At 48.2% G+C, this 57671-nt stretch carries 54 protein-coding genes and 2 riboswitches (2 of these 56 running past the window's edge); of the genes, 13 read left to right on the forward strand and 41 right to left on the reverse strand.

The features are described from left to right. The 6 genes from pheS to ABEW34_RS11125 all read right to left on the reverse strand — a co-directional run. Nucleotides 1–847, reverse strand: partial view of a phenylalanine--tRNA ligase subunit alpha gene (pheS, locus tag ABEW34_RS11100; protein ID WP_430158229.1) — the 5' portion only. The gene continues 185 nt to the left of window position 1, outside the view; 847 of the gene's 1032 nt are visible here — the first part of the coding sequence; its start codon is at nucleotides 845–847; the stop codon falls past the left edge of the window. 413 nt (nucleotides 848–1260) lie between these two features. Continuing rightward, nucleotides 1261–2067 carry a copper amine oxidase N-terminal domain-containing protein gene (locus tag ABEW34_RS11105; RefSeq protein ID WP_430158232.1) on the reverse strand — a complete coding sequence of 269 codons (807 nt, stop codon included), beginning with the start codon at nucleotides 2065–2067 and terminating at the stop codon, nucleotides 1261–1263. Between the two features lie 509 nt (nucleotides 2068–2576). Continuing rightward, nucleotides 2577–3152, reverse strand: a complete 576-nt coding sequence (locus ABEW34_RS11110) for a dihydrofolate reductase family protein (RefSeq protein ID WP_053435337.1) — start codon at nucleotides 3150–3152, stop codon at nucleotides 2577–2579. 122 nt (nucleotides 3153–3274) lie between these two features. Continuing rightward, entirely contained in the window at nucleotides 3275–3661 is a 387-nt protein-coding gene (locus ABEW34_RS11115; protein WP_430158235.1) for a RidA family protein, read from the reverse strand. A 55-nt stretch (nucleotides 3662–3716) separates the two neighbouring features. Next, a complete protein-coding gene (locus ABEW34_RS11120; protein ID WP_430158238.1) occupies nucleotides 3717–4577 on the reverse strand; it encodes a sensor histidine kinase in 861 nt (286 codons plus the stop codon). 22 nt (nucleotides 4578–4599) lie between these two features. Next, entirely contained in the window at nucleotides 4600–6048 is a 1449-nt protein-coding gene (locus tag ABEW34_RS11125) for a copper resistance D family protein (protein ID WP_430158240.1), read from the reverse strand. Nucleotides 6049–6162: 114 nt separating this feature from the next. Here ABEW34_RS11125 and ABEW34_RS11130 point away from each other — a divergent pair, with 114 nt between their 5' ends. Next, the gene (locus tag ABEW34_RS11130) at nucleotides 6163–6351 is read left to right on the forward strand and encodes a hypothetical protein (RefSeq protein WP_430158243.1); all 189 of its coding nucleotides are present in this window, start codon (nucleotides 6163–6165) and stop codon (nucleotides 6349–6351) included. Nucleotides 6352–6468: 117 nt separating this feature from the next. On the opposite strand, the gene ABEW34_RS11135 is transcribed toward ABEW34_RS11130, so the two are convergent. After that, a complete protein-coding gene (locus ABEW34_RS11135; protein ID WP_430158246.1) occupies nucleotides 6469–7794 on the reverse strand; it encodes a VWA domain-containing protein in 1326 nt (441 codons plus the stop codon). Nucleotides 7795–7940: 146 nt separating this feature from the next. Between ABEW34_RS11135 and ABEW34_RS11140 the strand changes: the two genes are divergently transcribed. Further along, nucleotides 7941–8255, forward strand: coding sequence for a hypothetical protein (locus tag ABEW34_RS11140; RefSeq protein ID WP_430158249.1), 315 nt, complete (start codon nucleotides 7941–7943; stop codon nucleotides 8253–8255). Nucleotides 8256–8297: 42 nt separating this feature from the next. After that, on the forward strand, nucleotides 8298–8723 hold the full coding sequence (locus tag ABEW34_RS11145) for a GNAT family N-acetyltransferase (protein WP_430158591.1): 426 nt from the start codon (nucleotides 8298–8300) through the stop codon (nucleotides 8721–8723). Nucleotides 8724–8817: 94 nt separating this feature from the next. Here ABEW34_RS11145 and ABEW34_RS11150 read toward each other — a convergent pair whose 3' ends face one another. From ABEW34_RS11150 to ABEW34_RS11160, 3 genes are all read right to left on the reverse strand, one after another. Next, nucleotides 8818–9780, reverse strand: a complete 963-nt coding sequence (locus ABEW34_RS11150) for an aldolase catalytic domain-containing protein (RefSeq protein ID WP_430158252.1) — start codon at nucleotides 9778–9780, stop codon at nucleotides 8818–8820. 111 nt (nucleotides 9781–9891) lie between these two features. After that, nucleotides 9892–10911 carry a hypothetical protein gene (locus ABEW34_RS11155; protein ID WP_430158255.1) on the reverse strand — a complete coding sequence of 340 codons (1020 nt, stop codon included), beginning with the start codon at nucleotides 10909–10911 and terminating at the stop codon, nucleotides 9892–9894. A 164-nt stretch (nucleotides 10912–11075) separates the two neighbouring features. After that, a complete protein-coding gene (locus ABEW34_RS11160) occupies nucleotides 11076–11837 on the reverse strand; it encodes a GTP cyclohydrolase II (RefSeq protein ID WP_430158258.1) in 762 nt (253 codons plus the stop codon). Between the two features lie 237 nt (nucleotides 11838–12074). Here ABEW34_RS11160 and ABEW34_RS11165 point away from each other — a divergent pair, with 237 nt between their 5' ends. The 4 genes from ABEW34_RS11165 to ABEW34_RS11180 all read left to right on the forward strand — a co-directional run bounded on the left by ABEW34_RS11165 (nucleotide 12075) and on the right by ABEW34_RS11180 (nucleotide 14949). After that, on the forward strand, nucleotides 12075–12401 hold the full coding sequence (locus tag ABEW34_RS11165; RefSeq protein ID WP_056034330.1) for a winged helix-turn-helix transcriptional regulator: 327 nt from the start codon (nucleotides 12075–12077) through the stop codon (nucleotides 12399–12401). A 199-nt stretch (nucleotides 12402–12600) separates the two neighbouring features. After that, complete coding sequence (locus tag ABEW34_RS11170) at nucleotides 12601–12777, forward strand: hypothetical protein (protein WP_430158261.1); 177 nt, start codon at nucleotides 12601–12603, stop codon at nucleotides 12775–12777. A gap of 49 nt (nucleotides 12778–12826) precedes the next feature. Further along, nucleotides 12827–14191, forward strand: a complete 1365-nt coding sequence (locus ABEW34_RS11175; protein ID WP_430158264.1) for an ArsB/NhaD family transporter — start codon at nucleotides 12827–12829, stop codon at nucleotides 14189–14191. A 168-nt stretch (nucleotides 14192–14359) separates the two neighbouring features. Continuing rightward, a riboswitch (cyclic di-AMP (ydaO/yuaA leader) is annotated at nucleotides 14360–14525 on the forward strand. A gap of 4 nt (nucleotides 14526–14529) precedes the next feature. Continuing rightward, the gene (locus ABEW34_RS11180) at nucleotides 14530–14949 is read left to right on the forward strand and encodes a hypothetical protein (protein ID WP_430158267.1); all 420 of its coding nucleotides are present in this window, start codon (nucleotides 14530–14532) and stop codon (nucleotides 14947–14949) included. 192 nt (nucleotides 14950–15141) lie between these two features. Here the strand turns inward: ABEW34_RS11180 and ABEW34_RS11185 are convergent, their stop codons facing one another. The 10 genes from ABEW34_RS11185 to ABEW34_RS11230 all read right to left on the reverse strand — a co-directional run bounded on the left by ABEW34_RS11185 (nucleotide 15142) and on the right by ABEW34_RS11230 (nucleotide 29170). Continuing rightward, nucleotides 15142–17697: a beta-mannosidase gene (locus tag ABEW34_RS11185; RefSeq protein WP_430158269.1), complete on the reverse strand. Its 2556-nt coding sequence runs from the start codon at nucleotides 17695–17697 to the stop codon at nucleotides 15142–15144. A gap of 28 nt (nucleotides 17698–17725) precedes the next feature. After that, nucleotides 17726–20257: a beta-mannosidase gene (locus tag ABEW34_RS11190; protein ID WP_430158271.1), complete on the reverse strand. Its 2532-nt coding sequence runs from the start codon at nucleotides 20255–20257 to the stop codon at nucleotides 17726–17728. A 157-nt stretch (nucleotides 20258–20414) separates the two neighbouring features. Next, nucleotides 20415–21746, reverse strand: a complete 1332-nt coding sequence (locus ABEW34_RS11195; protein WP_430158274.1) for an ABC transporter substrate-binding protein — start codon at nucleotides 21744–21746, stop codon at nucleotides 20415–20417. A gap of 66 nt (nucleotides 21747–21812) precedes the next feature. Continuing rightward, entirely contained in the window at nucleotides 21813–22646 is an 834-nt protein-coding gene (locus tag ABEW34_RS11200) for a carbohydrate ABC transporter permease (protein ID WP_430158277.1), read from the reverse strand. Next, nucleotides 22643–23560 (reverse strand): carbohydrate ABC transporter permease, encoded by a 918-nt coding sequence (locus ABEW34_RS11205; RefSeq protein ID WP_430158280.1) that lies wholly within the window; start codon nucleotides 23558–23560, stop codon nucleotides 22643–22645. The genes ABEW34_RS11200 and ABEW34_RS11205 overlap by 4 nt, the downstream gene beginning before the upstream one ends. A gap of 290 nt (nucleotides 23561–23850) precedes the next feature. Beyond that, a complete protein-coding gene (locus tag ABEW34_RS11210; protein ID WP_430158282.1) occupies nucleotides 23851–24906 on the reverse strand; it encodes a substrate-binding domain-containing protein in 1056 nt (351 codons plus the stop codon). A 122-nt stretch (nucleotides 24907–25028) separates the two neighbouring features. Then, entirely contained in the window at nucleotides 25029–26537 is a 1509-nt protein-coding gene (locus tag ABEW34_RS11215; RefSeq protein WP_430158284.1) for an alpha-glucosidase/alpha-galactosidase, read from the reverse strand. 226 nt (nucleotides 26538–26763) lie between these two features. Then, on the reverse strand, nucleotides 26764–27642 hold the full coding sequence (locus ABEW34_RS11220; protein WP_430158287.1) for an AraC family transcriptional regulator: 879 nt from the start codon (nucleotides 27640–27642) through the stop codon (nucleotides 26764–26766). Between the two features lie 39 nt (nucleotides 27643–27681). Then, entirely contained in the window at nucleotides 27682–28428 is a 747-nt protein-coding gene (locus ABEW34_RS11225; protein WP_430158290.1) for an ABC transporter permease, read from the reverse strand. Continuing rightward, on the reverse strand, nucleotides 28421–29170 hold the full coding sequence (locus tag ABEW34_RS11230; protein WP_430158293.1) for an ABC transporter ATP-binding protein: 750 nt from the start codon (nucleotides 29168–29170) through the stop codon (nucleotides 28421–28423). The genes ABEW34_RS11225 and ABEW34_RS11230 overlap by 8 nt, the downstream gene beginning before the upstream one ends. 265 nt (nucleotides 29171–29435) lie before the next feature. Between ABEW34_RS11230 and ABEW34_RS11235 the strand changes: the two genes are divergently transcribed. Together ABEW34_RS11235 and ABEW34_RS11240 are read left to right on the forward strand one after the other, a co-directional pair. Then, nucleotides 29436–30167: a response regulator transcription factor gene (locus ABEW34_RS11235; RefSeq protein WP_099519319.1), complete on the forward strand. Its 732-nt coding sequence runs from the start codon at nucleotides 29436–29438 to the stop codon at nucleotides 30165–30167. Nucleotides 30168–30294: 127 nt separating this feature from the next. Continuing rightward, nucleotides 30295–30432 carry a hypothetical protein gene (locus tag ABEW34_RS11240; RefSeq protein WP_430158296.1) on the forward strand — a complete coding sequence of 46 codons (138 nt, stop codon included), beginning with the start codon at nucleotides 30295–30297 and terminating at the stop codon, nucleotides 30430–30432. 409 nt (nucleotides 30433–30841) lie between these two features. Here the strand turns inward: ABEW34_RS11240 and ABEW34_RS11245 are convergent, their stop codons facing one another. From ABEW34_RS11245 to ABEW34_RS11275, 7 genes are all read right to left on the reverse strand, one after another. After that, nucleotides 30842–31183, reverse strand: a complete 342-nt coding sequence (locus ABEW34_RS11245; protein WP_430158594.1) for a hypothetical protein — start codon at nucleotides 31181–31183, stop codon at nucleotides 30842–30844. A 534-nt stretch (nucleotides 31184–31717) separates the two neighbouring features. Continuing rightward, nucleotides 31718–32206, reverse strand: a complete 489-nt coding sequence (locus tag ABEW34_RS11250; protein WP_430158299.1) for a GNAT family N-acetyltransferase — start codon at nucleotides 32204–32206, stop codon at nucleotides 31718–31720. Between the two features lie 376 nt (nucleotides 32207–32582). Continuing rightward, nucleotides 32583–33434, reverse strand: coding sequence for an energy-coupling factor ABC transporter ATP-binding protein (locus ABEW34_RS11255; protein ID WP_430158301.1), 852 nt, complete (start codon nucleotides 33432–33434; stop codon nucleotides 32583–32585). Nucleotides 33435–33438: 4 nt separating this feature from the next. Further along, nucleotides 33439–34260, reverse strand: coding sequence for a cobalt ECF transporter T component CbiQ (gene cbiQ / locus ABEW34_RS11260; protein WP_430158303.1), 822 nt, complete (start codon nucleotides 34258–34260; stop codon nucleotides 33439–33441). Then, nucleotides 34257–34541, reverse strand: coding sequence for an energy-coupling factor ABC transporter substrate-binding protein (locus tag ABEW34_RS11265; protein WP_056043411.1), 285 nt, complete (start codon nucleotides 34539–34541; stop codon nucleotides 34257–34259). Before ABEW34_RS11265 ends, cbiQ begins: the two co-directional genes overlap by 4 nt. Continuing rightward, nucleotides 34541–35314, reverse strand: a complete 774-nt coding sequence (locus ABEW34_RS11270) for an energy-coupling factor ABC transporter permease (protein ID WP_430158305.1) — start codon at nucleotides 35312–35314, stop codon at nucleotides 34541–34543. The genes ABEW34_RS11265 and ABEW34_RS11270 overlap by 1 nt, the downstream gene beginning before the upstream one ends. A 167-nt stretch (nucleotides 35315–35481) precedes the next feature. After that, a riboswitch (cobalamin riboswitch) is annotated at nucleotides 35482–35686 on the reverse strand. 87 nt (nucleotides 35687–35773) lie between these two features. Continuing rightward, complete coding sequence (locus tag ABEW34_RS11275; RefSeq protein WP_430158307.1) at nucleotides 35774–37009, reverse strand: DUF445 domain-containing protein; 1236 nt, start codon at nucleotides 37007–37009, stop codon at nucleotides 35774–35776. A 291-nt stretch (nucleotides 37010–37300) separates the two neighbouring features. On the opposite strand from ABEW34_RS11275, the gene ABEW34_RS11280 reads away from it, so the two are divergent. Beyond that, nucleotides 37301–38629, forward strand: coding sequence for a TrkH family potassium uptake protein (locus tag ABEW34_RS11280; protein WP_430158597.1), 1329 nt, complete (start codon nucleotides 37301–37303; stop codon nucleotides 38627–38629). A 42-nt stretch (nucleotides 38630–38671) separates the two neighbouring features. Next, complete coding sequence (locus tag ABEW34_RS11285; protein WP_430158310.1) at nucleotides 38672–39280, forward strand: YdcF family protein; 609 nt, start codon at nucleotides 38672–38674, stop codon at nucleotides 39278–39280. A gap of 325 nt (nucleotides 39281–39605) precedes the next feature. Here ABEW34_RS11285 and ABEW34_RS11290 read toward each other — a convergent pair whose 3' ends face one another. The 7 genes from ABEW34_RS11290 to ABEW34_RS11320 all read right to left on the reverse strand — a co-directional run bounded on the left by ABEW34_RS11290 (nucleotide 39606) and on the right by ABEW34_RS11320 (nucleotide 49269). Beyond that, nucleotides 39606–41363: a hypothetical protein gene (locus ABEW34_RS11290; protein WP_430158313.1), complete on the reverse strand. Its 1758-nt coding sequence runs from the start codon at nucleotides 41361–41363 to the stop codon at nucleotides 39606–39608. A 106-nt stretch (nucleotides 41364–41469) separates the two neighbouring features. After that, complete coding sequence (locus tag ABEW34_RS11295; RefSeq protein WP_430158316.1) at nucleotides 41470–42420, reverse strand: sugar phosphate isomerase/epimerase family protein; 951 nt, start codon at nucleotides 42418–42420, stop codon at nucleotides 41470–41472. Nucleotides 42421–42446: 26 nt separating this feature from the next. Continuing rightward, nucleotides 42447–43322 (reverse strand): carbohydrate ABC transporter permease, encoded by an 876-nt coding sequence (locus ABEW34_RS11300; protein WP_430158319.1) that lies wholly within the window; start codon nucleotides 43320–43322, stop codon nucleotides 42447–42449. Nucleotides 43323–43378: 56 nt separating this feature from the next. After that, nucleotides 43379–44239: an ABC transporter permease gene (locus ABEW34_RS11305; RefSeq protein ID WP_430158600.1), complete on the reverse strand. Its 861-nt coding sequence runs from the start codon at nucleotides 44237–44239 to the stop codon at nucleotides 43379–43381. A 131-nt stretch (nucleotides 44240–44370) separates the two neighbouring features. Further along, nucleotides 44371–45975, reverse strand: coding sequence for an extracellular solute-binding protein (locus ABEW34_RS11310; RefSeq protein WP_430158603.1), 1605 nt, complete (start codon nucleotides 45973–45975; stop codon nucleotides 44371–44373). Nucleotides 45976–46409: 434 nt separating this feature from the next. After that, nucleotides 46410–48644, reverse strand: coding sequence for a helix-turn-helix domain-containing protein (locus ABEW34_RS11315; protein WP_430158322.1), 2235 nt, complete (start codon nucleotides 48642–48644; stop codon nucleotides 46410–46412). A 256-nt stretch (nucleotides 48645–48900) separates the two neighbouring features. Beyond that, nucleotides 48901–49269, reverse strand: a complete 369-nt coding sequence (locus tag ABEW34_RS11320) for a DUF4180 domain-containing protein (protein ID WP_430158325.1) — start codon at nucleotides 49267–49269, stop codon at nucleotides 48901–48903. Nucleotides 49270–49442: 173 nt separating this feature from the next. Here ABEW34_RS11320 and ABEW34_RS11325 point away from each other — a divergent pair, with 173 nt between their 5' ends. Next, on the forward strand, nucleotides 49443–50054 hold the full coding sequence (locus ABEW34_RS11325) for a TetR/AcrR family transcriptional regulator C-terminal domain-containing protein (RefSeq protein WP_430158328.1): 612 nt from the start codon (nucleotides 49443–49445) through the stop codon (nucleotides 50052–50054). A gap of 175 nt (nucleotides 50055–50229) precedes the next feature. On the opposite strand, the gene ABEW34_RS11330 is transcribed toward ABEW34_RS11325, so the two are convergent. From ABEW34_RS11330 to kduI, 7 genes are all read right to left on the reverse strand, one after another. Further along, complete coding sequence (locus ABEW34_RS11330) at nucleotides 50230–51000, reverse strand: SDR family NAD(P)-dependent oxidoreductase (RefSeq protein ID WP_430158331.1); 771 nt, start codon at nucleotides 50998–51000, stop codon at nucleotides 50230–50232. Between the two features lie 289 nt (nucleotides 51001–51289). Beyond that, a complete protein-coding gene (locus tag ABEW34_RS11335; RefSeq protein ID WP_430158334.1) occupies nucleotides 51290–52801 on the reverse strand; it encodes a malate:quinone oxidoreductase in 1512 nt (503 codons plus the stop codon). 248 nt (nucleotides 52802–53049) lie between these two features. Further along, nucleotides 53050–53979 carry a phosphotransferase family protein gene (locus tag ABEW34_RS11340; protein ID WP_430158605.1) on the reverse strand — a complete coding sequence of 310 codons (930 nt, stop codon included), beginning with the start codon at nucleotides 53977–53979 and terminating at the stop codon, nucleotides 53050–53052. Then, the gene (locus ABEW34_RS11345) at nucleotides 53949–54317 is read right to left on the reverse strand and encodes a hypothetical protein (protein ID WP_430158337.1); all 369 of its coding nucleotides are present in this window, start codon (nucleotides 54315–54317) and stop codon (nucleotides 53949–53951) included. Before ABEW34_RS11345 ends, ABEW34_RS11340 begins: the two co-directional genes overlap by 31 nt. A 10-nt stretch (nucleotides 54318–54327) precedes the next feature. Beyond that, a complete protein-coding gene (gene kduD / locus ABEW34_RS11350) occupies nucleotides 54328–55083 on the reverse strand; it encodes a 2-dehydro-3-deoxy-D-gluconate 5-dehydrogenase KduD (protein WP_430158340.1) in 756 nt (251 codons plus the stop codon). A gap of 33 nt (nucleotides 55084–55116) precedes the next feature. Continuing rightward, nucleotides 55117–55869 carry a DeoR/GlpR family DNA-binding transcription regulator gene (locus tag ABEW34_RS11355; RefSeq protein WP_430158343.1) on the reverse strand — a complete coding sequence of 251 codons (753 nt, stop codon included), beginning with the start codon at nucleotides 55867–55869 and terminating at the stop codon, nucleotides 55117–55119. A 1-nt stretch (nucleotide 55870) separates the two neighbouring features. Beyond that, nucleotides 55871–56701, reverse strand: coding sequence for a 5-dehydro-4-deoxy-D-glucuronate isomerase (kduI, locus tag ABEW34_RS11360; RefSeq protein WP_056043359.1), 831 nt, complete (start codon nucleotides 56699–56701; stop codon nucleotides 55871–55873). Between the two features lie 228 nt (nucleotides 56702–56929). Between kduI and ABEW34_RS11365 the strand changes: the two genes are divergently transcribed. After that, on the forward strand, nucleotides 56930–57671 hold the 5' portion of the coding sequence (locus ABEW34_RS11365; protein WP_430158346.1) for an ATP-binding protein. 575 nt of this gene lie beyond the right edge of the window; the window shows 742 of its 1317 coding nt (coding positions 1–742); it begins with the start codon at nucleotides 56930–56932; the stop codon falls past the right edge of the window.

Genomic DNA, 57671 nt, shown 5'->3' on the forward strand with positions numbered 1-57671 from the left:
TTTCCAGCCAGCCCGTCTGCTTGCACATCCGGCAGCCATGTCCGCCGCATTGCGCACAGCTTACGTCAACCTCCGCGCTTGGCTCTGTGAATGGGAAGAAGCTCGGACGAAGACGGATTTGCGTTTGTGAGCCGAACATTTGCTGGGCAAATTGCAGCAGCGTGCCTTTCAGATCGCTCATGCGAATGTTAGGCGCAATAACGAGCCCTTCAATTTGATTGAATTGAAAGGAATGCGTCGCATCGTCATCATCGCGGCGGTATACTTTGCCTGGACAAATAACTTTGATCGGCTTGCCTTTCATCGCTTGCATCGTTCTGACTTGAACCGGGGATGTTTGCGTGCGCATCAAAATATCCTCCGTAATATAAAACGAATCCTGCATGTCGCGCGCCGGATGGTTTTTCGGCAGGTTCAGCGCCTCAAAGTTGTAATAATCCGTCTCGACTTCCGGGCCTTCCGCAATCGTATAACCTAGTCCGATAAAAATATCCTCAATCTCCTGCGCTACCTTGTTTAGCGGATGCACGGCTCCAGTTGGCAATGCTTTGCCCGGCAGGGTCACATCGATCGTCTCGCCGCGTAAGCGCGCTTCCGTCTCGGCCTGCTGGAATACCGCCTGCTTCTCTTCGATTACCGCTTCAATCGCCGCACGCACGTCATTGCCGACCTGGCCGATAATTGGACGCTCTTCTGCGCTAAGTCCGCCCATGCCGCGCAAAATTTCAGTGAGCGCGCCTTTTTTTCCTAAATATTTTACCCGCAGATCGTTAAGCACTTGCGGATTGTCTACCTGCTGCAGCTCCTGCAGCGCTTCGCCGCGCAAAGCCTCCAAACGTTCCTTCATCTGATGCTCGCCTCCTCATTCTTTTGAACACACAAAAAAAGCCCCTTCTTCCCGCAAGGGACGAAAGAACCGTGGTACCACCCTAATTCGAGCAATCTGCTTTCTCCCCTCTATACCGACAGGGACGCAAGAGCTTGCTCCTCAATCCCATTAACGGCGGGAACCGAAACATTCCTATTTGCGGACATGCAGCACCTGCTGGCGCCACGCCGGGTTCAGAAGTCTGCTCAGGAGCGAACTTCAGACAGCCTGTTTTCACGAAAGACGCTCTCAATCCATGGCGACTTCTCCCTGTGTGAAGGCACTGCTTACTTTTCTCCGTCTCAGCATTTCAACTCATATGGATACAATATCTTTTACATTATAAGCAAATGAATGGCGCGATGCAATAACTGGCATGCAATTTGCCCGACTTAAGCTCCCGAAATCGGAATTTTGCCTTTGGTAAAGCTGACGCTATCCGCCTTCCATATGCCATTCACCTTGATTATTTTGGTGTCTCGCATGATAAATTCCGTTTCCCATGCATCATGGCCAATATCCAGCGATTGAAGAAAGCTTCCTGTTGTTTTGGTCCTATAGCTGCCAGACGTTACAGGATCTTTAAACGTATAATGATACTCCAGCCCTTTATTTTGAATGATGACATTAATGAGACGGTCGGTAAAATAAGGCTTGAAATAAGTGCGAATCTGCTTCAAGGATGACACATCGGCTGCTTCGTTTAATTTATCGGACAGCTGCTTCAGGCGGGCTGCTGAAGCTTTTTCAGCGGCCAAAAGCTTAACCGGCTCCACATATACAACAAGCTGCTTCCCTTCGAGTGTAATCGTTGCGACTTGGCCATATGAATTCCAGTCTACATCTGCACCCAGTATTTGACTTACGAACCGCAGAGGAACATAGGTCGTGTTGTTGATTAATTGCGCTGGTACGTCGAGCTCCGTTTCAGCTTGATGGACAAGCACCTTTTTTGAGTTAATCGTAAGGAGCATTTCAATATCGTCTTTTTGGATTTCAATCGTTTGAAGCTGCTGGTTCCACTCTACAACTGCCCCCATATGTTGTGCAACATCGCGCAGCGGAATCAGCATCCGGTTGTCCTTCAATTTTCCATTGTTAAGCTCTATGGGCCGATCAGCCGCAAAAACAGGTGCGGAAAGAGCTGGGACAGCCAGCACTGCAGCTGCCATTAAGCCCAACGTGAATTTTTTCAACATCATATTAACCTCCATCATCAAAAAATCCGTGTTGTCTTTTTCTCTATTTATTTAGACGTGGAATTATAAAAAAAGTTACTTTACTAGCCACCTAGGGGAAACATACTTAATTTGGACTTCAAGTTATTTTTCAGCATCGCCAAAATTTTATTTCTCGGCTTGGATGCTTTATGTACAGGCTCGCAAAAAAAGCGCCATCATTGAAAGATGGCGCCACTAGCTTCAAGCAGCCGCTATTCTAATAGAGTCTGCTTGACATATTGATTGAACTTTCTGAACTGCTCGATTTCGCGCTCATGTGTCACTTTGAAATCCGATGCTTTTTTCGAGCGGCTTTTCAGCGTAACAGATATATAGGCTTTGAAACCGCTTTAACTTATTTGCACTGATATTTAAACAACACCTCTGAAAAAAGATTCTTTTTAAACAAAGGCTATGTTAAATTCTAATGTTGACTTATGACCATAAGAAGATCTCTCCTGTTAGCTTAATCACCTTAAGTGACAAGGTCATCTTACTGTCTGGTAAACGAGACCTATGGCTCCAGAATCAAAGGTCTTGTTTTCGATTAGCTTAAGATTGATCTTCTCCTTGAGACCTTGGAATAACGGCAATCCCTTACCGATCAGGACGGGAGAAACCGTAATTTTATACTCATCAATTAAATCAAGCTGCATAAGGTGGTGTGCGAACCTAGGGCTACCAAGGATGACCATATCCTTGCCCGGCTGCTGTTTGAGGTTATTGATCTCTTCCTCGACATCTTCTTTCACGAGTCTGGAATTATTCCATTCGACTTTCTCCAGCGTCGTGGAAAAAACGATTTTGGCTGTCTTTTCGATCCACTCGGCATGATTCCGTTCATGCTGCGAAGCTGATGGGTTCGAAGGCACAGATGGCCAGTAACTGTGCATCATCTGATAAGTCCCACGCCCCCAAATGACAGTGTCGGCAGTACTCAGAATTTCTTTCGCGTGTTTCTCCAAATCAGCATCGTAGGAAACCCAGCCAATGTCCATTTCACCATTCGGCCCTTCTACAAAACCGTCAAGCGATGCGTGCAGAAATAGAACGAGTTTTCTCATTTTCAGTTCTCCTTTGTTCATGAGGGATATCTACATTATAAAGGTTTAACAACGCCTAAACAAAAGCAACGAAAAACAGCTCCCGCCCATCTTTACGATGAACGAGGAGCTGTTATTTAGACTTATTGTTGTAATATGGCTTCAACCTCTATTTCGACCAGCAAGAGCGGATCAATGAGTGCTTTGACTTCTACCATCGTGGCTGCTGGCTGAATCGTGTGGAAAAACTCACCATGCGCTTTGCCGATTTCTTCCCATTTTGAAATGTCGGTAACGAACATTCTGGTCCGCACAACATCGGACATGCTCGCCCCTAATTCAGCCAAAGCTTTCTCGATCGTTTGCAGCACAAACCGAGTTTGCTCGTATGGATCTCCTTTGCCCACTACTTCGCCATCTTTCATCGCCGTCGTTCCTGCAACCTCAATTCGATTGCCAACACGAATAGCGCGGCAGTAGCCGACGAGCGGCTCCCACGGGGAACCCGTAAATACCTGTTTTCTGTTCATCCCGATCTCTCCCACCGTATTATAATTTGTGCTTCCAGCAATCGTTGTCTTCACGTTAACTGCCGCTTAACGGCTTCGTCATTATTTCCACACACGTTCCTTGGTCCCGCTCGCTCTTTACACGAAGCGTCCAGCCCATCTGCTTTGCCCGTTCACGCATCATACGAATGCCATAGCGGCCTTTCGCCTCCAACTGCTCGGCGTCTGCCCCTCGCCCTGTATCCGCTACGATACAATGAAAGCTGCCCAGTGCTCCGCCTTCAAGCGGATAGCAGGCGATGCTCACATGTGCCTCATGCGTATGCTTGCGAATATTCATCAGTGCCTCACGCACAATCGCCATCAGCTCAACCTTCTCTTTGTCCGACAGCGCATGCTCGGACAATTGCCAATTGACTTCAACGGTATAGCCCCCAGCTTCCCGCAGCTCCTCGGCAAGGGAATGAATGGCCGCTCGCCAAGGCCCTTCAGCAGGACTTGCAGCTGTTGACGATTTCAAGTTGGCAATGGACTGGCGAACATCCTCATACACATGGCGGACTGTCCCGCGAATTTGCTCAGTAGTCTGACGAACGCCTTCTGGAGTATGGGCATGCTCCAAGCTGTCCAGCTTCACGGAAAGCAGAAACAGCGACTGCGAAATGCCGTCATGCAGCTCGCGAGCCAGCTTCTCGCGCTGCTCAAACGCAGATTTCGACAGCCGTTCGCGCTGCAGCGCGTCCTGCATTAGCTCCAATCGCTTGAACAAACCGCGCAGCAGCGTCAATGTGACTAAAAAAACAAGCACAGGAGCAAGCACATTGCCCAAATCCATTGAAATGTATGGCAGCAGGAACGCATGCCGGACATATTCCCAAAGTCCTATTGTAAGTGTTGGAATCCACAAGATCAACCATTTCAACCATCGATATGACACCCGCTACCGCTCCCAGCTTGCATTAATAGTTTTCAAAATCGATGCTTTCGTCCAGCTTGCCCCCGCTCTTATCGACCACTTTCAGCTCGGCAGTCCATTTCCCGGGGAATGGGATGTCCATTTGCTCTGCATGGTACGACGTTCTCACAAAACCAGGAAACGATTCATACGACTTATCCGCAAAAATCGCCAGCGGCACCTCAAATGGCGCAAGCTGCTTTCTGTCACGCGAATGCAGCAGCAGCTTTACTTCAGAAGGCTCGCCCAGCTGCTCCGGCAGCCATATTTTCACCTCGAATTGATTCGTTCCTGGCTCATTCGGCGTTATATTAACAGTAAAATGGCGCGTTTCCCCCATCTTATGAAATCGGACTGGCGCATTGTCTGGTAGTGGGCTCATATAGGTGAACACGCCGACAATGAGCGTAATCGCCAGCATTAAGCTTGCATCCACTTTCAGCATCAAGCCGTGTGGCAGCTCCCCCCTCCGAACACGAGCACGAAGCAAAGCGCCTGTGACGATGACGAGCGCGACCAGCGCGATTTTCACAATTAGCCATATCCCCCAGCTTGTATAAAATAAATACGACAGGCTTGGCAGCAGCAGTAGCGTTATTGAAGCACCTGTAATAACAAGCAGCGCCATGGATATCCAGGCTGCTGTCGTGAATCGTTCTGCAAAGCGCCCCGCTTCCTTCCGATCAGCAAACCATAGACCAAGCAAAATCACCAAGCCCCCACTCCATACAGCCGCACACGCAAGATGGATAAAATCAAGGACGATGCCCAAATTCATATTCGACTGCAGCGCCGCCACATGGCCGCTCCAGCTCTCAATGGCGAGCAATAGCAGTGCCCAGATGAGCTTGAACGTATCGCTGGCTTTAATAACGACAAAACCGAGAAGCGACAATATAAGCAGCGTAAGCCATGCTTGGCCAGTATTCGTTTCGGTGAACAGCCTCACCCATTCCGGCCCTCCGCCTCCGTAGCCTTCCATCAAGTTTCGCGCACTGGCGAATACATACAATAGAGAAGCCAGCAGCAGCACCCGCATCATTGGCAGGCTCCATTGCTGCATTCGTTTGCGCTGTTCATCGCTTCCTGAGCGTATGCCGCTGAACCACAACATCAGCCCGGCCGCCAGCAGCAGCGCGGTGTAATACACAATTCTTGCTGTATAAAATAAGGCTGTGCCAACACTAAGACCACTGTCGTGGCCGTGATCCATATTTTCCATCTGGTCATGTCCAACCTGCTCATGCGGATTAAAGCTTGCTGCCAGTGTTGGGAGAGCAACAGAAATCTGCTTTGGCTCTAAGATTTGCGCTGCATGTGCATCGGCTGGCATGAGGCCAACTAACAGCACAGCGCTAAACAGAAGCAAAGCCAGCACCGCATACAAAGCTGTTATTCTTGCAGGTGAATGCTGTACAAGCTGTTTGCTCCGGGAGATTAATTTTAAAATCATGCTGCAAATATCCCTTCCTTCAGTTATCCTCTTGTAACAGTTTACCTTACAAGACAGCAAAGGACAATTCACAAGACACGGCCCGTTGTATAACCTAACCTTGGAGCGTGCATCATGAAGGAGAAGGAACGGCATCATAATAGGAACAAGCCATTATTTACAGGAGGAGGAACTGTCTATATGGTGTTTAACAGCAGCTACACTATCGCTGATTTGAATCATAATGAGACAGCACTCGCAGCAAGCGTAAACGGCTGTCGCCGTCCTCTGGCGGTAAAGCTGCCGTTTCGCGTAGAAATATAGAGAATGGATGGAACAATCATATACATTCCTATATTTAAATAAAAAAATTAGAGCAACGGCTGTCCGACCAAAAAGGAGCAGCCATTACTCTAATTGCTTATAACTATGAGCACGATACTACGGCTGAACGTACCGATTAATCATTTCAACTAGCAGATCATTTAGCGGCTTCACCTCGTATTCCCCGGCAGCAGGCTCCAAGTGGCCGCCGCCTATTCCGCTGTCATCTGTCAGAAACAAGTACGTCCCTCCCGTCGCCACCGCCATAAAGCGCAGCAAATATTCCGTTTGTACATCTACACCGCTGGAGGCGACTGGAATAATACGGATGCCCTCGGCCGCCGCCGTTTGGATCAGCTCCTGAATTTCATTAACTACTTTCGTGTTATAATGCGGCGGAGCATCCAATACGAGGAACAACAGCCTTGCCCTCGCCTGGTCGCTCCAGTCATGTCCATGAATGGCATCGCGCAGCGCCGCATCCACCGCTTCGGGATAATCGCCGCCGCCATCAGCCTTTTCCGCTGCCAATTTCCGGACCACCTGATCGACATCCTTCGTAAACGGAAACGACTTCACCGTATAATCATCAAATTTATCCTTATAAAAGTTGGCACTGAGCCTTATATCCAATTGCTGGCCATGCTGCTCGCCTACCCTGCCGATTACATCCTTCAGCTCGGCCTCCAAATAGCGCAGCTCATCCTCCATTGAGCCTGTCGTATCCACAACAAACATAATATCGACTGGATTGGCGAGCTCAGCTTCGCCTCCCAAATCAACCTTGAGCGTCCCTTGCTCCGGCAGGCTTATCTGGTCTATGCTCTTTTGGTACTGGCCTGCCTGCACCTCGACTTTATAATGGCTTTGCTTATCGTTTTGTTCTTTATTATAAAGCCCGGCAAATAAATAAGCTTTTCCATCTGTATTTGTACGCGCTTCCCATACTTGCTGGCGCTGATTGTCACTTAGCTTCACGACAGCATCGGATACTGCACGCCCGCCTGATGTCACAACGACCTCTAACCGGTTAAAAGCTTGAAACGACCAATAGCGGGCATTGTCATCACCCTCTTTGCTATTGAGCAAATTGCCGAAGCGCTGCCATGCGGCCAAATCATCCCATTCACCAGCTGTAAGCTGTCCTGCCTTCACTTCCGCCTGTTGCGAAGTATAACGCCTGTCTCCACTTTCTCTGCGTTCACTTTCAGGAGCAGGCTCCGTTGCTTCTCCTTTGCTTGGTGCCTCGTCCCCACCGCTGTCTTCAGCATTTTTAGTTGCAGTATCTCCCGTTGTGCTATCTCCTGTTGCTGTATCCCCCGGCTTCGTGGAATTACTCCTATCAGGGCCATTATTCATACTGCCAGAGCAAGCTGCTATCAGCATTAAAGCGATAATGATGACCATTGTGCGAATTAAGATGAGTTTATTTGTATTTTGCATCTTAAATCCCCCTTCTATCTTTTTCCATTAGACGATTGCGGGGCAATGATTGTTGCATAAAAGCATATTCAACATTAAAATGATTACAGGCTGCAGCGCTGGCTTGTCCAGACCATATGCGGCTTTTTTCTTAGGAGGATAAATGGATGGAAACGATAGCGTTAACCAATATTGAAATGACCTATCAGCAGGGGACTCGTCAGCTTACTTTTACGAATGCCGACTTATTTTTAGTGACAGACTTCGGCTCGGCTTTGTGGTACGTCGATGCGAACGGCATTGCAGATGCCGATGTATTGAAATGGTTCAATCAAAGCGAGGACATTCGAATTGAGCTGCGCGTCACCTCATTGGACAATCGCACATTCGAAGGTACCGCTTATTTCCACCCCAATGAGAAGCATTATGCGGCGGCGATTCGCGGCGAAGGCGAATTGCACCTTATAAATAACGAACAATAATCATGGAAATATTGAAAAAAGGAGAAATTAACTGACATGTCTATTACTACACGTCTGGTTCAAAATCAGGAAGACCGGAATGCCGTATTTGAAGTACGGCGCAGCGTATTTGTTGATGAGCAGGGCGTCCCTGCTGCCAATGAATATGATGAATTTGAAGATACGGCCCAGCATCTGCTCGCCCTCAGCGATCAAGTGCCAGTAGGAGCCGGAAGAATACGAGTAGTGGGCGGTGCAGCCAAGCTGGAGCGCATTTGCATTTTGGCAGACTACCGCAAGCTCGGCATTGGTAAAATCATCGTCGAAGCGATGGAGCAAGCAGCCGCAGCTCAAGGGCTTACCGCTGCCAAGCTAAATGCGCAAACCCATGCAGAAGGCTTCTACAGCAAGCTTGGCTATTGCACGGTTTCGGAGATTTTTTTGGAGGAAGGCATGCCTCATGTCACGATGACCAAGCAGCTTGTATAGCAGGCCTAAAGCCCGTCAATTCCCATACAAAAAGCCCTGGAAAGCCGCCATTCCAACATGGACGGACTTCCAGGGCTTTTCAATTATACAGCTGCTATTTGCTATGCGATAATTCTGGTGTTGTCATACGATCATAGAAATCAACCGCTTTATCCTTGTCTTCGGAATCGCGAAGCGCCATTGCCGAACGCGGATGCTCGTCCAAAATGCCAGTAATCATGTAAGGAATAATATAACCCCACTCTTCCTTCTCGCGAAGCGGAATCATGTATTTCTCGATCATATCGAGAACAGGGCGTGTTTTGTATCTTGGGTTTTGCAGTTGGGATACGAGCAGCTCTGTGTTGCAGTTGCCTGCTGCACGGCCCATGCCATATACGGATGCATCAAGCAGCTCTACGCCGCCTTCAGCTGCAATAAGCGTATTTGCGAATGCAAGCTGCAAATTGTTGTGCATATGCGCGCCCAGACGCTTGTTTGGAAGATACTTGCGGAATTTTTCCGTCAAGTAGCTTACATCATTCGGTTTCAGGCTGCCGTAGGAATCAACGATGTACACAACGTCAACGACGCTGTCATTGATCAATTCGAACGCTTCCAGCAGCTGGTTTTCCATTACATTCGACAAGGCCATAATGTTCAGCGTCGTCTCATAGCCACGATCACTGAATAGTTTAACAAGCTCAAGACCCTTGTCCACATCTTTCGCATAACAAGCGACACGAATTAGATCAAGCAAGCTTTCGCTGCGCGGCAAAATATCGTTCTCGTCTACACGGCCTACGTCAACGAGAGCCGACAGCTTCGTAGTTCCTTTATTAGGAATAACCGTCTTCAGAAACTCGTCATCCAGAAAACGCCAAGGGCCTGCACTTTCTGCGCCTTTGAGCAGCTTTGGCGAGTTTTTATAGCCAATTTCCATATAATCAACGCCAGCATCGTTCAGGCTTTTGTACAAGTGCTGGACAAACTCTACGCTGAAATCCCAGTTGTTTACTAATCCGCCATCGCGAATAGTGCAATCGACGATTTTACAATGACTTGTTTTTGAATTCATGTAAAGGCTCCTTCTGACTGTACGTCGCTAATCTTTAACATCCATCATACTTGAAATGCCTAGGAAACGCAAAAGAAATTTGCCCATTTCTGACGTCATAAATCGCCCCATTTAGCCACCAAGCAGATCCTCCGCCTTCGCCTGAAAACGTTCGTGGAATTGCTTGACCGCGGGGATATCCATCTGCTGTCCATTGATTCGGTTGTAAACTTGCTCATCCGTCGTTGCCAGCACGTCCAAAAACTGTGATACCATTTTTGCCGTTATCGTATCCGGATGCTCCTTCACCAGCTTTTGATAGCTCGTTTTCACCTCGCTGAGCAGCCGATACGTTTCCATATCAAATATGGGCGTGTTGTTGAGGCCATAAATATACATGGATAAGTAGCTGTTTAAATAAAGCTGCTCGATTTCCGGGCGCTCTGCTGAATCGGGATATGTTTTAATGTAGGTTTCCGACAATACCGCGCGATTAGCCAGCTTATCCCACGTAATGATCAGCCCGGCATCCTTCGCTGAAACCTCATTTGATTCTACTGCCCGCAAAAAAATATAATCATTCATCTGCTGCGATACATAATTTTTGTAAACCTTTTGCAATTCAAAATCAATGATCGGATAAATGGTGCCCTCGACCATAATCAGCTTGTAGCCGCCCATTAGCTTCGTAATAACGAGCTGCTTCACAGCAGCATCCTGAATCTCTGCGGCATTGGAAGCCGTAATCGGCCATTGCTGCTGGAGCAGCACCTCCTGCACATTATTTTCAAAAAAAGCGTCCTGCGTACGTTCCAGATCATTGTTATAATACGCATTCAGCTCGCGTATCATCGTGTCCGCCCGTTCTTGACCAGCCTTTGACATATTCTCGTTCAAGAATGAAACAATTTCGAACGGCTCCTTTGCATTTTGCACCGTCTGGCGGTATTGCTCCAGCAAATTGTCCTTCTCTTGGGGAGCGCCCTGCACGACTGGCGAAACCTGTGCGCCAGCGTGGGACTCCCGCCGTTCCTCTGTATTTTTATTATTGCCGCTGCAGCCTGCAATGAATAATGTAAATATAAGCACCAAAATATTCCATCTATAGTTACGACTACGCACGTCGCTATTCACCTCTATCGTCATATTCACCTGGCCCTCTCACCCTAATAGTATATGCCACATTATCGTCAATATCCAATAGACGCATGAACAGAGCGGAAGTTACGGCAAAAAAGCGCGGAAGCAGGCCTCCGCGCAAACTTTTTTCAAAACACATCCGTATCCTTAACTTATCTTCAAAATATCTCCTGATCTTACAGCGCTTTGACCTGAATCTCTTCATGCTGGGCTTCGGCCGAATAATGCCCCGACTTCTCAACCTTCGTTGTCAAATACTTCTCATTGTAGACGGAGGTTTGCCCCCAAAGCGGAACACGGCGTGCAATATGCATGCCAGCTTCACGAAGCGCCTCCACTTTGCGCGGGTTGTTCGTAATGATCGACACAGGCAGCGAGCGAAGCAGCTTCAAGACAGCAATGGATTCGCTGTAATCGCGAGCGTCCTCGGCAAAGCCCAGCTCCAAGTTCGCATCAACCGTGTCCAGTCCTTCCTCTTGAAGCAGATAAGCCATTGCCTTGCTGAACAAGCCAATGCCACGGCCTTCATGATTGGCCAAATAAAATAAGGCACCCGTTCCATGCTCGGTAATCATCCGCATCGACTGCTTAAGCTGAAAGCCGCAATCACAGCGTTGGCTGCCAAAGATATCGCCCGTATGGCAAATGCTGTGCATGCGAATCAGCGCATCTTCGCCTTCGGCAAAATCGCCATAGACGAGTACGCTGGATTGCTGGAGCTCCGCATAATGCCCATTTGCCAGCTCGCTGTATAGATCTACTTCGTCCTGCACGCTATTTTTCTCACGCTTCAGCCAGCTGTACCACTGAAAAATCTTCGTCTCGCCATCAAGCTCAACCGGAAGCTGAATCGGTCCGACCACGTGGATATCGTATGAATTGCCTTCAATTGTTTTTATCTTATCATTAATAATAGAACGAATAGTTGGTTTAATCATTAGTGTGCACCTTCTTCATCTGTATTTGATATAATAGGTTGAAAGGCTAAGCTTCATCTGCTATAAATGCACCTTGCCTTATTAACAATCATAGGGGAACAAATTTTCGCTTACCATTAGTAACTAATTATATATTCGAAATTCCATTACGTCAAGTTATGAGCGATCAAAAAGTTTGCTTGTATATAAATACTATTAAAGCTATACTTAATAGCAAGTTATAATGAGGTGATCAACATGGAGAAATCAGGGCTTTGTCCGCGCCTGCACAAAGGGATGGACATTATAAGCAAACGATGGACCGGCTTGATTATTTATCAGTTGCTGTCCGGACCGCAGCGCTTCAGCTGCATTCAAGGCGCCCTTCCCATTAGCGGCAGACTGCTGTCTGAGCGGCTTAAGGATCTTGAAAATGAGGGCATTGTAAGCCGCGCCGTCTTTCCAGACATTCCAGTTCGCATTGAATATTCACTCACCGAAAAGGGACACGCACTGGAGCCGGTCATTCGCGAATTGCAGCAATGGTCATCCAATTGGGTAGCGCCTATGTCCATATCCAAGTAAAAGGTTAATGAAGCAGCCTCGGCCAGCAATTGGGCCGGGGCTGTTTTGTGTTCCCGGAGGGGGACGCTTCGCGGAATTATAGCAATCTACTATTAACGTCTAGTACCCTCTATCAGTAGGCCACATATAAATATATTATTCGTATCTCCCCATGATAATTGTCCTCATATGCGTTATCACTAGAAAGGAGGAAACCCGATTGCTTACTATCTTCATTATTTGCTCCTCAGGCCTGTCCCTTTATTTCATTCTCAAGCCTCCTCCACCGATCAAACAGCCTACTATTTTATCCCTATCCTCTACGGCAACAGATAAACGCTATGACAGCATCAGCATAGAAACCGCTCAGCATAATGCCGCTGCCGCAAATGAATAACCCTTTCCTGCTTCTATGAATTTAATCTAGAATTCGAGGTGATTAACATTTGAACTCACTACCTTCCATTATCGTGTCCCTGTTTGCTTTCCTCTTCACTATTTTGCTCATTTTGTGGCGTCCCAGAGGGCTGAATGAAGCCATTCCTGCTACGTTTGGCGCCATACTCGTCCTATTGAGCGGAGTTGTCTCGTTGACGGACCTAGTGCATATTAGCGCCACTGTAAGTGGTGCTGCCATTACCATTATGGCGACAATCGTCATGGCAATTGTGCTAGAAAGCTTCGGCTTCTTCCTCTGGGCGGCCGAAGGGCTTGCTATTCGAGCACGAGGCTCCGGGCTCAGGTTGTTCTGGTATGTAAACCTGATGTGTTTTCTGATGACGCTATTTTTCAACAATGACGGCAGCATTCTTATCACAACCCCGATTTTGCTCATTATGCTGCATCATATGGGACTGAAAAATCACCAAAAAATTCCATACCTACTTTCAGGAGCATTAATCGCTACCGCCTCCAGCGCTCCCATCGGAGTCAGCAATATTGTAAATCTGATTGCGCTGAAAATCGTCGGCATGGATTTGTACATGCATACCGTCATGATGTTTATCCCCGCTACACTTGGTCTGCTGCTGCTCACCCTGCTGCTGTTCCTCTACTTTTACCATCAGCTTCCTCGGCAAGTACCCCATACGATTTCAATCGTCCCTATTCAATCTGGCTACCATCCTTTACTCACTCCTGCCGGAAGCAAGCCTGCACAGCCCAAATACAGCAGCCGCTTTATGAAATCGATTCTGCTTTTCGTCTTCACTGTTCGGCTCAGCTTATTTGCTGCATCCTATTTGCACATCCCCGTTGAGTGGATCGCTGTTTTCGGCTCCTTGCTGCTCCTTAGCTGGCGCTGGGTTTACTTGAAAATGCCACCGAACGACATTTTGCGCAAAATCCCCTGGCATATACTCATATTCGCCTTCGCCATGTATATCATTATTTATGGCCTGCACAACATTGGCCTGACGCAAGGACTCGTTCAGGTGTTCGAGCCGCTCGTTACTGGCAGCCTGATGAATGCAAGCATTTTAATCGGAGGGCTCGTCTCCGCCATGTCTACACTCGTCAACAATCATCCCGCGCTCATGATCGGCACGATCACGCTCACCGAAATGAACCTCGATCCGCTTACCCTCAAAATCGCCTACCTCGCCAGCGTCATCGGGAGCGATATTGGCTCACTCATTTTACCGATTGGCACGCTAGCCTCGCTCATTTGGATGAATCTCGTGCAGAAAGCCAAAGTAAAAATCAGTTGGATGGATTATGTAAAAGTAACGCTTGTCATCATTCCGCCTGTGCTGCTGTTTACCCTCACTCTTCTTGCTTTATGGGTTGGCTGGATTTTCCGTATGCACTAGCTCACGACAAACTGCAGCTATTTCTGTGGAAAATGGGCGCTGCCGCCAAATGAAGGCAGCACCCGTTTTCAGTCAATTCAGCAGCACTATTTATTTTATTTACTACTAAAAGGTTTACAATTGAGGAATAACGGTTTAATATATATCTCTAGTCGAATTCTGGCACTCTAATTTTAATCGCTTAATTTTTCAATTGAAAAAGCGGGGGAACCAACAATGTGGTTGAAGCGTAAGCTTGAATCGCAAGGGGTGAATCCGGTGCATGGCGCACTGGTAGGGCAGCTCACTGGCCCGAATCCGACAGCTAACTCCGTAAGCGAACGTGAGGAGAGATGAATATGATTGTCCTTCATGCGCCGGACGCTCCGCCTAAGGCGAAGCACGCAATGAAGCTTACGGTCAAACGCATTGAGCTGTTTGTCATTCCAGCTCTCAATGTTGATGCCGCCGGAAACCGTGCCTGCTTGCGGGTAACGACGGACAAAGGCATTGGCTTTGGCGAAACATTTGTCGACGAGATGGAACGCCCTAATGATTGGGGCTTGTGGTGCAGCGCGCTGAGCAGCTTTATCGGCACCTTGTCTATTACAGGACGTTCGCTTCGGAGCGAGCAAGCCGATCATCACAGTGTGTACAACCTGTTCGATCATGCGATTCACCATCTCAAAAGCTGGACCGCAGAAATTGCGTTGGACGACAACGCTTCTGAGGAACCTATTTTACTTAGCCGATCATTGTTTTACCTTTCTATTTTTTAGCCTATTTTGGATCACCATAACGCAAAGGAGCCTTCCCCGCCATGTGTCAGCTGGCAGGAAAGGTTCCTTTTTTTTCTATCGGCCGCTTGTCCTTTCATGGTGAAACGGCTTTCGCCGTCCTCTGGCGGCGCGGCGCGTTTCAGTCCGAGAAATATAGAGAAAGGATGGGAAAATCATATCCTTTCCTATATTTTAAATAAAGTCTGTCATCGAGTGGACAGTCAGCTCGCCCGGCGATGCAGCGATGAAAGCCTGATCCCCTTGCGGATTTCGCGCATAAAACGTAATCGTTCGCGGTTCGTTTGGCAGCAAATCGAAATAATTGTCGCTGAAAACACCTTCGATCGACGCGGAAAGCCGAACCTGCTTGGCCAGCGTATCCGTCTCCAGCACATAAGCGGTGCCGCCGCTGCCTTCAACCTCGCTGATCTTTATGGCCGGAACCGCAAGCCCAAGCTCATTCATCGGCCTGAAATAATGCTCCTTCTCCTCGACGAGCAGTCCACCCTGCTTCAGCTTCGCCACAAGAACGACTTTGCCTGGCTGAATGCCTTCAGGAAGCAGTGCTGCCAGCTCTAAGGAGCAGGCGATATGGCCGTTGTTTGGCTGAAGCGATACCGGAACGGCAAACTGCTTCAGCACCTCGCCCGCGAATGAACGCAGCTCAAGTGCAAGCTCGCCGATGAAAGGCTCATTTTGATCTGACAATACATAACAATCGACGCGGCCACTGCTCGCGCAGTCAAACGACAGCATGATGTCACGGAAGCTGCGTGCCGCATAATATTGCAGTGCTTTCCAGCGCCCGTAATAGTCCATTCCCGCCCATGAGGCGACGGGCCAGCAATCGTTCATTTGCCAATACAGGGACCCCATGCAAAATGGCTTTTTCCGCCGATGGGCCTCAATCGCTGTCTTCATCGCTTCCGCCTGCAAAACCTGGCTCAAATACAGAAATGCCGGAAAATCCTTAGGCTGACGCAAATACATATCCATATATTCCTTGATCAGCTGGTTGCCGCGCGCGTTTTTCTGATGCGCCAGCATAACCTCCGATTCAACGGCCATGTCCGCTTCTTCCGCATACTGCTGCACCGTTTGCAGCTCCGGGAACGATTGGAAGCCGTATTCGCTCATGAATCGGCCGACGTGGACGTTGTATTTTTCAAAAGGCTCTACGTTATGCCAGACGCCCCAATAGTGAATATCGCCGCTCTTCGACAAATTGAAAGCATGCTGCTCACCGTCTCCCGTCTGCCCCCGCATCGGTGAAGAAGGCCAATATGCGATGCCATTGCCAAGCCCCGCGACTGCCTGCGGCAATATTCGGTGGAAAATCGCCTCATAATCAGCCCACAGCTGCTCACGCTGCTCCGGCGTATAGTCGCGCTTCCAGCCCCAGCCCATATTTTCATCATAATGCGACCAGGCCGTATCGATTTCATTGTTGCCGCACCATATGGCGATACATGGGTGATTGCGCAGACGCCGGACATTTTCCTCCGCCTCCAGACGCACATTTTCCAGAAAGGCTTGATCTCCAGGATACATGCTGCAAGCGAACATAAAGTCCTGCCAGACGAGCAATCCGTATTCATCACACAACGTATAAAAGGCATCCGCCTCATATATGCCGCCGCCCCACACCCGGAGCATATTCATATTGGCTAACGCAGCACTTGCAATTTCATGACGGTAACGCTCATAGGTCACATCAGGCAGGAAGCTGTCATTTGGAATATGATTGGCTCCTTTCGCAAACACTGGAACCCCGTTTAGCTCGATATAAAAAGCATGCCCCTGCTCATCCTGATCGGTTACCAGCCTCACTGCCCGCAAACCCGTCGTTGCACTGCGGCTGCTAATGGGCTGCTCGAACCCATTCTTTGTCTGCACAAGCTGCGCTTCAAAATGATACAGCTCCGGCTTGCCGAGACCTCTGCACCACCAAAGCCGCGGCTGCGCAATAGACGCCGCCAGTTCCACCGTCTGCAAGCCCGCCGACAGCTGAACCTGCTGTTCCCAGCACCTGCCGTCTGCATTTACCCGCAGAACCCCTTGCCAAGCTTGCTCGCATTCAACTTCTGCTGCAATCCTTAGGCTCGCTTGGGCTGCGGTTATTTCCTGCTGCTCGATATACAGATCTGTCAATCGTACCTCTGACCAGGCAACGAGCTTCACTTCCTTCCATATGCCGCTCGTCACAAAACGCGGGCCCCAGTCCCAGCCATAATGATACGGTGCCTTGCGGGCAAAAACACTGATTTTCTTATCGCCAAGTCCACCTAGTTCCGACTGGTCATTCGCCGCCGGAAGCGGGTAGCCCAGCTTCTCAAGCTTTGGCAAATCCTCGTTAATAGGCGAACGAAATTTGACGGTTATCACATTGCCTTCCGGCTGCAAGATTGGCTTGACATCTATATGCCAGCTGCGGAACATATTGTCCGCCGACAGCATATGCTTGCCGTTGACGTACACATCAGCATACGTATCAAGTCCAGTGAAAACCAACTCCAGATGCGATTGTGCCAGCATTTCCGGCGTTACGCCGAACGTCGCCCTATACTCCCAATCCTGCTTATCGATCCACTGCAGCCTATGCTCGTTCGTACCGTAAAACGGGTGCTCTATTTTCTCTTGCCGCAGAAGATCCATGTGTACATTTCCCGGCACAACCGCGGGCAGCCACTCCTTCTCGCCACTAGCTCTAAAGCTCCAATCGGATAAAATTCTGTTCGCTTCGTTCATCGTGTCCTCCACTATCTTTAAATAAAGTTTAGATAAAATGCATTTCAGCTTTGTCAGCATTGAGAGCTGACACTTCCAGAGTCTCGTATTGCAGCGGCTGTCCGTCTGCCTGCTGCATGGTGACTGTGACCGCTTCACCCGGCATCAGGTCAAAATAATTATCGCTGAAGCGAACGTTGCCCTGCTTCACATCGATTTTCACAAGTCGCGCTGCTCCGCCCGAAGCGGCTACTGTAACCGTCTGCTCCTGCTTATTAAACGTTGCAGCAAGGGTGCTTTTCGGCAAGCTCAGCTCCAGATGGTCGCGCAAATAATAATAATTGTTCGGCGCGTCCCACTGCGGGGCAGACAGCTTCACAATAACCCGCTCCGGCGCAGCACCGTTTAGCACTTCAAGCTCTGTCAGCTCGCCTATTTGAACCGCCTTGTTCGGCGGCAGGCTGACGTCAAAGCTCTGCTCATGCATCAGGCTGCCATCAAGCGTATAACACTGGAACAGCACCTTCCCCTCATACGCTTCCAGCCGGTCATTGACCGCCCATACGCGAAGCGGCTGGTCTGGCTCATAATCGAGCGACAGGAGGAGCGGATGGTAAAACTTTTTCGCATAATAAAAAGAAGCCTTCGGCAGCAGCTCATAGTCAATCAGCGACCAACTCGTGCCCGGCCAACTATCATTATGCTGCCAGACAAGCGACCCGCTCGTACGGTGCTTATTGCGCCTGTAATGCTCAATGCCATATTTTAAACCCTCCGCCTGCGTGAGCATGGAGAAGTTCATATATTCTTCGATATTTTGCGGGATGCCCGTATAACCTTCCATGAGCAAAATGCCCTTCTGATGGTTCGTATCCTTGTTGCGATGCGCCATCTCTACGCTGCCCCAATAAAATTCGCCTTCGGGGATATAGCGCTCCAGCGTATAGCGGTTAGCAGATGCGTGCATGCCGAACTCGCTGCTGAACAGGGTGTTATCTTTTTTATAATTTTTGAACGTGACGCCTTCAATGCTGTAGTCAAGCAGCGGTGCCTCGCCGAATTTGCGCGGGTACACCGAGCCATGCCATACTTGCCAATTGTGGCGGTCGCCGACATCAGGGTCATTGGCATCATTGCCGCCATATGGCGACGACGGCCAATACGGCCTGCTGCTGTCATACTGCTCCAGCACTTCCGGCAGCAGCTCATGGTAGATGCTCTCGCCATAGAAGGGACAAGTAATATCCCCGCCAGCCGACTTCATGTCATATAGCCAGTCGATTTCATTATTGCCGCACCATAAGGCAAGCGACGGATGATTGCGCAGACGCTTCACATTGTCAATTGCTTCCTGCTTCACATTTTCCATAAAATTGCGGTTAAAGTCTGGGAACAGAGCATTCGCAAAGGCAAAATCCTGCCAGACGAGCACACCAAGACGATCACATTCCTCGTAAAAAATATCCTTCTCATAGATGCCGCCGGCCCAAATGCGCAGCATATTCATATTGGAATCGACAGCCAGCTCAATTAGATCGGTATAGCGCTTGTCCTTCACCGCCCCAATAAAGCTGTCTGCCGGAATCCAGTTAGAGCCTTTGGCGAACAGCTTGACGCCGTTCAGCAGGAAGGCAAAAGCAGGCTTTCCAGCCTCATCCTCCAGCTGCAGCTCAATTGTCCGAATGCCGCAGCTCTCGCGATAGCTGTCAACCTGCTCACCGTCCGCAAACAGCTGCACCTCAAGCTCATACAAATACGGCTCACCAAGATCATGCGACCACCATAGCTGCGGTTGCTTTACGACCAGCTGCGCCGATGTCTCGTGCCCGCCTTTTAAAGAAATCGCTGCGGATGCCGCAACCTCTCCCTCGCTCGTAAACAGCTTGATTTCAGCAGTCAGCTGCGCCTGCTTGTGATAGGCAACCGTATCAACGGCTACTTTCAAAGCCGCTTCTTCCTTGCCAGCCGATAACGTTTGAACGAATACGCTATCCAGTTTGGCGACGCGCCTGCGCTCCAGACGAACGCTGCCCCAAATGCCGACGGTGACCATTCTCGGCCCCCAATCCCAGCCGAAGTTCATCGCGGCCTTGCGCAGCCATGGACGTTCCTTCGTATAGGAGGACCACTGGAATTGCTCCTTATCCTGATAATGCAAATGCAGCGGGTCAAAACGGACAGCAATGGCATTTTTGCCCGGACGCACAACCTTCGTCACATCAAAAGCATAAATACGGTGCATGTTTTCCGCTGTGCCTATTTCCAGTCCATTGACGAATATCGTCGCAAAGGTATCCAAGCCTTCAAAAATCAGCTCATGCCGCTCCCCTTGGCTCTCATCCACTTCATAGTCGAACTGCGCGCGATACCACCATTCCTTCTGCTCGATCCAGCGGCATTTGATGTCGTTATGTCCAAAATAGGGATGCTCAATAATTCGCCGGTCAATCAGCGTGGAATGCACATCTCCAGGAACCTTCGCCGTCATCCAAAAACGGTCGTCAAGCCCAGGTGAGGCCAGCTGCAAAGAAGGCTTCTCCCCTACTTCAAAATGCTGCAATCGAAAGTCCGTTATTTTCATATGGCTCTCCTCCTCCAATATATCTCTGTACGTGTTTTGAAAAAGAGTACGTGGAGCGCAAAAAGGCCCGCCTCCAATCGCTTGCGATTTGTCAGCCAGGCCTTCTCCGCGCTATGATGATTTCGCCGCACCTTTTAACATGTTCGTTAAGCTATATTTATTTATTTAGCTTCGCTTCTGCGTCCTTTCCTTTATCGAGCAGCGTTTGGAAAGCCTCTTCCAGCGTTGCTTGTCCAAACATAACCGCTTCCATTTCGGATTTGTAGGTTTTTACGAAGTCCTCTGCACCTGCTGGAGCTGGATAGAATGGCAAGGCTTTCGGTTTTGCCGCTTCAAGCAGCTCTTTAGCAAACAAATCACCAGACGTAAGCGTCGGCTCAAGCTCTTTGAATACCTCTTCGTTAATTGGAATACCGCGTGTCAAGCCGAGCGTCTTGCCGGATTCTTTGTCAGACACGAACCATTTAATGAATGCTTTCGCCTGCTCCTTGTTAGCCGAGCCTTCGCTCACAGACAGGAAAATCGTCGATTGCGCCCAGCCGCCGCCAGCTTCGCCGACCGGCGTGCTGTTCACCCCAAGCTTGCCAGGGAGCAAGGATTCAATCACACTTGCCGAGCCGACAGAAGCGGTTCTCAGCATCACTTTGCCTGAAGCCATCGAATCGAGCTGTGGATCATTTTCCTTGAAGGAAAGCTGCTGGTCCGCAGCAGGCACGATGCCTTCTTTGCGGAAGTCCGCATAAATTTGCTGGAATTCCATCCAAGTATCTTTATCGAGATTAAAGGTTGTACCGTCTTTGAAGATCGGTCCTTTGCCTTTGGCCGTTTGATAATATTGATAAAATTCCCAAATGTTCGTCATGTCATCAATGCCGTATTGGCCCTTCGGCAGCTTCTCATGCGCTTCTCTTGCATAAGCGAAAAAGTCGTCCCACGACCAATTGTTCGTTGGAAGCTTAACACCTGCTGCCTCAAGCGCTTCTTTATTGTAGACGAGGCCTTGTCCATTGTAGCTGAGGGGAATGCCGTATACCTTACCGCCAATTTTAATATTTTCCAAAACCTGCGGATCTACGACTCCTGTCAAATCAATGTCAGAAAGATCAGCTAGCAGGCCGCGTTTCGCATAGCCTTGAATGTATGCCGCATCCATTTGCAGCACGTCAGGGAGCGAATTTGATGCTGCAAGCGTCGGCAGCTTTTCCCAATAACCGTCCCAAGCGGTATACTCAGGTGCAAATGTCACATTGGGGAACTTGGACGTGTATAGCTCCAAATCCTTAAGCGTGGCATCATGTCTTGCCTGCGAGCCCCACCACATCACCTTCAGCTTTGCCGCAGCATCTGCATTTCCAGCAGACGAGGCCGCTGGCGCAGTGCTTGCTGCAGCACCGCTTTCTCCGCTGCTAGAGCCGCAGCCCGAAAGAATGAGGGGAACCGATATCAGAGTAGCGGGAAGCCATTTCAACCATTTTCTTTGTGTTTTCATACGTAGAACACTCCCTCTTTTATATAAATGTTGGTGAAACCGCTAGTTAAAACACTTTTAATGCTTTTACCCTTTGATGCCCGTTGTCGCAATGCCCTCTACGAAATGCTTTTGTGCGACAAAGAACAAAATCGCTGACGGGACGACGGACAATAAAGACATCGCAAGCAGTTGCCCCCACTGGACCTCGAATTGGTCAATGAACATCCGCAGCGCGAGGCCAACCGTAAATTTCTCGACTGAGCTGAGATAAAGCAGCTGCGAGAAGAAGTCATCCCAGCTCCAGAGGAAGGTGAAAATCCCTACGGTGACGAGCGCCGGCTTAATGAGCGGAGCAATAATGCGGAAGAAAATGCCGTACACAGATGCGCCATCAATTTGCGCTGCTTCATCAAGCTCTCGCGGAATGCCCCGCACGAACTGGACGACCAGGAAGACAAAGAAGGCGCCGCCGCCGAAGAAATGCGGGAGAACAAGCGGAACGTAGCTGTCAGTGAAACCTAGCTTGTTGAACAAAATATATTGCGGCACGACGGTTACCTGAGCTGGAAGCATCATCGTAAGCAGCAATATCGAAAACCAGAAATTGCGAAGCTTGAAGTTTAGACGGCCAAAGCCGTAGCCGACAAGCGCAGCTGTAGCGACGCCGCCTATGACGTTCCACACTTCCATCATTAGGGTGTTGGCGAAGAAAGTAGCAAAGGTGAACTGTGGCGAGAAGTTCCAGCCATTCGTATAGTTTTCCCACATGAAGACGCTCGGCCATAGTGACGGCTCCCCAAGCTCAGCCGTGCTTTTGAACGATGCCCCGACCCACCAAATAACCGGATAAAGCATAAGCAGCGAGAACGGGAGCAAAATCAAATGGCTGCGTAATGCAGCTAGCTTTTCTGATCTCATTTGGATTTCCCCCCATCCGATTCGTAAAATACCCAATATTTCGATACAAGGAAGTTGATCGCCGTAAAGGCTGCAATAATGACGAGCAATATCCAAGCAAGCGCCGATGCATAGCCCATCTCATACTGCTTGAACGCTTTCTCGTACAGGAATAGCACATACATATAGGTGCCGTTCGCCGGGCCACCCTGCGTAATGACAAATGCCGAGGTAAACATTTGGAAGGCATTGATTATGCCCAGCACAAGGTTGAAAAACATAACGGGCGAAAGCATCGGAATCGTAATTTTGAAAAACTGGCGTAGCTTGCCCGCTCCATCAACGGAAGCGGATTCATACAGATCTTTCGGAATCTGCTTGAGCCCTGCCAGAAAAATAACCATCGTTGAGCCGAATTGCCAAGCGTTCAGCAAAATCAATGTGCCAAGCGCCGTATCCGGATTGGATATCCAACCAATTCCTTCAATGCCAAACCAGCTAAGCACGTGGTTGACATAGCCATCAAGGCCGAACATGTTTCTCCACAATGCGGATACTGCAATGCTGCCGCCAATTAGGGAAGGAAAATAAATCGCCGTCCGATACCAGTTAAGGCCTCTTACTTTCTTATTAAGTAAAATCGCAACCATCAGCGAGAAAAACAATTTAATCGGAACGGCAAGCAACACGAAGGTGAAGGTGACCGTTAGCGATTTTACAAACAGCCGATCTTTCGTAAAGATGCTTTCGTAATTATCCGTTCCGGTCCAGGTTGGAGAATCCAGCAGCGAATAGTCGGTGAAAGACAAGTAGAACGATTGCAGAATCGGCCACAGCGTCAGCAGCAGAAAACCGATTAGCCAAGGAGAGATAAATACGTAGCCAGCAATATCATGCCCCGTAATTTTCCAGCGGCTTTGTTTTTTATTAAGCATGGCAAGACCTCTTTTCAGCGCGGGATAAATGGTCGAACTTTGTTGAACCCTGATAGCGTAAACCAATAGTAGTATGAAAGCGCGAACATTGTCAACCTAAATTTTTAAAGTTGTTATGTTTACAATAAAAAATAAAAGTTTACTTAAAACGTTTACAACAATAACAAACAGATAAAACCTGTTTATTACACAAAAAAAGACGGTTATACGAGGAATGTCCCACGCTAACCGTCTTACCCATGCCATATTCGCTTAGCTGAATAACAACCAAAAACCTAACAACTAAACCTTTACTGATTTACAGGATCGCCTACACTCTCCCTAATAATCAAATCGCTCTGCAGCAAAATTTTCTCAAACGGCATATGACTATTTTCCAGCCGCCATTGCAGCAGCGTAACGGCCTTTATGCCAAGCGCCTCTTTCTCTGCATTTACCGTCGTAATGATTGGCGTTTCACCTAATATTTCAAGATTGTTGTCAAAGCCCGTTAGAGAGCATTGCTCGGGAACCTGCTTGCCAAGCTGCTGCAATGCGTTCATTGCAAGCAGGGCAATTTGGTCATTCGCACATACGAATGCAGTTGGAAAGCGGCCTGCCTCCAGCTCTTTGAGACTGGCTTGCAGCAAATTCAGATTATGCGCATCCAGTGTCGGTTTTACTTTAAGCAAGCCCTCGCTCGGCACATAGTCAAGCCGGCTCTCATCCATAACCGAGCGGAAGCCGCTCCAGCGGTCAATAAAGCTTCGGGAATAGCCGAGCTCCCCAATAAATTGAATCCGGGTATGGCCTTTGCCAATCAAAAACTTGACCAGCTTGCGAATGATATCATAGTTGTTCATAAAGATGCTGTCGCATTCCAGCAGCTCGTCTTCATGGTCAACTAAAATAAACGGAATCGCCTTGTTGCGCAGCTCGACCAGCATCGGTGTAGCGATCAAGCCAACACCAATAATGCCCATTAAGCCTTCAGGCTTCATGACGAGGTTGAAATTTCGCGGCGAATCATCCGAGATGAGGACGGAGCCAAGCCCCTTAGCCTCCAAGCATTTGGAAATGCCGTCAAGCACTTTGCCCCAATAGCCCGATTCCTGATTTTGGCTGCGAATATTCGGAATGAGAATGCCGACGATTTGATGTTCTTCCTCATCCGTCTGCTTGCTGCTTACCGTTTTTTTGGCGCTTTTCTGATTCATGTAGCCGAGCTGCGAGGCCATTTCAAATATTTTGCTGCGCGTAACGGCGCTAATGCCCGATTTTCCCGATAAAGCTTTGGATACCGCATATTTAGATACGCCTACCCGATCCGCTATTTCCTGCATCGTAATCTTTTTTTGCTTCCCCACGGCCAATCACTCCAAGTCCAAATAGCTGTAGTCAACTCGTATTTTGTAAACCAAACAATTTATTGTTTATCATAACAAATCCACTCCTCCCTGTACACAAGCTAAAATATAGGAATATTTTACTATTCGACAGCGGCAGCAGGGCGATCGATCGCCTTATCGGACTCCCCCGCATTGCGGCTAGCTTCCTCGCGGTTGCTCTGCATTTCTTCTACCGATTTTGTTTTCAGGCGCGCTGCTCCTTCATAGCTGCGTACCGGAATAGCCAAGCCTTTTTCCAGACGTTTTTTCGCAGCAGCAATTGCCTCTCCATATTGCGGAAGCCATTGCTCCTGCGCAACGAGCATTTCATCGACCATTTGCCAAATCTCGTTCGGGTTGCACACCGCTCCAACCAGCGGGTCCATCATCATCGCTTGACGCAGCAGCTTGTCATCACCCTGAATCGCCGCTTCTACGGCCAGACGCTGAACGGAAATGCTGACATTGCACACAGCGGCGCAGCCCAGCGGCAAGTCGCCAACATGCGGCATGCTGATGCCGTTGCGATCTGCGTAACCCGGCGCTTCGATAATCGCATCATCCGGCAAATTGGAAATAACGCCATTGTTGACGACGTTGAAGTGGCCGCGGTACACCCGTCCCGTCTCCAGCCCCTCGATAATATACGAGCCATGCTCCTGACCGCGATTCTCCTTGGTGTACGCTTTCGGTTCTTCCTTCATCCAGTTCGGGAAATCTGTCTCAAACCAGTTGCGCCCTTCCGTACACACGCGCAAGTAGCCGCCTGTTTCGCCATTAATCCACGTCCCAAGGTCAATCCAGTCGCGAATTTCCTCTGGACGCTTGCGGTACCAAGGCACATATTCGCTCAAGTGGCCGTTGGATTCGGTGCTGTAATAGCCGAAGCGGCGCAGCATATCGATGCGGACTTTTTCTGTTTTGCTAAATTCTGGATGCTGTTCAAAAGCTTCCAGCAGCTTGCCTGTCATATCCTCGCCATTATGTTTAATTTGCACATACCACGTCTGGTGGTTGATTCCTGCACAAATAATGTCTACTTCTTCACGCGGCAGGCCAAATACTTCGGCAATTTGCGCATGTCCGCCCTGAACGCCATGACACAAGCCAATCGTCCGTACACCGCCATATTTATTGCATGCCCATGTAAGCATCGCCATTGGGTTAGCATAGTTCATCAGCAGGCAATTCGGCTCCGCCACCTCGCGGATATCTTTGCAAATATTCATCATTTCGGCGATGCCCCGCTGTCCGTACATAATGCCGCCTGCACAAATGGTATCGCCCACACATTGGTCAATGCCGTATTTGAGCGGGATGTCGACATCGGTCTGAAAAGCTTCCAGGCCACCGACACGAATCGTTACAAAAATGTAACGTGCATCCTTCAGCGCTTCCCGGCGATCGGTCGTTGGCTCGATTTCAATTGCTAGGCCGTTCTCATTAATATCCCTTTGGCAAAGCTGGGTAACCATATCGAGATTTTGCGGATTAATATCCTGAAAAGCGACCTTGATGTTATTAAACTCTGGTACGGTCAGCAAATCACGCAGCAATCCCCTAGTAAAACCGATACTTCCTGCTCCAATAAACGCAACTTTAAATGACATTGATTAACGCCTCCAATGGCTTGCAATATAGTGGTGAACAATACGCTAATTGTAGCACCAGCAGCGTGGAGGCGTTTGCACAATTGTAACTTCTATTTTGCTTCTTTGTATAAAATCCTAACTTTATAATTCGAACATTTGAATGGCAGGGAGCGATAGTAGACCATTCGAGAATGCTTGAACTTCCCGCCGCTGTTGTCTCAGCGCTCCAGCTTAGTACGCTGTTTCAGCGCTCTACTTCCTTGCGCACCGCGCGGCGATAGGCCAGCGGCGTTTCATTCGTATATTTTTTGAAAAGGGTACTGAAATATTGGCTGCTGTTCACGCCGACATAATGGCAAATATCGCTGACCGGAATATCGGTCTGCTCCAGCAGCATCCGCCCCTTCTCCATTCGAAAGCGCATCACATAATCCATAACCGAGCAGCCCGTACCCGCTTTAAATATGCGGTGAAAATACCCCGGATGCAGCCTTACAGCCGCCGCAATATCCTTGACCTGAATGTCGCGGTCGTAATTTTGCTGAATATAGGCGATGCTCTCGCCTACATAAAACTCCGCCGCATCATGCGACTGGCTGGAGGTTTCCTGTGCCAGCCTGCCGATCTGAACAAGCAGCTGCGTCAGCTGAAGCGCTGTGAGAAGCTGCTCCTCGCGCCGTTTGCCGTCCAGCTCCAGCACGAGCGCCTTCAGCATTTGGTACACATCGCTCGGATCGTACAGCAGCAAATAATCGTGCTGCACGGCGAACAGCGCCGCAAGCGCACGATCTGTCTCCGCCAGCCGTTTAAGGGAAGGAAGTCCCACACCGGTATGGCTAAAAATAAATTCAACATTGAGCATCCGGCAAGCGGTGCCCTCCGCAACGTGAAGACGATGAGCGACCATCGAGTCGATGACGATGAAATGCCCTTTTTCCATTGGGATGGATTTATTCAGCAGCTCTACCGTGCAATCGCCTGATATGACATACATAATTTCCACTGCGCTATGCTGATGGTAAGCCATTTCGAAGCCATTCCATTCCTTAAAATAATAGGCTACCACTCGCGGATACTGCTCAGCCTGCATTAACTGCCCCTGAAAAATACCCCTTCTTTCCACTTCATCGTCCCTCCTCTAAGTAAGCACCTTCCAAGCTGCTTACAGCAGCCTGCCGTTATCTTTAGCGAACCACAGCCGCATCGTCAGCACACTGAGCACAATAGACGTCAGTGACGAAGACGCCGACATCGCAAAGACGATTAAAATCTGATAGCGCACCGCCTCAATGGGATCTGCGCCAGCGACGATCATCCCTGTCATCATGCCCGGCAGCTGCACGAGACCGACCGTCTTCATGCCGTCCAGCGTCGGAATAAGACTGGAGCGCACGGCCCGGCGTACCGCTTGGCGAATCGCCTGCTTCGTCGTCGCTCCAAGTGCCAGCAGCGTCTCGATCTCGCCCCGCGACGCTTCAAGCTCGCGTTTCATATGGTTCAAATAGAGGCCGCATACGATCATGGAGCTGCCGATAATCATCCCGCTGACCGGAATAATATACCGCGGCTCAGCTTCAATAATGCGTAGCGAGAGCAGCAAGGCGAGCGTTACCGCCTCCGTGCCTGCCAATGCCAGCGCAATGCGCAGCCGAATGCCCTTAACCGGCATGGCGCGGGAGCCGGCATTCCATGAAGCGACCGTAATCATCGAAATAATAATGAGCACAATAAAAATCGGATGATTCGTTTCAAAAATAAAATGAAGCAAAAAACCGATAAACAGCAGCTGCACAGCGGAGCGGATCGTGCCTGTAATAATTTCCTTCTCTAAGCCAAGCTTCTGCTTCATCGAAATAAATGTCGTTATGGCGACGAAAACAAGCGTGCAGGCGAGCGCAATATTATTCATGCTGGTCCCCCTGCTCCGGCGCATGCTGACTATCTAAAAAGCTGCGCGCCTGCTCCGACCCGGGATTTGTGAAAAAAGCTTCCGTAGCGCTTTGCTCCAGCAGCCTGCCCTCCGCCATAAACCAGATACGCTCGCTTACTTGCCGCGCCTGCTCCAGATCATGGGTAATCCAGATGAACGCTGTGCCGTCCTCCGAGCACCATTCGCTTAGAAACTGCTCCACCTGCCGCTTGCTTTTCGGATCAAGCGATGACGTCGTCTCATCCAGCAGCAGCAGCGGCGAACGAAGCAATAAAGCTCGTGCCAGCGCCGTACGCTGCTTCTCGCCGCCAGACAAGCTTTCCGCCTCCTTGCTCCAATCGATATGCCCAAGGCCAACGCCTGCCATGCAGCGCCTTGCCAGCGTTTCATCAAACGGCTTACCCTGCAGTTCACTGACCGTGCGCAAATTGTACTCGACCGTTCCCGGCAGCATAACCGGCGTCTGAGCCACGTAACACACGCTGCGCCGCCACTCCTCGGGCTTCCACTCGCTGCTTGTCCGTCCTTGCAGCATAAGCTCTCCCGCATCCAGCTCACCAAGCAGGGATACGATGCGCAGCAATGTGCTTTTGCCCTGACCAGATGTGCCCAGCAGCGCAATACGCTCCCCGGCCTGCACCTGCTCTGTAATCCCTTCAAAAAGCCACTCGGGATTTTTTCTATATTTTGATACGTTATCTAACGTTAATAACGGGGCCACCTATCTCTCTCCTTCATCCGTAACCTGCATTCCACCATTATACTCTGCTCCCCGCCTGCTCGAAAGAGGACAGCCAGACAGCGGTTGGGAGCAGCAGCTCCGCTGTATCCGCCCTCATCGGCAATTGTGTCATTTACGCGACTATCCTTCGGGTATTGTGGCAACAAACAGTGGTTTTCTAGTTGACAACAATGGGGATTACATGTAATGATAATGATAATTGTTATCAATAATGAATTAAAAGATAAAGATGAGGTGTTGAGCCATGGCATTTCAGCAACCATATAGCATTTTGATTGTTGATGATGAGGAGCATATCCGCAAGCTGCTCAAGTTATTTTTGAAAAAAGAAGGCTGGATCGTCGAAGAAGCCTCGGACGGCATCAACGGCTTGTTCAAGGCGATGCAATACAATTATTCGATGATCTTGCTGGATCGTAATTTGCCGGGAATGGATGGGCTTGAATTTTGCCGCGAGCTTAAGAAGAAAAAATCAACGCCCGTCATTATGCTTTCCGCCTGTGGCGAAGAGGATGACCGGCTCGACGGCTTCCAAGCCGGCTCCGACGATTATGTCGTTAAGCCATTCAGCCCGCGCGAGCTGATGTACCGTATTAAGGCGATCATTCGCCGCACCTCGGAGTTTGCTTATCGCGCCTTGCAGCGCAAGCAGACGCCTGATCTCACGCTGCCCGGACTCGTCTTCGACTATGATTCGCGGCAAGTGATTGCCGGAAACAGCAAGGTGAAGCTGACTTTCCGCGAATATGAGCTGCTGCGCTTTATGGCAGCCAACATCAATCAGCCCATTTCCCGTGAAGATTTAATGCGGCGAATTTGGGGCTATCAATCGCTCGGCGATTACCGGACAATTGATACTCATGTGAAGCGGATCAGAGAGAAGCTGAACCGCGTCCATCCCGAATCTGCCTCCTTGATTCAGACGGTATGGGGCATTGGCTATTGCCTGATGAATCCTGCGGCAGAGACCATTTAAGCGGGCGGCTGGAGCAGGCAGGCAAAAACACCCCCACCTAATGGCATGCTTTTGCCTGTCTGTTGTGGCGCCCCGCTCCCCGGCTTTGACCCTCCCCGATTCCAAGTAAAGCAAAAGGAGCTGTCCAATGTATACTCAAGTGGGTGGTGTTATGGTGGAAAATGGACTTCTCCTTGGTTGGGAGCAAGAACATAATGCTGTACAAAGAACAATCGAAGGTTTCTGGAATGCTTTTCGGAACTGGAAAAATGAAGATAAGCAATGATATCATGATCTGTTTTTAGGAAATTTGGACGAGGATTTCATTATTATCAATGTGTTATCGGTTAGTCTTAAACAATATTACGACCGTGAGGGTGCAGCCATATTCTGCTCACTTCGTTTACACTATGTTAATACATTGAGATTTGCACGAAAAGCGTTGGCTGAAGGGATAGCAGAGAGTGTAATCAAGTTAGTTGAATGCATCAAGAAATCAGATCGCTGTCGCCACCTTTTTCGTTACGATAAATAAAATAAAGAGCTCTTTATTTTATTTGATTTTCTTGATTATAGGTCTTGATAATTTTCAGTCTAATGTAGTGTCGTGCTTAGAAAAATTTAAATTAGCCCATCACCCTTATTGGATGCTGTTTATCCCCAAATTTTATAGGTAATGGGCTAACTTTGTTCTGTTAAAAGCAGTGTAAGGTACTGTAGCTTATAAGTCCTGGCTGGCGTTCACGAAAATCCTTTACAGCTTTATTTTCAACCTGATATATAGAATAGCCTCGCTCTAATAGAACTCTAACAACTAAATATGAGTAATGCCCACCAGTTGGTTCCAGTAATATAAAGAAATCCTGGGGTTTATACCCGAATTGTGCTTGAATATCTTCTAGAGCATGGATTAACTTTGTAATTCCTTGGCTATCCGAGTTAAACTTCATTGTTTTACTGCGTTTCCATTCCTTTTCACTGCGGAACTTTTCAAATGGAATGCAAGCAGCAACATGGAAATCCGAACCAATATCAATCCCAACATTTGCACCAGATTAACCAAGTTTTCTTAAGAGCACCGCAATGGGCCCAATGTAGCATGTCAGGTCTTAGATTCGGTGCATTACCCATAATAAACTGAGAGGTCGAGAATCCACCTCAATAACTTGAGAGGGCTTCTGTTAAGTTCTTTCGACAGAAGGAAACAATTTCCTGATTTCTCTGTTAAGTTCTTTGTTTTTCTATGCAAAAAAACCTGTCATTTCGACAGGTTGAATAATCATCAAATGTGCAGTGCCAAAAACATGGAGCGCCTCATTTCTGTTAAAGAAGTCCAGGAGGATGTCCTTCCGGCTCCAAACCTATTCTGGGCGGTTGTTCCCTGAGAGGTCACTGCACAAATTATATATACGCCTATTAGGGGCTAATTCCTTCTGAATACTGTACCAGTTACCACAAATATTTTATAGAAGTCTTTCTAAGCTCCACATTAGACTCAGAGGTTAACTGGTACTATGTATTTTAGCATGTTGCTCAAAAGTGGTAAAAGCTAAGTATCCCGTTAGTTAAAATTATTTATCAGATAAGTCTAATCTAAAAATAAGTGAATCCCTATCAGGGTAATTATATTGAATTGGCAAATCCTCTTTAGCAATCTCCTTAAATCCAACTTTTTTGTAAAAGTTGTGTGATCTAGTGGCTTTGGATGGAGTATCCAAAATCACCTTAGAAAACCGATGCTTTTGCGCAAAATCAAGCAAAGCTTCGTAAAGTCCTGTTCCTATCCCAAGCTCTTTACCACGGTAATCTTTGTAAACAAAAAATTTCTTTAGTACAGCAACCTCGTTAGTTTTCTTTTGCAAACCGATAGAGCCTACAACCTCGCCGTTATCGTTTAACGCTACCCAAAAGTTACCCCCTTCCTTAATATAATTCGATTGAATATCTAGTATATCTGGTTGTTCTTTGACACTAATCCCTACACCATATTCAACATTCTGTACATGCAATATTAGTTTAATGACTTCTTCTTTATATCTATCAGTATAAACCGCGATCATTTTAAGTTCCTTCTCCTTCAAGTGTATTTATAAAAGAATACTATATTTGTTTTTGTAATGAAACTTGTGAGTTATTCTGCCCATTCGCTCAATAAAAAAAGGAGGCTCCCGCGCCTTCGCTTGGGCTACGTCCTCCACATTATATTCCATTTCCAATTACTATTTAAGGAATGTACGCGCGTAGCATGTAATGCTTAACAAGGAGCCCTATCTTAATCTAAGCACTAAGAAAATACTTTATTTTCTTCTGACATGTCGCTGTCCTCTCACGGCGCAGCTCGTTTCATTCCGAGAAATATTGAGAAAGGATGGACAAATCATATCCTTTCCTAAATTATTTCAAGCAACATGTATAAATATACGCAAATTCGTTTTTTTATACAACGAAAGATTTTACAGCCGCTTTAAATTGCGCGAGCGTACGCGGCGCCTGCTGTTCGCCTCGCAGCTCAGACGGCAGTGCCTCCCAGGCTTCCAGCACCATTGGCAGCGTAAGTCCAAGGCTCCTGAGACGCTCGCCTTCGCGAAATACCGTCTCCGGCGTCCCCTCCAATATACAGCGGCCCTCATTCATGATGAAAATCCAGTCTGCCCACGCATAAGCCATATTCATGTCATGCGTCGCCATGACCGGCGTTATGCCGCTGGCATGAATGCGGTCCAGCTCAGCCATCAGAAGCTGCTCCGATATCGGATCGAGATAAGCAGCCGGCTCATCAAGCAGAACCAGCTCTGGCTCAAGCGCCAAAACGCCAGCAAGAGCGACGCGCTTCTTTTGCCCCAAGCTGAGATGATGCAGCGGTTTATGCGCAAGCTCCTGCAAGTTTAGCTGCTGAACGATTCGCACCGTACGTCTGTCAATATCCTCTTCATGAATTCCCGCATTGCGCAGTCCATAGGAAATATCCTCATAAGCTGTATTTAGAATGAGCTGATGCTCGGGGTCCTGAAAAACAAGTCCAACGCGCCGTCTCAAGCCGGCAAGCTCTCTGGACTTGTAAGAAAGCGGCTCTCCGCGCCAGCTGACAAAACCGGATTGCGGACGATTAATGCCAATAAGCTGCAAGAAGAGCGTCGACTTGCCCGAGCCATTATGCCCGCACAGTGCCACCTTCTTGCTTGCAGGAATGCGCAGCTCTAGCTCGTTTAAAGCGGCCCTATCCGTTCCGGGATATGCATAGCTTACACTGTTCATTTCCATAATGGTTGATGCCTGATCATTGTCCACCAGCTTATTCCCCTCCATACCGAAGCCATAGCTCTGCTGCCAGTAATATCGTTAAGCCAAGCCCCGCTTCCGCCCAATGACGGAGGCGAACCGTTCGCTTTACAGCAGGCGCAAGGCGAAGCTCATTCGTAAAACCTCTTGCTATCAGCCCATTCGAAAGCCCCTTATACCGATGCATCGTCTTGACGAAGAGCCGCACAGCAATAGCTGCCGTATCTCGCAATTTGCCTTTAAAACCGTGTTGACCGCCGCGTGCACGCTGCGCGATTAGCATAGCCTCCGCCGTATCCAGCAGCAAAAAGATGAAGCGATACATAATGATCATGAGCTCCAGTACAATTTGCGGCATTTTCAACCGCTTCAGCACCTGCAGCAGCTCGGGAAACGGGGTAGTCAAGGTGATGAAAAACATGCAAGCCAGGCAAGCAAGAATACGCGTAAAAATATGTCCGGCCAGCCCTAAGGATGCCTCCGGCACATACAAGCTGATCGACTCCCATGAAGCAAGCACCCAGCCTGCTTTCTCAGTCGCCAGGCTGTCTGCTCCGCTGCCGCTATTACTGCTGCTAGTGTATTCAATAAGCAGCGCTGGCAGGCTGAGAATGAACAGCAAGCAAGAGGAGAAAAGCAGCGCCATATAAAGCCTGGCAGGCACTTTCGCGTAGCCAACCGTCCACAGCATTAGCCATCCGAAAATGGCCAGCTGCACAAGCGGATGAGCGAGATAGGCAAGCAGCAGCAGAAGGGCTGCAAGCCCGCATTTCCAAATGGCGGGTAAATCCCGCAGCTTATTGGAATAAGAAATCGTATCAATCCATTTCATCATTGCTGCTTTGATTTCCCCGACTTCCCTTTAAAAAGGCCAATCACATAGCCAATTACGCCGGCGCCAATCGCAGCTTGCAGCGCGAACAGCATGCTTTCCGTTTCTCCCGGCACCTCGGTTAGCGGAGACGCCCAAGGCTCATAATGGGGCGCAATCGTCTGGATCATCTCCTCCGCCGCGCCATCCGCGCCGCCAAACTCGGCGTTAATGAATATTAAAGGCGCAACGGCAAGCAAAACAACAATGGCTAAAATCCAAATATTTTTGGCACTGCGGCTCATTATACGCGCTCCCCTTTCATTCTCCGCTTCAAAATAGACAGCTCGTCCGTATTAAAAGATTGCAGCCAGTTCCAAATCAGTACCGTCAGCAAGCCTTCACTAACAGCGAGCGGAATTTGGGTAATCGCAAAAATACCGCCAAATTTCATAAAGGACGCGATAATGCCTCCTTCGACAGCTGGAAAGGCAACGGCCAGTTGAACGGATGTGACGATGTAAGTAGCCAGATCGGCAACAGCAGCAGCGGAAAAAATCGCCAGGCCTTGCTTGCTGCCTGAACGCATCAGCAGCCGATAGACGGCATAGCCCGCAGCCGGACCTGCAACCGCCATTGAAAAAGCATTCGCCCCAAGCGTCGTCAGCCCGCCATGCGCCAGCAGCACCGCTTGAAACAGCAATACCATAGAACCTAATACGCTCATGGGCAGCGGCCCAAACATAACCGTTCCAAGTCCCGTTCCCGTCGGATGCGAGCTGCTTCCTGTAACGGAAGGAATCTTAAGCGCGGACAGCACGAAGGTGAAGGCAGCTGCCAAGCCCAGCATCAGCTTAAGCTCTGGCGCTTCCTTGGTAATTTTTCGAATAGCGCGTACACCAAGAATGAAAAAAGGAATAAAGGCCACCCACCAAAAAATCGCCCAGCCTACAGGCAAAAATCCTTCCATAATGTGCATCGCATAAGCGGATTGCGGCTCATTCACCAGTAAAAAAAGCGTGAAGCCAATAACCAGCAAAGCGGTGCTAACTGCTGTCTTTCTTTTTAACTTGACCATTCGTTTCAATCCCCTCCCCAATGTGTTCATGCCTGAAGACAACAAAAAATGACCGCTTTCCCTTCGCTGGGAAAACGGCCATGTGTACGCAGAAATAGACGGTTGCGCCAGCAAACAGACTGGTAGCAATCGCTTTCGTTCGTACACCTATCCTTTCCGCGAAGGCACTGTGGTGCAGGAACGAGGTAGGTCTCCTGGCTAGCAGATCATCATTTCCCCTCGTCTTCCCCGGCTGCCCTAAAGCATAGGCCGAGTGACTCCTGCAGGTGAAGGAAAACTCCCTGATTACAGTGGCGGGACCGCTCGGGATTTGCACCCGATTCCCTGTTACCCTTTGACGTGCGCAAAGGCACCTCGTTCCATTTCAATCCTTTTTACTATTCACTGTCATTTTGTAGTTTGATCTTATCACAAAAGATTCAGGCTGTCCCCTATAAATGTAAATGGCCGATCTTACTGTTAGAAGAATGACAAAATAACACCTACGACAAAACCGCATAATGCGCCGTTGACGCGAATCCACTGCAAATCGTTGCCGACCTTATCCTCCAGCATCGAGACGAGCGCCTTGTCATCCATCCGCTCGAGATTATCCCGAACAAGCGTACCGATGCGATAGTGATTGTTCTCAATAAGTCGAACAAGATAGCCCCGAATGCCAGCTTCCCAATTGGCAAGCATTTCTTGCTTGCTGTTCAAATAATCCGTTGCAAAACGATATCCTTGCACAATCGCGCGCCCACCGCTGCGCTGCTGCTCCTCCAGCTTATCCAGCACAAGCTGCCGCAGCTCCTCCAGACGCAGATGGATGAAGCGCTCCGTTTCAACGCTGTCAACGCCCTGTTCAATAAGCTGCTTCAGCTTGAGCATCAGCTCTTCGTTATCGGCAAGCTTCTCCGCCTGGGCTCTTACCTCAAGCAGCAGCTTCTGCCGATGCGGGCTTCCAGGATAAGAAAGCTCCTGCATCGTAGAGAGCAGCATGTTCTGAATCAAGCCGCCGAGCTTCTCCTCGTTCATAAAGCCGACGAAAGCTTGCAGCGCAAACCCCATGAAGCCGCCAACCTTAAGCTCCTCCAGCTTCTTGAAGGCGAGCTTGCCGAGCATTTCCTCGGTTTCGCGCTTGCGAATCCAGTGGCCTATATGCTCAAGCCCATAATCCAGCGCCCGTTCATCCCAGCGCTCGTGGACGAAACGATCCGCCAGCTTGCGAACGATTGGCGTAAAATCCTGCTTCTTCACATAATCCGCCAAAAAGCCATACAGCACGCTGCTAATACGCTCCAAAGGCAATCGCTCCACTGCCGATTGGGCAAAATCAACGGCTGCCAGCCTGAACTTGCGCTTGCCAATCAGCTTGGTCGCTGCCGATGCAGCACCTGCGAACAGCTGAAAGCTAGACAGCTTGCGGGTAATGCTGTCTTTATTCAGCAGTTCATTTTCCATAGCGCTGATGAGCGAGCCCTCGATTTTCGCCCGGTTTTTGAGCAGCAAGGACGTATGAGGAATGGGAATGCCCATTGGATGGCGGAACAGCGCCGTCACCGCAAACCAGTCGGCAATCCCGCCGACCAGACCTGCTTCAAAGCCGCTTTCCAGCAAATGCGTCCATGCGTTGTCTGGCAGCCACCATCTCGTTGTAATAAAGCCTGCCCCCATAACGGCAAGCGAAATTCCTGCTATATATCTAGATTTCATCGTTGTCCTCCCTAATCGCGGCACCCCAGCGCCACCTGTTGCATATTGGCCTATTATACCAGATAATGAGGTGGCGAGCGCAAACGGCGTTGTCAGTTAATGACGACAACCGCTCGTTTCGCGTAGAAATATAAGCATTAATAAGAATAAAACTTATTAGTCTTATAATTCGAGCGCAAACGGCGTTGTCAGTTAATGATGACAACCGCTCGTTTTTTCAACTACACCATTGTTTCGTTACATATAAAGGAGATTACTTGTGTGCTCAGACTAAGAACCATTTTTCTAAAAATGACTCCGCCGCAAATTCTTACGCTCGGCTTTCTTGCGATTATTGCGGCAGGTACCCTATTGCTTTCTCTGCCTCTGGCTTCGTCAACTCATCAGGCGACGCCGCTTATTGATGCTCTGTTCACTGCCACATCCGCTGTTTGCGTAACGGGACTTGTGGTCGTCGATACCGGCATCCACTATTCCACCTTCGGGGAGCTCGTTATCCTCCTGCTGATGCAGATCGGCGGGCTTGGCTTTATGACGATGTCTACGCTATTCGCCCTTGCCCTGCGCAAACGGATATCGCTGCGCGAGCGGCTGCTGCTGCAGGAATCAATGAATCAATCCTCTCTGGAAGGAATCGTCCGCTTCATTCGGCGCGTGCTCATTTATGCTTTTGCCATAGAAGGCATAGGCGCTCTTGTTCTGGCACTGCGCTGGTCAACGGAAATGCCTTTCAGCAAGGCGTTATACTACGGTATTTTCCATAGCGTGTCGATGTTCACCAACGCCGGATTTGATATTATGGGACCAATGAACGGCCCGTTCAGCAGCTTTGTCAATCATGTCAATGATCCGATCATTAATGTGATCGTCATTGCGCTCATTTTTCTCGGCGGGATCGGCTTTATCGTTCTGGCGGAAATGTGGGATTACCCAAAAACGCGCAAGCTGTCCTTTCACTCCAAGGTTGTGCTGTATGCGACAGCCATTTTGTTTGTTGCAGGTGCAGCCGTTATTTTTATTTTTGAGTTTACGAATACCAAAACACTAGAACCGCTTAGCATAAGCGGCAAGCTGTACAGCTCATTGTTCCAGAGTATATCGCCACGTTCGGGCGGCGCCAATACGCTGGATATTGCTTCGCTGCGGCATGCGACGCAGTTTCTCATTATATTGCTCATGTTCATCGGTGCGTCGCCAGGCTCTGCGGGCGGCGGCATTAAGGTGACGACGTTTGCGATTCTCATTGGAGCGGTGTTAGCGATGATTCGCGGCCGCGAGGATGTCGTCTTTTTCCGCAGAAGGCTGGCGAAGGACCGGGTGTACAAAGCGCTGACGATTACAATTGCCTCGCTTGCGGCGATTATTTTATTTACGATGATTTTATCTACAACCGAGGATGTCGATTTCCTCGTTCTGCTGTTTGAAGTAACGTCCGCTTTCGGTACAACCGGATTGTCGCTTGGCTTAACGCCGCATTTGACGGTGATCGGCAAGGTACTGATTATTATTATGATGTTCGCTGGGCGGCTCGGCCCACTGACGCTGGCGTTCACACTCGTTCCTGTGCAGGAGAAGAAGGAGCTGTACCGCTACCCGGAAGGCAAAATTATGATCGGATAACATGCGGCGAGGAAAAATCATTTTATAAGGAAAGGGCAGTTTATGAAAAAAAGGCTCGTTTCGAAAAAAATAAAACCGCTTTTGCTTTGCGTCTTAGCAGTTGTGGCAACGGTGCTCTGCTGGTTTTCCTATGAAATTTGGTCGTTCAGCATAAAGGATGAAGCGAGGCCAGCTGATGCGATCCTTGTGCTGGGCACGGCGGTCTGGGGCGATCAGCCATCCCCTGTGCTGCGGGAACGCCTGAATCATGCTATAAAGCTGTACGAGCAAGGCTACGCGAAATATATTATTTTCACCGGAGGACGTGGGTCTTCGAATGAGCTTGCAGAGTCGGAAGTATCACGGAGCTATGCGATTGAAAAAGGCGTGCAGCCTGAGCATATTTTGATCGAAGAACAATCTCTTATTACAGAGGAAAATTTTGAATATTCGCTAGTCGTTGCGAAGCCATATGAGCTACGAACCTTCATAATTGTCAGCGATCCGCTTCATATGAAGCGTGCACTCATGATGGCCAGCGAGCTGGAAATGACGGCATACTCTTCGCCAACTACGACCTCCGCATACAGCAGCATGCGCACGAAACTGCCCTTTTTCTTCCGCGAGCTGTTTTATTATACAGGCTACCGCATTATATATGCTCTGAGCTAGCTGAATGCGTTCAGCCCTCAGAGTTTATCCTGTTTCTCAAAGCCTGATGAAAGCTGTAGTAACAACAGAATAGCAAATAGAAATTTGGCGGACCCAGCAGCAGCTATTGGTTGCAAATAAACGGGAATGAGCAGGTTCACGGACTCAGAAGCCGCTAATCATCCCCTCCAGGGGGAGCATCCTCCTTATTGTGCATACGCCCCTTGCGCTCAGCACCGCTCTGAGGTTGCTGATTTCTAAACCTGTTGGCAGGCTATGCAGCATATTGCCTATGCCTTACTAGCCGCTAACTGCCATGCGCAAGTCATCCTAGCCAGCTACATAATTATTGACCGGTTGTCCCATTGTCATCACTAGGCGACAATCGGATATGAAACATGCGGTCATAAGGCGTCAGCACGTTCACGACCAGCGTCTGGCAATCAACCGGGAATGCTGCGCCGCGAATGGATTTAGCCCAATGCTCATGTGCACCGCCGTCCATTTCAATCCAATCTTCGCCCGCCGTAAATTTTACGGTGCCTGCTTTCCAAAATTGCGTGCCCGTTTCGGCAGGGACCCGTTCGCCGCCAGCCAATTGCCCTTCCTTTCCGAATATGAAGGATATTTGGGTCAAAAGCACATCCGGCTTATCGCATTGAACGCGAATTTGCCAGCCTTCAGGCGTTTCAATGAGCTCAATTCGTACATCGTGCTGCTGAAGATGTGTTACTTCACGCAATTGATGCGGCAGCAAATACCATGGACTGACAGCGTTGCTCGCTATTTCAGGCAATTGATTCGTCGGGATCGGTCCATAGTAGCCCTTAGATTCCGTCCCAGTCAGAATGAAGCCCGATTCCAGCTGCTCCATATCGTTCATTTTGATAAAGCCCGGCTCGAACGAGCTGCTGACCTGCACACCAAGCAGCCGCGCCGCTCCATGCCGAAGGGCGAAAAACGAATTCGTCTCTACCATGACCGTAACACTCGTCCGACCTTCCCGCTGCCGGGCAACCGGTGCGCCGAATTCGGGATGCAGACGGCTGTGATAGATTTTTCCGCCATGACCCGCAGCTGCCATCTGCTTTAAATAATGCTGCCGATTAAATTTCCCGTTGATGACAACCCGATAATGATCCGGCAGACTGCCGCTTTCCACACCAGGCTCTCTCAGTTCCGGATGAAGCAAATACCCCAGCAAAACATTGTTCGAGATCGCTCCCGGATGGTTCAGTGCCTCGATTCCGAGCTCTGTCAGGGCAGCGAATAGAGGATTCTGGTCGCGGTGAGCCATAAGGCTCGATACGAGTGCATAGCTGGACATATCGAATAATTGTCCAAAATCCTGGCGTCCAGAATAATCCGTAACAACTTCTCCGTCAGGGTGGATGAGATAAGCCATCATCCGCAAATTGCGGCGAACCGGTTCGAGAAGCTCGGGCCTGTCAAGCAGCTCAGCTGCATGGAACAGCATCACGTCGCTTACGCCGTTATAGATGCCATTGCTGCGCTCCGTCCATTCTCCATCTTCCGTGCAATCCATACCCTCAGCCAGCCATTGATCAGCGCGAGCAATTAGCTCCGCCTGTCCAGTCAATCGGTGCAAAAAGCCAAGTGCAGCGGTCAGTACCCACCGATGGTTCGGCGTATGGCAGCCGCCGGTCAGCAGTGCTGGCGCGGAACGCTCTAGAAATTGTTTAATGTCCGCTCTAGCCTGTCCCAGCGCAGCCCATTCGTGGTTCATCAGCAGTTCAAGCAGCTGCGCAAGTCCAACGACGGCGAAGGCAGTATCCGGCGGGGAATGCATATTGGTCCAGCCGGGCGATATCGTGCCGTCCTCATGCTGTTCACGGACAATAAAGGCTGCCGCCAGCTCCAGACGCTTTAGCAATTGTTCGTCATGGTAGTAGTTGGAACTTACATCAACAAGCGAGCATGCCCATATCGCCATTATCGTTGGCGTTCCCATGTGAGTCGGCCAAGCGACCCCATTTTCCGGATCGGCAATACCGCCATAGAAGCGGCTGCCGCTGTCCATTATTTGATTATCGATTCCTTGCGTGACCCAGCCATCGTTGACGGCAACCAGCTTCTCATACATATATATCTTCCTTTCTCTTACTCCTTTGATCCGCTAAGTGAACGCCTAATAACAGCCAGCTCCGCCCCTTGGGGCATAGGACGCCAGATACTTCATATCCATCATCCTACACCTTGCGCTCAGACAACTTGGCGAGCAGCAGCTCGTGGCTCTGTTCGATTTCCTCCGGTGTACATGCTGCTTTTAACTCATATACCTTCACAGGGGCTGCCTCGATAATAGGGAGGAATCGGTCGAAATAGTTCATATCGCCACTGTGTACATACGGACACCAGTGATCCGACAACCCTACCGTCTCGTGAATATGAATGCCGACCACATTATCCTTAATGGCTTCCATATCCCGCGCATTATCGTACAAGCCCATACGCTCCATCATCATGCCATGGCCAAAATCATACCACAAGCCGACCGGGGCGCCCTTCAGCCGATCAAACACCGATTTCGCCTCGCGCAGCGTCGGCATCTGATAACAGCGAGAACGCGTCTCGATGCCAATCGATACGTCCCAGCCTTTAGCCGCGATCTGATCGCAAATATCTTCCAGACTATCGCCAATACGCTGCAGGTAAAGCTCCGACAGCGATTCCCTGCGCTCCAGCATCTCATTCCACAGCTTTAAGTAAGCCGTGGATTCTGGTCCTTGGTCATTGTAAATTTTTTTGAGCTCGTTATCGATGTTGTAGTCAAACGGCACCTCTCCCGGATGCACAACAACCGCCTTCGCCCCATAGCGATTCGCATATTCCGCCGAACGGATCAGCAGCTCGATAGCGCGCTTCCGTTTGTCCTCATCCTCAAAGCCGAGCAATACAGAATCGGTACCATAATCGGGGTCCGCATCATGCGGAAACGTATTGTGGACACTCGATACTCCGATTTCTCCCCGTTCAATCATAGGCTCGATCGTCGACAGCAGCTCTTGTGTGACGTTATAATTCAGCTCCACGTAGCGAAAGCCGAGTTCCCGAATTTCATCGATCATGCTGCTGCCGACATCATGACGTTTAATATTCCAGCATGTCGAGAACGAATATTGTCCCTTATCCTTTCCCATAAGCTCCTCCTGAAATATAGATTCGGTTAACCTTTGACCGCCCCAAGCATAACGCCGCTAACGAAGTAGCGCTGCAGCCACGGATAAACGATCATAATTGGCACAGTTGCGAAAATAACGCTCGCCGCCTTCAAGCTTTCCGGCTGCAGCTTCGCTTGTCCGGTTGCGCCCTCCATGACGAGCAGCTCGCTGACCATGTTGTTTTGAACCAGCTGATAGAGCTTTAATTGCAGCGGATACATCTCCGGGCTCGTAATATACATAAGCGTATCCGTAAAACCGTTCCAGCGCCCTACTGCATAAAATAAGCTTAGTGTAGCAATAACAGGCAGCGAAAGAGGCACGATAATGCTAACTAAAGTACGCAGATATGAGCTTCCGTCAATTTCCGCTGACTCCTCCAGCGAATCGGGAATATTTTGAAAAAACGTAATCAAAATTATCATATAAAACGGACTAATAAGACCTGGAAGCATCAGCGCCCACATTGAGTCAAGCAAGCCTAAATTGCGAACGAGCATATACTCTGGAATAAGCCCGCCGCTGAAAAACATCGTAATGATAATAATGAACATGACCAGCTTGCGGCCCTTTAATTTCGTTTTGGCAAGCGGATAGGCCGCCGCAATCGTCATTACCATGCACATGATTGTAAATAATACCGTCAGTATAACGGTAAAACCGAGTGAACGAATCATCGATTGATCTGAAAACACCTTGCTGTAGGCATCCCAGTTCATTTCGACAGGAAGAAGGCTGACCTCACCTGACATGATGGAACGCGTCGAGCTTAACGAGATGGCGATTATATGAAGAAACGGAGCCAAGCATAGCAGCACGAATAATAAAATAGCGATCGTATTGACAATATCAAAGGATCGGCTGGCTTGTTGATCTTTCATGTCATATCGCTCCTTTCCAATCTGAATCAAAATAAAAGTTTATAAGCTCTTGTATTTTAAATAATGCTTTGGTCTGCCAGTTTTTTGGATAAGTAGTTGGCGCCTAAAACAAACACAAGTCCGACAACTGCCTGGAACAAGCCGACGACCGTAGCAAGCGTATATTGTCCAGATTCAATGCCGATACGGTAAACGAAGGTGCTGAGCACGTCCGAATAATCCCGTACAGCGGTATTACCAATAATATAAGGACGTTCAAATCCGATGGCGATCATATTGCCCACGTTAATAATGAGGAGGGTAACGATCGTCGGCTTTAAGGATGGCAGCGTAATGCTCCAAATTTTTCTCAATCTGCCCGCTCCATCGACGTCAGCTGCCTCGAACATCTCCCTGTTGATACCTGTCAGAGCCGCCAAATAAATGATCGTCCCCCAACCCGCGCTTTGCCAAACCCCAACGATCAAATAAGTAATCAGCCAATCGTTTTTGTCCGTTAGAAAAGGAATCGCTTCAAAGCCTAGCGAAGTTATGAAATTGTTAACCATACCGGATTGAGTACCAAACACTTGGTAGACGATCCCGCCGATAATAACCCACGAAATGAAATGCGGAATGTACAAAATCGTTTGTGAAATCTTTTTGAACCAAACCGTTTTGAGCTCATACAGCATAATTGCGAGAAACAATGGAGCTGGGAATGAGACAAGCAGGTCCAAGAAATTAAGCATAAGCGTATTGCGCAGCGTCTTGTAAAAGTCCGCCATTGCGAATACTTCCTTGAACGCATCAAACCCTATCCATTCAGAACCATTAATGCCTTGGAAAAAGTTGAAATCCTTAAATGCAATAATGATGCCATACATCGGTCCGTATTTAAAAACTAAGAAATAAGCAACCGGTAAAATAAGCAGCATATATAATTGCCAGTATCTGCGTAAATACACGCGCGTGTTCAATATAACCCACTCCTATCTGCTTACGATTAAACTCGGAGACGGGAATTTAGCATTCATCGTCCCCGAGCTGCTTAATGCAGGCGTTCTATTTATTTCATAGCCTCATAAGCTTTCGTGCGTTCATCCAAAATCGCTTGACCGCCGGCTGCCATATAATCTTTCATAATCGATTCAAATGTGCTTTCGAATTGCTCCGGCTTCACCATCGTTGTTTTTACGACAATTTCATTGAACTTGTCACGCAGCGCCGCACCATATTTGGCTTGGGCTTCAATCGGATGGTCGAACAAGACAGGCTTAATTGTATCGGATCTAGAAATCGTCAGTGCTTTGCGAGTTTCTTCCTGGAATTTCTCAGGCATGCCTTGAACATAGGCTTCAACGTTGCGCTCTGAATCTCCCAGCTGCTTTCCGTTGGAGATAATGGCCATGTCACCGCCATTGTATACGCGGTTTTTCACATCTGTAGCAGCCCCTTCATTTAATACCGGGATACCATCCTTGAGCGTGTAGTTTTCGCCTGCTACGCCGTTTTGAATGGTAAGCAGATTATCTCCCGAAGCCATCCAATCCAAGTACTTGATTGCTTCTACCGCGTTTTTGCTGCTTTTCGGAATCATGAGATACATCCCAACTGGCGCATATTCCGGCTTCGGATGCTTGCCCTCAGAATTGGTATACACATCAACGGAGGACAGCTTCGCGTCTGGAACGTTCGTTTGCAGCGTCGAGTACAAGCCATCTGGGTAGAATGGGTTCATATCATCTTCGCTGAAGAATCCAACCAAGCCCTTAGACGCATCCTCGTTCAACTTCTTCTTATCTTCATCAAGGCTAAAGTCTTTGCTCATTAGTCCTTCGTTATAGAGCTTGTTCATGAATTTCAAGCCGTCTTTGAAGCCAGGAAGCAGGATCGGAAAGTCATTAGAACCGAGCTGCTGGATTTGTGTGTAACGCTGTTCTTCAGTGACAGGTTGAATGAAGGACCACAGGAGCGGTTCATATTGTGCAGATGCCAGCGCCATTCCGAGCGGAATGACTTTGCCACCCGTCTGACCCGGATCTTTTTCTTTAAACGCTTTCAAAGTCGTGTAAAGCTCATCTGTCGTTTGCGGTACAGGCAGGCCTAGCTTGTCGAGCCAGTCTTGACGAACAAAAGATGAATATTTCCCCAAATGTGAGCGTTTCGCTGGCAATGCAAATTGCTGACCTTTATAATTTCCGTAAGCCAATGTTTCGTCACCAAGGAATTTTTTGAGGTTTGGACCGTGCTGATCGAGCAGTTCGCCAAGGTCTGTCAAACCGCCTTGCTGAGCGTAACGGTAAAAAGTACCCGAATCATATGTGAATACGATATCCGGAACATCGCTTCCGCTCGCCATTAGAACGTTAAGCTTCTGAATTTCCTCCGAACGTGGAATCGGAACAAATTGAACATCAATGTTATTTGGCGTGCCGAAGTTGTCCTGCACGTAATTCGTTAAATAGTTATTTGTAATAGTCAAACCAGAAGGAGTATTGCCCCGATCGAATACTTCCACCTTTAGTGTAACTTTCTTGCCGGAGGTCGCTTCGCCCCCCGCTGTTTTGTTACCCGTTTCATTGTTGCTACCGCATGCACCAAGAATCATCGTACCTGCAAGCGTAAGTGCTAGCAAAACGCTGGCTTTCTTTTTCCCCTTCACAACTCTCATCATTTGATTCAACCCCTCTTTCTTTTCCTTTATTTTGCTACCTGCACTCGATTTTTAACCGAGAGAATGAAGCACATTTGAACGCGCTTTCAATCGTCGTTTCCAAACCGTGTTTAGGAAGTGGCCTCAGTATGACACGGCTTGCAGCCCTCTTGCAATAAACCAGTTTCGGAGCGGCAAACCGTTCCGCTAAACCCTTGCCCCGCAAGGCTTTTGAGGATTAGAACAGATCATTTTCCCGTCATAAACTGTTTTCCACAAACGACGAAAAAGCCCGCCATAAAGCCGTTTCTGACGATAAACTATATTCCGGTAGACAAATAAAGCGGCAGTCCGAACATAACTCCTTGTTCGGACTGCCGCTTTAACAAGCAACGATTCAATTCGTATAAACATGTGTCTGATAGAACAATAACCCTATTGCTTCGAACACCCTAATTCAAAACAGAAGGGCGCATTTTGAGCTTTCGGAATTCACCCGGGGTCACACCGGTTATCCGTTTGAACACCCGTCCGAAGGTAATCGAATTGGCGTAGCCAACCTGAAGAGCAATACCTTGAACGGTCTCATCCGTATTTGCCAGCAGACGCTCGGCCTGCTGAATTCGAAGCTGCACAAGAAAATCGACAAACTTCATATCGTACTCCAGCTTGAACAGATAACTGGCATACTTTCCTGATATTTGGAAGCGGTCGCTCAAATGATTGAGAGAGAGGTCTGGATCGGCAAAGTTTTCCTGAATGTAGGCTTTCATATCCGTTATCATCGTTTTGTAGCTTTTCGTCTCGCTCATCGCCACATAGGCATCGAATAGATCAGCCAAATATTCTAGCAGCTGTTCCTTCATTTCTGCCAAAGTCGAGGCTGTCTTTAGCTTGGCAAGCAGTACAGATGAGCGATCGCCTTCCAGAAATTCATTCAGTGATTCCGACAAATCCTTCAGCTCACGGCTAAGCATTTGCATAAATATTTGCATGAGCGAATGAATATCTTCATCCTTGAGCGTATCCGTGTAGAGGCGCTTGAATAATTGCTCAAACGTATTGCGCCAGCTTTCATTCGTCTGCCTAAATTCCTGCACACAATCGGTACACATTTGGATGTAATGAAACGTACCGTACTGTTTGCCCTGCGGAATATCACCGCTGAACGTTACCGCCTCGCGTCCGATGCAGAGCTGGTATTCCATACCGGAAAGGGCATCACGGTAAGATTGTCCAATCTGGCTCCATTCATTTACGATCGTACCAATCCCAATCGATAGCATAAAACGCAAATGCTCCCCTACCCATTGCTGTGCAACGATTGCAGAAGTTCGAAGCTGATCCAGCATAGGGGAATCGTCATCCGAAACGGCAAACATAAAGGCGATGATATCCGGCGCCAGCCATTCTCCCCAGCCCTGCAAGCCTTCGTTGTGGGCCAACTCTTGCATGACATTGCCGAGCGCAAATTTCAGAACATTTTGCTCGTTAAGCGTGTTTTCAGACTGGAAATCATCATAACGGTTTAGCTTCACAACCATTACGGCATACCTTCCGGCGCTCGGCAGCAAATCCAGCTTTCGCATCCGCTCATTAGATAGCCCATTTTGCTCCCCGCTAATAAGCTCATTAAAAAGCTGCCTGCGCTGAAGCATCATGCTTTCACGCTGCTTCTGTTCGTGATCCAACGACTGCACGATTAAATTTTCTAGCGCACGGTCAATCATCGTCAGATCATCTGTCAAAACCGCTCCCCCGTCGCCGCTCCGCAATTGCAGTGCCTGTATTCGATTCATCATTAACCGGATCGGCTTGTAGTTTCGGCGGGTTACCCAAATGATATAAATAATTGCCGCCACGAATGTCAGAATAGCCATAATGACCCATGCATAGGATACGACCGATACCCAGCCGAGCAAATGTCCGTCCTGAATCCCACTCTCGAAAGTCCAGCCAAGGGAATCCGAAGTGACTGTCGTCAGAACGCTGCCACCTCCTGATTCATCTGAGCCATTGTTGACGGGATAAATAAGCTTATTAGCTTCATCGGTAATTCGCATGAATGATACCTGGTGACTTGTCATACTGCCGATCATTTGTTCAACTGCATACAAATCGACATTAATGACCAGTATGCCTTCTTTTCCGAACGGGAACGGCGTCCGCTTATGCATCGTAATGACCCTGACGGGCTTAAGTCGGTCGTATTCCCGATACTCCCGGCTTGCCGACCATCCTTGGTAATCAAGATTTTTTTTCGCTTGCTGAATAAAATCACGGTCGCCAAAATCCGGCAGCTCGGTCTGCCCGCTCGCTGTCAGCACCATATCGTCGGATTCCCTATAAAGATAGGCTGATTCGATAAAGTCGTTTTCCTCTACAAGCGAACGCAAACTATGAACGACGCTGTATCTGTCGCTCGTTTCGGAGGAACCGTTTAAAAATGTAGTGTAGCTTTTATTTTTGACGGCTTCGTTCATCGCGTTAAACTCTGCTCCACGTATAGCGCGTTCGACGCTATCCACCACATAGCCGGTGGTGATGTTGTCTGCCTTAGCAGTCTCGGACCGTGATATCTCATTAAGTGCAATGAACGATAAAAAAATAATCATTGACACGGTAAGCACCAAAATTGGAAAATAAGACACAAGCAACCGGAAGTACCAGTTGTTTAGCTTAAGCATGTTAAACCCCCTGCAATAACATTTATTTTTGTAAGCGTTACCATTTTGACGCAATTAGAACAAGTTAAGCGGTATACTTTGTTAGTCTATTGTAGCACAGCCCCTCTAGAATCGAAACACTTCATGACAGCCAAAATAGTGGTTATCAATATTTCAACACCGTTCCTATTTAGCTGCGGTTCACTCATTTTATTATTCCTTCCAAGTATTAAAAATATAAAAGCACAGGCCGGCTGCCTGTGCTATCAGCATATCGTTAAGTAATATTGTGCAAAGCTAGAACAGCAGCCTGTTTGTCGCGTAAAAACAATACCTGCTTGCCGTTATTGCATTCATAAATAAAGTCTTTTAAGCTCTTGCTGTCATAGGTATCAAAATCGCCAACGATGGCCAGCTTCACCTTATAATTTACATATTTCTGCAATATCTCGCCTGCAAGCCTGGTTTTAAGCTCAAAGAAATCTTCCGTTATGTTGGCTTTATACAGCATAATTTTATGGCATTCGTGATGGTAATTAACAGACGCCATTACATCAAGCGCATCTTGAACATCGCGAATAAGCAGATCCGGGCTTTCTATAACCGCAACTTTGGAACTGCCTTGTTGATCGATGGTTATGTTCATTTTTCACTCGCCTCCCATAAGTAGTGTAACACCACATTCCATCCGAAAAAAGATAAACCTATAAGCTTGACCTTTACACTCCTATTGCTGGCTTTTGGCATCGTTTGTTTTCTTGTATAATGATAATCAACCGGATGACTGAGAAAACATTCTTTTACAGAGGGAGGATATATATGCTCAACTCATCGCCATCCATAGATCGAAGAGTCCACAAATCGAAAGCAGCACTAAAGCAGGCCCTGCTCGAAAACATGCTGTTTAAATCGTTTGATGATATTTCCATCACAGATATTGTGAAAACTGCCGATTTGAATCGCGGCACCTTTTATAAACATTATGCGATTAAAGAAGAGCTGCTTGATGATATTTTGGCCGATGTGATGGCGGATTTAATCCAGTCCTACCGTACCCCCTACCTTCATTATCAAAATTTCAATATACAGAGCTTGAATGCTTCGGCGATTAAAATTTTTGATCATGTATTTGCTAATGCTACTGTTTATACATTAGTCGTGACAACGAGTATATTGGTGAATTTCCGCAACACCGTTTATGAAACGCTCAAACGGCTGTATTTGGACGATGTCACCGAAATATCTCCAAACCCGAAAATCGATAAAGAGCTGCTTGCCTGTTATCAAGCTAATGCTGTCTTCGGCCTCATTACCGAATGGGTGCAAAGCAATTTTAAATATAGCTCTTCCTATATGGCAGAGCAGTTGTTAGAATTTACGCGATTAAACCGCGCTGATGAAGTTTACCGTTCGAATCTTAGCCAAGCATGAAGCCTGCCTTATACACCTACACAATCACCGCGTTTCTGTACGTAGAGCTAGTATAAATCATACAAAAAAGGTACAACCTTCTCATTTTTCATGAGTGGTTGTACCTTTCCTAAACTAAAAAGGACTTTTTCAGTGGCTAAGCTATCCCCTGAAGCTCTTTCAGCCATCTGACTTATTAATTGCTGATCCAGCCGCCGTCGACAGGCAGCTCAACACCTGTTACGAATTTGGATTCGTCCGAAGCCAAATACAAGTAAGCATAGGCAATATCCAGGGATTCGCCGGCATGCGGATGCAATGGCGCCAGGCTTTTGTAATGCTCTCCCATTTCAACCTGCGATTTAATGCCCGCTTTCTCAACCATGCCCGTAAACACCGCTCCCGGATGAACGGAATTGACACGAATATTATCTTTGGCAAACCATTGTGCCGCATGCTTGGTAAGTGAGCGTACCGCACCTTTTGATGCGCTGTATGCCGCTCCCTGTGCATCCGCAATGCCGCCAATAATTGCTGCAATGGATGACGTATTCACAATTGAGCCTCGTCCATTTTTTTGCATATGCGGAATGACTGCCTTCATGCCAAGCCATACGCCTGAAGTGTTAATGGACATCACTTTATCCCAATCCGCCAGCTCCGCTTCCAAAATGCCCTTAGCGATATGAATGCCTGCATTGTTTACGAGAATATCGATTTTTCCGTATTTGGCAATCGTAGCTTCCACAACCGCATTCCATGATTCTGGACTGGAAACATCCAGCTTCAATGCAATGGCATCTCCACCATTTTCAACAATTTCGCTCACCTTAGTCTGCAGCACATCCTCGACTACATCCGTTACGACGACCTTTGCACCTTCTTTGGCAAATAATTGCGCTCCAGCAAGCCCCATGCCGCTGGCGGCCCCTGTAATAATGGCTATCTTACCTGTCAATCTACCCATTCTAATCATCCTTTCTATCTGACCACTCTAGTATAAGGAGGATTTAGAGCGTTCTCAATCGGCAAATGAAAGCGCTTTTGTACGTTTAGCAACGGTTTAAAATCGTTTTGTATACTATTATTTTTTAACGAACAAATGAGGGTCAAAGTGTTGATTTTCAAAAAATAGCTGCCTGATTTTTGTCAAAGCGAAGGCAACAAAAAAAGCGCCCGGATTTCCGGACGCCTCTTATTTATGGTTTACCCTATTCGATTGGTAGCCATTTAAACGGTATTTAGTCTCACAGGTTTCAGTAAGAAGCCTGCTTGACTGGGCCCTGTTCGCTGCCCAGATCAAGCGTCCGTGCAGTAGATGAATGAATTTCGTTTATAAGCTCTGGGTTATTCAATAGCTGCACGCCATATGAAGGAATCATTTCTTTAATTTTCGGTTCCCATTCCTTCATATGCTGCGGGAAGCATCTCCCCATCAGCTCAAGCATAACGGAAACAGCGGTTGAAGCACCCGGAGATGCGCCAAGCAAGGCAGCGATAGAGCCATCAGCAGCGTTAATGACTTCCGTACCAAATTGAAGCGTTCCTTTGCCAGCAGCAGTGTCTTTAATGACCTGCACACGCTGGCCAGCTATTACTAGCTCCCAATCCTCGCTTTTGGCATTCGGGACAAATTGGCGTAAAGCCTCCATGCGCTGTTCTTTCGATTGCATAACTTCCTTGATCAAATATTGGGTCAATGACATATTTTTCACGCCTGCCGCCATCATGGTGACCAAATTATCCGTTTTTACAGAAGCTAGCAAATCCATCATCGAGCCGTTTTTCAAAAACTTTGGCGAGAAGCCGGCAAACGGTCCAAAAAATAACGATTCCTTCTTATCGATAAATCTAGTATCAAGATGCGGAACCGACATCGGTGGAGCCCCAACTGGAGCTTGACCGTATACTTTTGCATGATGCTGCGCGACAATCTCTGGTTTTTTACACACCATAAATATGCCGCTTACCGGAAATCCTCCAATGCCTCTTCCTTCAGGAATACCGGATTTTTGCAGCAAATGCAGGCTGCCGCCCCCGCCGCCGATAAAGACAAATTTCGCAGTCCGGCGCTCAACAGAGCCATTATCTACATTGCGTACTTTCAATTCCCACGAGCCGTCGCTGGCACGTTTAATATCATCCACATTATGCTTGTATTTGATATCGACATTTTTACTCTTCAAGTGGGTAAACAACATGCGCGTTAAAGCGCCAAAGTTAACATCCGTACCCGATTCAATTCTTGTAGCCGCAATAGGCCCATTCAATGTCCGGTCCTTCATAATAAGCGGAATCCATTCCTGCAGCTTCCCTGGATCTTCGGAATATTCCATGCCTTGAAACAGAGGATTGTTAGACAACGCTTCAAAACGTTTCTTCAAAAACGTTACATCTTTATCCCCTAGTACTAAGCTCATATGAGGCAAAGGCGTAATGAAGTCCCGCGGATTTCGGATTAATTGGTTGTCCACAAGATAAGACCAGAATTGCTTGGAAACCTGATACTCCTCATTAACTTTTATCGCTTTGCTAATGTCTACGGAGCCGTCTGGTTTCTCCACGGTGTAGTTAAGCTCGCACAAGGAAGAATGCCCCGTTCCTGCATTGTTCCATTCGTTAGAGCTTTCTTCTCCTGCGCTTGCAAGGCGCTCAATTACTGTAATTTCCCAGTCCGGTACTAGTTCTTTCAGCAGTGACCCCAAAGTCGCACTCATGATACCGGCACCAATTAAGATAACGTCTGTTTTGGTTTGTCTGTTGCTCATTTCTACCGTCCTTACACACTAATATTTGAAGAAAAAATGTAGGTTCTCCAGTTGATCACAATTATTAAAGTATTAAGATATTTACTATTATAAAGCCTTTACATAGCATTCACAACAAAAGGTAACATGTAACTGAACGTTTGAACATTACTATTATCATATCACAAAAATCACTCACTGTTAGTACTGATTTTGAACATAGCTGTAACGTTGCAAAATACAACCGTTACAGCCCCTCTCCTGCCATTTCAGCCTTCTATAAACTGCAATGTTCGTCTGCATTGATAATCAGCGAGGCCTTTGGCAAATGATTGATCCGGAAATCCTCGATGAAGCAGCTTCAAGCCACCTGAGGTTAAAGCGATATGATGATGGAATTGATAAAATAACATTCGGTTATGGTCAAGAGTATCCTTTTTCAAATAGCGGTAAAAATCCCTGAAACGCAATTCTAAAAAGCTATGCTCATGTTCAATATCATAAAATCCAGCTCCTTCGATATCGATGAGATAGGGCTCTAATTGGTCAGTAACCAAGATATGATCGGGACCGAGCTCCCCATGTATAAATCCATAGCGATTTCTAGGCTCGATGCGGGATTCAAGCTCATGCAATTTTTCGAGCAGCCTGCTTTGGTTTACTCTGATGCTTTCAATATGATTGACCGCATAGGATAACTGCTCTTGCGCATTTTCCAATTGCAATAAATGACAGCTCCCCAGATGCTCTCCGACTTGACTAGGCTTTCCGTAGCTCTGTCTTTCGTTGGCGTGCATGCAAGTAAGCATATCTCCGATCCGCTCAAATAATTGGTCTTGAACTTTTGTATCGGAGTGTTGGAAATATTGTTCCGCCTTATGTCCGTTTACATACTCCACGAGGGCGTAATCAAATTGGTAGCGGCTTCTTTCCGTATTTAGATTATAAAGAGCAGGGGTCTGAATACCATGTTCTCTTAAAAATCGATTATTCATTTCAAATAAATGACCGCCATAGGATTGATCAGCTATAGAAGCGCTTGCTATTTCCTCTAGAAAAAAATTCATACTAAGATCCCATACATATAAGACGCAGGAAAAGTGATTAGTGCAGTCTATTTTGTAAACCACTTTTTGTGCACCACCATGCATTGTGGATACATTTGCAACTACATAATCGGTGCCAAAAACCGTCCCCACATACTCCTGTAAATCATCAAGCTTGAGATGGCAAAATAAAGCCACGGATCAACACTCCATTCTTCTTTTTTTGCCGGCACCTCAAATTTATTACAAATTTCACCAAAAGTATAGACTGTTTCTTTACGTTCTGTTATGATGTTGAATAAGTTCTCGAAAAAAATAGCCATACATAAATAAGTAACCGCCAATAACGGTCCCATAAGAGGAGCCGCCAAGGCGGTTACTTTTTTTAAATATAGGAAGGTATATGATTTCGCCATACTTTCTCTATATTTCTCGGACTGAAATGCCGCGCGCCGCCAGAGGGCGGCGAAAGCCGTTTCACCTTCACCCAAAATACAAAGACTAGCGGTTCATCCAACCGCCATCTACACAGAGGACGTGGCCATTCATATAATTCGATGCAGCGGAGGCAAGGAAAATCGCCGGCCCCATCATGTCTTCGGATTCGCCCCAACGCGCTGCTGGAATACGGTCGAGAATTTGCTTGCTGCGAACCGGGTCCTCGCGAAGCGCCTCGGTGTTGTCTGTGCTCATGTAGCCTGGAGCAATCGCGTTCACCTGCACATTTTTCGAAGCCCACTCATTGCCAAGCGCCTTCGTCAGACCAGCAACCGCATGCTTGCTCGCGGTGTAACCCGGCACATTAATGCCGCCCTGGAACGAAAGCATCGACGCAATGTTGATGATTTTGCCTGAGCCCTGCTCAATCATATGGCGTCCAGCCAGCTGGCTGAGCACATAGACCGAATTCAGATTGACGTCAAGCACCGCCTGCCAATCCTCAAAGCTGTGATCAGCAGCAGGCGTACGGCGAATAATACCCGCATTATTGACCAAAATATCCAAACGGCCAAGTCCTGCCAGCGTCTGATCGATAATGCCCGGCAGCAGGCTGCGATCAGATACATCAGCTTGAATCGATACCGTTTTGCGGCCAAGCGCCTGAATTTCCTTCTCTACCTCTGCAGGAGGCGTGCTGTTCGTAACCAGCGCAATATCTGCTCCCGCTCTCGCCAAGCCTACAGCAATTGCCGCGCCCAGACCACGTCCGGCACCTGTCACAATCGCTGTTTTTCCTGTCAAATCGAAAAAGCTCATCTCTGCACCATCCTTCTTTTCTACCTGTAAAAATCAGGATCTTTCAATGCGCACACCGTGCTGCTCGTATTTGGCAGCGACAGCCGGATCTATGTGCGAATCGGTAATGATCGTATGGACATCCTTCAATTCGGCAAACGTAAGAAGCGCACCCTTGTCGAACTTGCTGTGGTCAGCTACGCAATAGATTTCGCGCGAGCATTCCATATATACCTGCTTGAGCTTGGCAAGCTCCTCGGTGAAAATCGTCAGCCCGTACTCCAGATGAATGCCCGTCGTCGATAAAAACAGCTTATGAACATTCAGCCGCTTGACCCACTCCTGCCAGTCCGTACCAATGAGCAGATTTTGAAAACGATAGCCGCCGGGAATGACGAGGCGGATCTGCTCCTTTGCCGTCAGCTCGCGAATAATAAGCAGATCATTCGTGAGCACGGTCAGCGGCATGTTTTTGAGCCGCCGCGCGATTTCAAGCGTCGTGCTGCCTGCATCCAGCGCAATAATGTCATTTTCAGCAATATGGGTTAACGCCTGCTCGGCAATTGCCGCCTTCTCCTGCTGATGCTTGCTGTTAGGATATTGCAAAGGGAGCAAGCTCTCATCATCTGGAGGAAGCACCGCTCCGCCATGCATGCGCTTCAGCAGCCCCTTCTCCTCCAGCTTCTCCAAATCCTCGCGTACCGTCTTTTCCGTCACCTTGAAACGCTCGCTCAGCTCGGATACTTTGACACTGCCCTTCTCCTCCAGCTGAATAATAATTTGTCGATGACGTTCAGCGGCAAGCATGTTACTTAAGCTCTTCCATTTTCACAGCGTCCATATCCGTAAACGTGTAGTTCTCGCCCGCCATCGACCAGCAGAATGTATAGTTGCTCGTACCAACGCCCGAGTGAATCGACCATGGCGGCGAAATAATCGCCTGTTCATTGGCAACGACCAGATGTCTCGTCTCCGAAGGCTCGCCCATCATGTGGAATACGCGTGCATCCTGATTCACATCGAAGTAGAGGTAAGCTTCCATACGACGGTCATGTACGTGTGAAGGCATTGTGTTCCAAACGCTGCCTGTTTTGAGGCTCGTTACGCCCAGCATTAATTGACAGCTTTGAATGCCATCGCCATGGATATACTTGTACAATACGCGCTCGTTGGACGTTTCCAGGGAACCAAGGTGAGTAGGGTTCGCTTCTTCCATCGTCATTTTGCGAGTCGGATATTCTGCATGCGCCAGCGCTGAACAGAAGTACAGCTTCGCTGGATTGGCTTTGTCCTTGCTTGCCAGTTGAACGTCGCGCTTGCCTTTACCTACATATAAAACGTCAAGACGGCTCAGCTCGTAAGACTCGCCATCAACAGTAATAACAGCATCTCCGCCAATGTTCAGGAAGCCAATTTCGCGGCGCTCCAGAAAATATTCGGTTTTCAGCGTATCTCCCGCTTCCAGTGCCAGCTTCTCGTTCACCGGGAACGCGCCGCCAACAACCATGCGGTCATAGTGCGTGTAAACAGAAGTAAGGCGATCCTGCTCAAACAGGCTTTCGATCAAAAATTCCTGACGAAGACGCTCCGTCGTATATTGCTTTACATCCGTTGGGTTAGTTGTGTGGCGAATTTCCATATTAATAGTTCCTCCTCAAGGATAATAAAATGAAATAATCAGGCGCACCTGAATAGGTTTGAAAATGTTCGTTTTAATAATAACACACCTTTTCAAACTTAAACAATACCCTTACAGCATTCTTTGCAAAAAACCACTGATGTGCCGCAACCATACTATTCAAAAATGCCATTTTTATGTTAGGGTATATATCATCAAAGATCGCCACTTAGGAGCGGAGCGAGCTAAATGCATTCTTTATTTCGCAATGAAAAAATACAAATGGTCGGCATCGCGCTCGCAACAGCCATCGGGGCCGAATTCAGAATCACTCCGTTTAGCGGGGATTTTTACCGCATTGGGCTCGGCGTCAGCATCTTTTTATTTTTTCTGCTGCAATTTCGCCATCTTTCGTTTGTAAAAACGGGGTTTCTAGCCGGTATTGCCGCGGTCATCTTCCAATCCGTGGAGTGGCTGATCTACACGAATTCCACTTCTCTATTAGCTGGCCTGCAAAATAATGCTCCCGCCGCCCTATACTATACCTTCTTCGCCTGGTGTCTCGGCAAGCTGCTGGGACGCTCCAAGGAAATTCAGCCGCTGGCGCTGGGCGCACTCGTCACACTTGTGGACTTCTCCTCCAATTTACTGGAGCTTCTGTTTCGAAATCTATTTCTCGGCACAGCGCCCTATCACTTCAATGAACTGGCCCTGCTGCTCATGACAGCCGTTATTCGCAGCTACTTTGTGATCGGGCTGTACAACAGCATAGCCATCCAGCAATTCAAAATGCTCCATGCCGAGCAAGAGAAGCGCATGGAGCAAATGCTGAATGTCGGTTCCAGTCTGTATGGGGAAGCGTTCTACTTGCGGAAATCGATGGATAATATTGAAGGCATTACGGCCAGCAGCTTCGAGCTGTACGACAAGCTGCGGCAGGAGCAGTCTCTGCTCGCCAAGCAGGCGCTCGTCGTCACCCAGCAAATTCATG

Source organism: Paenibacillus algorifonticola (assembly GCF_050481745.1).
GTDB lineage: Bacteria > Bacillota > Bacilli > Paenibacillales > Paenibacillaceae > Pristimantibacillus > Pristimantibacillus algorifonticola_A.

Bases quoted from the DNA above. Each gene is read 5' to 3' on its own strand.
- ABEW34_RS11235 (WP_099519319.1), top strand. From the start codon at position 29,436: ATGGCATTTCAGCAACCATATAGCATTTTGATTGTTGATGATGAGGAG.
- ABEW34_RS11135 (WP_430158246.1), bottom strand. From the start codon at position 7,794: ATGCAAAATACAAATAAACTCATCTTAATTCGCACAATGGTCATCATT.
- ABEW34_RS11275 (WP_430158307.1), bottom strand. From the start codon at position 37,009: ATGAAATCTAGATATATAGCAGGAATTTCGCTTGCCGTTATGGGGGCA.
- ABEW34_RS11280 (WP_430158597.1), top strand. From the start codon at position 37,301: ATGACTCCGCCGCAAATTCTTACGCTCGGCTTTCTTGCGATTATTGCG.
- kduD (WP_430158340.1), bottom strand. From the start codon at position 55,083: ATGAGCTTTTTCGATTTGACAGGAAAAACAGCGATTGTGACAGGTGCC.
- ABEW34_RS11225 (WP_430158290.1), bottom strand. From the start codon at position 28,428: ATGAATAATATTGCGCTCGCCTGCACGCTTGTTTTCGTCGCCATAACG.
- ABEW34_RS11355 (WP_430158343.1), bottom strand. From the start codon at position 55,869: ATGCTTGCCGCTGAACGTCATCGACAAATTATTATTCAGCTGGAGGAG.
- ABEW34_RS11180 (WP_430158267.1), top strand. From the start codon at position 14,530: ATGATTGTCCTTCATGCGCCGGACGCTCCGCCTAAGGCGAAGCACGCA.
- ABEW34_RS11200 (WP_430158277.1), bottom strand. From the start codon at position 22,646: ATGAGATCAGAAAAGCTAGCTGCATTACGCAGCCATTTGATTTTGCTC.
- ABEW34_RS11205 (WP_430158280.1), bottom strand. From the start codon at position 23,560: ATGCTTAATAAAAAACAAAGCCGCTGGAAAATTACGGGGCATGATATT.
- ABEW34_RS11305 (WP_430158600.1), bottom strand. From the start codon at position 44,239: ATGCTGCTTATTTTACCGGTTGCTTATTTCTTAGTTTTTAAATACGGA.
- ABEW34_RS11140 (WP_430158249.1), top strand. From the start codon at position 7,941: ATGGAAACGATAGCGTTAACCAATATTGAAATGACCTATCAGCAGGGG.
- ABEW34_RS11310 (WP_430158603.1), bottom strand. From the start codon at position 45,975: ATGAGAGTTGTGAAGGGGAAAAAGAAAGCCAGCGTTTTGCTAGCACTT.
- ABEW34_RS11150 (WP_430158252.1), bottom strand. From the start codon at position 9,780: ATGAATTCAAAAACAAGTCATTGTAAAATCGTCGATTGCACTATTCGC.
- ABEW34_RS11290 (WP_430158313.1), bottom strand. From the start codon at position 41,363: ATGTATGAGAAGCTGGTTGCCGTCAACGATGGCTGGGTCACGCAAGGA.
- ABEW34_RS11110 (WP_053435337.1), bottom strand. From the start codon at position 3,152: ATGAGAAAACTCGTTCTATTTCTGCACGCATCGCTTGACGGTTTTGTA.
- ABEW34_RS11115 (WP_430158235.1), bottom strand. From the start codon at position 3,661: ATGAACAGAAAACAGGTATTTACGGGTTCCCCGTGGGAGCCGCTCGTC.
- ABEW34_RS11320 (WP_430158325.1), bottom strand. From the start codon at position 49,269: ATGAACATAACCATCGATCAACAAGGCAGTTCCAAAGTTGCGGTTATA.
- ABEW34_RS11160 (WP_430158258.1), bottom strand. From the start codon at position 11,837: ATGATTAAACCAACTATTCGTTCTATTATTAATGATAAGATAAAAACA.
- ABEW34_RS11105 (WP_430158232.1), bottom strand. From the start codon at position 2,067: ATGTTGAAAAAATTCACGTTGGGCTTAATGGCAGCTGCAGTGCTGGCT.
- ABEW34_RS11285 (WP_430158310.1), top strand. From the start codon at position 38,672: ATGAAAAAAAGGCTCGTTTCGAAAAAAATAAAACCGCTTTTGCTTTGC.
- ABEW34_RS11165 (WP_056034330.1), top strand. From the start codon at position 12,075: ATGGAGAAATCAGGGCTTTGTCCGCGCCTGCACAAAGGGATGGACATT.
- ABEW34_RS11185 (WP_430158269.1), bottom strand. From the start codon at position 17,697: ATGAACGAAGCGAACAGAATTTTATCCGATTGGAGCTTTAGAGCTAGT.
- ABEW34_RS11325 (WP_430158328.1), top strand. From the start codon at position 49,443: ATGCTCAACTCATCGCCATCCATAGATCGAAGAGTCCACAAATCGAAA.
- ABEW34_RS11215 (WP_430158284.1), bottom strand. From the start codon at position 26,537: ATGTCATTTAAAGTTGCGTTTATTGGAGCAGGAAGTATCGGTTTTACT.
- ABEW34_RS11240 (WP_430158296.1), top strand. From the start codon at position 30,295: ATGTATACTCAAGTGGGTGGTGTTATGGTGGAAAATGGACTTCTCCTT.
- ABEW34_RS11265 (WP_056043411.1), bottom strand. From the start codon at position 34,541: ATGAGCCGCAGTGCCAAAAATATTTGGATTTTAGCCATTGTTGTTTTG.
- ABEW34_RS11330 (WP_430158331.1), bottom strand. From the start codon at position 51,000: ATGGGTAGATTGACAGGTAAGATAGCCATTATTACAGGGGCCGCCAGC.
- ABEW34_RS11125 (WP_430158240.1), bottom strand. From the start codon at position 6,048: ATGATTTTAAAATTAATCTCCCGGAGCAAACAGCTTGTACAGCATTCA.
- ABEW34_RS11315 (WP_430158322.1), bottom strand. From the start codon at position 48,644: ATGCTTAAGCTAAACAACTGGTACTTCCGGTTGCTTGTGTCTTATTTT.
- ABEW34_RS11250 (WP_430158299.1), bottom strand. From the start codon at position 32,206: ATGATCGCGGTTTATACTGATAGATATAAAGAAGAAGTCATTAAACTA.
- ABEW34_RS11270 (WP_430158305.1), bottom strand. From the start codon at position 35,314: ATGGTCAAGTTAAAAAGAAAGACAGCAGTTAGCACCGCTTTGCTGGTT.
- kduI (WP_056043359.1), bottom strand. From the start codon at position 56,701: ATGGAAATTCGCCACACAACTAACCCAACGGATGTAAAGCAATATACG.
- ABEW34_RS11190 (WP_430158271.1), bottom strand. From the start codon at position 20,257: ATGAAAATAACGGACTTTCGATTGCAGCATTTTGAAGTAGGGGAGAAG.
- ABEW34_RS11295 (WP_430158316.1), bottom strand. From the start codon at position 42,420: ATGGGAAAGGATAAGGGACAATATTCGTTCTCGACATGCTGGAATATT.
- ABEW34_RS11335 (WP_430158334.1), bottom strand. From the start codon at position 52,801: ATGAGCAACAGACAAACCAAAACAGACGTTATCTTAATTGGTGCCGGT.
- cbiQ (WP_430158303.1), bottom strand. From the start codon at position 34,260: ATGATGAAATGGATTGATACGATTTCTTATTCCAATAAGCTGCGGGAT.
- ABEW34_RS11195 (WP_430158274.1), bottom strand. From the start codon at position 21,746: ATGAAAACACAAAGAAAATGGTTGAAATGGCTTCCCGCTACTCTGATA.
- ABEW34_RS11300 (WP_430158319.1), bottom strand. From the start codon at position 43,322: ATGAAAGATCAACAAGCCAGCCGATCCTTTGATATTGTCAATACGATC.
- ABEW34_RS11130 (WP_430158243.1), top strand. From the start codon at position 6,163: ATGAAGGAGAAGGAACGGCATCATAATAGGAACAAGCCATTATTTACA.